Source organism: Streptomyces sp. NPDC000229, from assembly GCF_040300825.1.
Taxonomy (GTDB): domain Bacteria; phylum Actinomycetota; class Actinomycetes; order Streptomycetales; family Streptomycetaceae; genus Streptomyces.
Map to the genome: position 1 here is coordinate 57,672 of NZ_JBEPEL010000007.1, position 55,838 is coordinate 113,509.

Below are 55,838 nucleotides of genomic sequence, written 5' to 3' on the forward strand. Positions count from 1 at the left end.
ATCTGTTTTTCGAACCCGATCAGTCGGCCGGCGAGTTCTTGTACGGATTCGGCGCGGAAGCCTTCGTTTCCGCCCTCGGACCGCTTGCGGGCGACAAGGTCGATGATGCCGGTGAGGAAGGTGCCGGTGCCCATGGCCGGGTCGATGATGGACACACCGGGATCCGCGAAACTGTCCGGGCAATCCAGCGTGGTGGCCAGTACCTCGTCGACGAGGCGGATCATCTCCGTCATCAGCGGGGCTGGGGTGTAGTAGGTGCCGGAGTCCTTGCGCAGGTCGGCGTCGTACTCCTGCAGGAAGTGCTCGTAGAGATGGATGTGAAAGCCGGGGTCGCCGGCCAGAGCACTTCGCCAGTCGATGGCGTCGATGACGCGAACGAGCATGTCGAGACTGTCGCGGAACTCTCCCTCGACCTGGTCGGTGAGGATCTGCAGGGCACGTCCCATGACGGAGTGCTCCGCCCCAAGACGCCGGCCGATCTCGTGGAGGCTCATACCGGCCAATGAGCTGGTGTTGCCGTCGGAGGTGTCGGAGCCGGCGAGCAGGAGAGCGAAGGTTACGGACTGGGCGTAGCGATCGGCGAAAGCCGCACGTTTGTCGCGATCGTCGGTGGTGGGAAAGAGGTCGACCTCAAGGGTGGAGGCCAGGTCGGTGAAGGGACGTTGGTGGCGCCGGAGGCCGGCTTCGGCGTCGAGACGGTCGTGGACGGCGTCACGCAGGAGGGTGCACAGGGGTGCCACCTGGGCGACCACCTCCCGCATCGACGTCAGCGGTTGCGGCTGCCAGCTGAAGAAGGCGGTCAGCATCGCTTCGAAGGCGGCCTCTCCGGCAGCGGACAGCCGCAAACGAGAACCGGCGGTGTGCAGATCACCTTCCAGGTGGACAGGCTCGCCGCGCTGTCGGCCAGAGCGGTACATGATCCACGTCTGGCCGTTGGTATAGATCAAGTTCGGAAGCTTCGACATGCCGTCCCACTGACGGCGATCGCGCTGATTCAGCCCGCCAGGATGGATCACGCTCTTGTCCGGACTCTTCAGTTCGACGTAGCCGACGATGTTCCGCGGTAACTTCCCGATACGCACCGCCAAATCGGGGCGGATGCGGTGCGCGGCGATCGCGACCTCGGCATGGAGGACGGCCTGCAGCCCCAACACGTTCGCCGCGTCCACGAGAAGCGTCTCCACGGCGCGACGGATCGCGGCTTCCTTCTGCCCGTGCACCAATGCCTGCTTGCACGTGGCACCAAACTCGCTGATGATCCGCCGAAACCCGTCCCTGCGCTGCATCCCGCCCCCCGAGGCCAGCACACTCCCGGTATCCAACTCGACACACGGTAAGCGCAACGTCACCGACCGTCGAGAGGGCCTCCAGGTCGCGTACGCCCACCGTCTCGCCACAGCGCCCACTTCTTCGCGCCCGCTGCACGAGTTGCCTCATGTGTGCTGACTCCGTACCGCTGGGGCAGGCGGGCAGCAACTGCGCCGTAGGGCAGACGTCGGACGCCTGTTCCGCAGGCTGTGCACGAACTGGTGGACCATCGTGCGGGGGCCTGTCGGAGCGACTTGTCGCGTCGGGAAGCTGCTCAACGAGCGTTTTCTCCCGCCAGGACCGTTTGGTGAGGCGGCGGTTCACAACAGAAAGTCTTTTGCTGTTCCCACGCGGACGAGCTGACGACCACGGCTGAACGGCCGGATCCTGCAGAGAGCCGTTGGTTGATCCTGGCGTGGACGCAGGCCCGGGGCAGGACTTCTCCCCGGGCCCGCAGTGGCTACGACCTCTCAGTTCCTTGTGTTGAGGATGATCAGGCGCATGGTGTCCGTGCCGGCAAACGTGACGAATACGCCCGCGCCCTTGGTGATGGCATCCGGGGTGGTGGTCGCTTCCGGCAGGGGCTCGGCGGTGCCTGTCGTGGCGGAGACGGAGACCGGAGTCCTCTGCGTGTCCTCTCCGGCCAGGCCGTAGGCGGTGCCGTCGTCGCCGACGGACGCGAGCGTGATCTTCTTGGCGTCCTCACCGCTGTCCGTGCATGTGCCCTTGCCCGTCTTCAGGTCGAAGATGTTGCCACCCTTGACCAGGAAGCGGCCGTTGGGGGACAGGGCCGGCTGAACCTCCGCGGGATTCTTCGGGTTGGGAATGTCGGCGTCGTACTCGGTGTCCTCGCTCCGGCAAGGGGCGGTGGCCTGGACGGCGCCGGTCGCGAGGTCGTGGACGGCGGAGATGTCGTCCGGCTTCTTGATCCATTCGGCGATCGCGTGGTTGCCGGCGGCACCGACGATGCGGCCGTTCGGCGTCTCCTGCATGCCGAAGCCCACGTTGTCCTCCTTGCGGACGGCTTCGACGCCGGGCGGAGCCACGTTCGTGCTCTGCCAGCCGCCGTCGGCGCCCTGCTGGTGCCCGTGCTGCTGAATACGGGCCGGTGGAAGCTGCCCGACGAGGACATGAGTTGCTCGGGGGAGCCAGCGAGTGACCGGAGTGAGACGCCGGCGCCGTCTCGTCAGAGTTTCTCGACTCGCACGGAGTGCCCGGCGAGGAGTTGATTCATGTCGTCGGTGTCGGAGGTGAAGACGGTTGCCTGCGCTCCCTGCGCGGCTTCCCGCCCGGCCACAGCTGCCAGGATGGCGTCGATGGCGTACTTGTGCCCGTGCAGGCCGGCTGCCTTCAGCATGTCGCGCGCCATGGCGATCACCTGGTCGTCTGTGTGTACGACGCGGATCCGGGACAGCGTCCAGTTCCACAGTGCCTGCCTCGGCGTTTCGCGAGGGTCCCATGCCTCCAAGGTCGTGAGCGCCGAGGTGACGATCGGGATATCGAGCCGCGGAGCCGTCTTGATCAGCGCAGCGATCTCCCGGTCGCCCTGCACTGCCCTGGAGAGCGCCTCGGAGTCGAACACGAAGACGCGCTGTCGCGGCCGGTGCAGCTTCGCTCGGGCGCTGCGGTTCACGCGGCCTCGTCCGAATGTGATCGCTGCTTGTCATGCCAGTCGTCGATAGCGCCGATGCGGTCAATCGCTGCTTGTTGCTCGTCGTCCGTCACAGCGCCGTGCTCTTCTTCGAGACGTTCGGCCAACTCGCGCAGTCGGTCCATGGCGTCCTGATGAGCGGCGGCGGCCGCGATGTAGCCGGACACCCCGCGTGCGTCGACGCGCTCCTTGATCGATTCCACCAGCTCTTCCGGCACGGTGATGGTGATCTTCCGGGTTGCCATACTTCAAGTATGCCAGGCTTTGGGCGGCGCTACCTGACACACCTGGTTCCTCACCTGCTCGGGCCGTCCCCCCGGCGGACGTCCTACGGATCTGCGAGAGGCGTGTGCCGGGCGTGCTTGGGGATGTGGACTCCAGACGCGAGGAAGGCCCCCGTTCGAATGGACTGAGGGGCCTGGAATCCTCGGACCTGCTACGCAGGGTGCCCCCGGCCACGGGAACGGCCCAGGCCGTGGTCGTCGGGCTCGGCGCGAGTGCCGCCCGGCGGATCCCTTTGCTCCTTGCCGTTGCGGCGGGCGCCGGCCGCGTGCTGATGAGCCCAGCAGACCGTCGAGTCGACGTTCACCTCCCAGGTGATCAACCCGGCCGCATCGGCCGAGCCTCCAACCCGGTAAGCACCGCCGACCAGACACCATCGCGCTGCCAGCGGCTGTTCTCCTCTGACGACGTGACGGCAGTGGAGCCCGCCAGGACCGACCAGCTTGGCCGCACGACAAGCACGGAATCGGCGGCTTCGACCGCGCTCGGGTTACGGGTCGCGCGCTGGAGGCGCCGTGCGGCGCGGTGCTGCTGGTGCGCCGCTGTTGGCCGACGCCCGCTGTGGTGCGTCGTCGGCTGCTGGGCTGATCCCGGGCTCCGGGCCCTCAGCCTCGATTCTTTCGCCGGACTGCACCGCCGTCGCTGTCGCTGTCCAGGCGGCGCAGTACAGCAGCAGCCTGGACATGAGGTTGATCCACAGCACGACGGCGACCGGCACAGCGAAGGCGCCGTACATGCTCTTGCCCGCGACGCCCTGCAGATAGCCGGTCAGCAACCACTTGAGCAGTTCGAAGCCGACCGCACCGATCAGGCCGGCGACCACGACCGCGCGCCGGGCGGGATGCACGCGCGCCAGCCGGGTGAGCAGGTAGACAAGCAGCAGGAAGTCGACGAGCAGGGCGATGGCCAGGCCTGCGAAGAACAGCAGCGCCCGTCCCGCCCCGCCCTCGATTCCGACCTTATCGGCGGCCCAGCCAACCGCAATGTTCGCGAAGACCGAACTGCCGATCGCGACGAGCCCGACCACGCCGAGACCGACCAGCACCGCGGTGTCCTTGATCCTGAGCAGGATCGGATTTCCCGGGTCCTGCTCTTTCTTCCACACTGCGCGCAGGCACCCGCGCAGGGCGCCGACCCAGTTGATGCCGATCACGAGCAGCAGCGCGCCCGCGATGAGCCCGACGGTCCCGGCGTGCGCGACGAGGCGCTCCAGGTCCAGCAGGTCGGAAAGGCCTGGCGCCTGGTCGGCGATCTTGTCCTGGAGTTTCCCGAGCTGACCCTCGCTCAGCAGCTTGGCACCGATCGCCGCGCCCACGGTGATCAGCGGAAAGAGTGCGACGAAACTCGTGAAGGTGATCGCGGCGGCGAGCCGGGCCCAGTGCACCTCGGCCAGCCGCTCGTACGCGCGCCACACGTGCGTACGCATCAGCCGTGCGATCACAGGCAGCCGTGTCAGCCATTCCATGAAGAACACCCATTCACAGCGTACCCACGACGGGAGAAGAGGCATCCAGCGGCGACGAACCCCCGCCGCCCTCCGCGGCGAGGCCGATGCCCTGCACGTGTGGCCGGAGGGTCTGGCCGCTGGTCAGGGCCTCGGGAGCGGTGAGCACCAGAGGGGTGTTGCGCGAGGCGCACTTCAATCGATCCACCACTTGCCCGGTTAGTGTGATTTATGTGATTTGTGAAATCCTGGGTGTTCGCCCTGGCTCTGGTCGCGCCGGCCCTGTGGACCATGGCCCGGCGCCGGCACCTGCGGGAGCGTTTCGGGCCCGAGTACGAGCGCACGGTCCTCCACACCTACAACCACCACCGCTGCCACACCGCACTCGGCGGACACCTGCCCATCAGCCGCGTGAACAACGCTGCGGGTCAATACACCTAGTCGACCAACGCGAGCCCGCCCGCGCGGACAATGCGAATGCCCGGGGGAACGACTCACCCCACGACGATCGCACTCGAGCCCCCGACAGCGGTCGCCGCAGCAGACTGCCCTTAGGGCACTGATCCACCATGCAGTAGGCGTGCGGCCGCACGCACAGATCGCTGACCGGTCGGCGCCACGGTATTCCTGCCGCCGAACCCCAACAGACAACTCACCCAGGGTGGCCACCCATGAGTATCGCGAAGAAGATCGCGCACAAGGCCGAAGCGATGAAAGGCGGCGCCAAGAAGACAACCGGCCGCGCCACCGGCAGCCGGCGCCTGCAGGCCGAAGGCCGCGGAGGCCAACTCAAGGGCAACATCAAGCAGGCCGGAGCAAAGATCAAGGACGCTTTCAAACACTGACCACTCCGCCCCGTCGACCCGACCAGGTCTACGCCGAAGCACGCGGGAGGGCCTGCATGGTGATGTACAGCTGGGCGTCGATCTGAGACAGGCGCTGTATGCGCATGCCCTCAGGCAGCTGACGACGCCCCACAACGCCGATTCGTCCAGAGCGAACGCAGGGAGCGGTCCAAGGCGGGGTAACGGCAGCACGCCGGTGCGCGATGCGTGCGGTGCCGATTCCTGGGCCCGGGTAGACGAGGGCGCCAGGACAGCCGTGAGTACAGCCGCTCGCGCAGCACAACAGCGCGGCGGTGTCCGCGACCATGACCGCGGCCAGCAGGGTGCGGATGCGGGGGTCGTCGCCTTCGCGGACTCACTACACGATCTGCTCGACCGTCTCGCCGACGGACGGATCGTTGCCTGCCGGACCGGATGTGGCCCGACCACGACCGGCCGATCAAGCTCGCTGCCTCGTTGCTGTCCGTGGAGAACTCGACGTGCCCTGGATGTCGCCCCGCCAGGCAGGCGGCAGCGTGCGTCTACCTGCCCTCCTCCCCCCCCCCCCCCGCGCTGGCCGGGACCCTCAAGCCCGCGCGCAGCGGCCCTCACCATCGAGCCGGCACCAGTTCGCTGGAACACCCCGCCCGAATGCGGCCGGCCGACAGCCCGGTCTCGACGAGCACAGGGAACTGTCAGGCCGAGACGATGTTCTCCGCCTGCGGGCCCTTCTGACCCTGGGTGATGTCGAACGAAACCTTCTGGCCCTCGGTCAGCTCGCGGTAACCGGTCGAAGCGATGTTGGAGTAGTGGACGAAGACATCCGGCCCACCGCCGTCCTGCGCGATGAAGCCGAAGCCCTTCTCGCTGTTGAACCACTTCACCGTTCCCGTAGCCATACCGGCCTCCTTGATCAAAAGGGGAGCAGACCCGCACCGCGCGGGCCCGGAGGTGATCGCCGGGCCCATAAAGACTCTGAACAGGGTCCCGCCGGACGCGGCAACCCTGCGTGCCTCGCCTGGATCGTAAGGATCTTGGTTGCAGGGCTCGTGGACCCGTGCTGGTTGGAGATGGCGGTGGTGAGGCAGCCTCGCCGATGCACACCACGTTTACGCCCCAGTGCCACCGTGGACAAGTACGCGCGGGATTATCTGGTCGTCCATCAGCTACCTGGGCGGCAAGTCCTCCTCCAGCTCCTCCAAGATTGCCAGCCTGACCTGGACCTTCACGGGGTGCCGCCGAGATGAGTGCCAAAGCTGCCAGAAAGGTGAGGGGGTTGGCTGTCCGGCGGAGTAGCGGATACGTTCTGCGGCACGAACAGATGCAAGTACGCCGGTATCTCCAGGCAGATCGCGCATCGGTGAGCGGGGCATGCCGCCCGGGGTGACGTACGAACGGCTCGCCGGGGAACCTTGCCAACAGGAGCCGGACGACGGCACATGGCACGAGGGGGAGGCGCCCGCCTGATGAGCAGCTCGCCAACGCCTGCGCCTCAGCCAGGAGGTGCCGATCGCGCACCGCTGCCCCGCTCCAAAACAGAGCGCCCTGCTCACCACTTGCAGACACGCCAGGCAACCACACCGCCCTTGCCGCCTCCGACGTACGCGCGCGACCTGCCGGGCTGGCAGCACATCGGTACCGCGCTCCGCCGGACCCCCGCCTCGGTGTGGAACGACAACGTGACCGACTTCGCTGCCGCCCTCACCTATTACGCGGTGCTCGCGCTCTTCCCGACGTTCCTCGTCACGGTCTCACTGTTGGGAATCGTCGGCGCCTCGACCACCGACAACCTGATCAGTAACATGATCGCTGTCGTGCCGGCCGAGTCCCGCCCCGTCATGCAGAGCACGTTGCAGGGCATGGCGGAGCAGCACACAGCTGCTTGGACGCTGGCCGTCTTCGGCACGATCGGCGCCCTGTGGTCCGCCTCCAGCTATCTGGGGGTCTTCCGCCGAGCCCTGCACGTCATGCACGGCGTTGAGGACCTGCGCCCGGCGTGGAGGACGGCACCACGGCTGGTGATGACCGCCGTGGTGCTGCTGATGCTTCTGGTTTCCAGTGCCCTGGTGCTCATCCTGACCGGCGAAGCGGCCCGCACCGTCGGCCGCCTCGTGGGCATGGGCAGCATGGCCGGCACCGCATGGAATGCGCTGAAATGGCTGCTCCTGCTGTGCCTGGTCGCCATCTTGGTGCTGGTGCTGTTCCGCTCGGGCCCGGCCGGGACACGCGGGGTGCGGCAGAGGCTTGTGGGAGACGCTCTGGCCGTGGCCCTGTGGCTCGTCGCCTCCGCCGGCTTCGCCCTCTACGTCTCGCACGTCGGCACTTACAACCGGCTGTACGGGTCGCTCGCCGGGGTCATCGTCTTCCTGGTGTGGCTGTGGCTGTCCAACCTGGCCCTCCTCACCGGCGCCCAGTTCAACGCCGAACTGGCCAAACTCCGCCGTCGATGACCGACAGGGCATAAGCTGCGCAGCCCTCGTCCCGGTCGGCCAGCCACTCCATCCCCTCGCACCCAGGCACCCCCACAGGCAAAGCGGCGACCAGCACGCCAGGGGCACCGCAGCCAGTGCCACTGACAACCGCTGCCCGTCGCGTCACGCCGCATGCCACAGAAGACCCGCGTCGGCACTCGTGAGGTTGGAAAAGGCTGAGAGCATGACACACTCAACCCGTCCGTCGGCGACCAGTACCCGCCCGGTCGCTGAGGAGCCTGACGACGCGCTGCTGCGCCGCATGCTCGTCCAACTGCCTCTGGGCACGCCGACACCTTCAGACCAGGAACGGACCCCGCGTAGCGCCTGCCGCTTCACGACGCGGGTATCGGACGTCCAAGCAAACCAATGTGGCTAGGAGCCTGTAATGGCGCGGATAGTCCTGCGTGACAAGACCGCGACGGAACCCGGGGGCCGGGTTCCCGGAAAACCTCCCCTGTCTGTACTCGGCCGGGTACTGGCCATGCTGCTGGCCTTCGCGGCGATGGTGGGATTCGCGGTGGTGCTGGCCCGGCTGACGCTGGAACCGTCGGCGGCATCCGTGCCGTTGACGCACAGTAATCTGCGCCCCGGTGACTCCATCCGTGCTTATCTCGCCCAGCCCGCGTCCCTTGACACGGTCAAGCAGCTCGGCGGCAACATCGTGATGGGTGTGCCGTTCGGTGTGCTGCTGCCGGTGCTGGTGCCCCGAACGCGAGGGCTGGTCCGGGTAGCGGTGGTCACCGCTCTCGTGATGCTCCTCGTGGAACTCGTCCAAGGCGCCCTTATCATCGGGCGTACCTTCGACATCGATGACGTTCTGCTCAACACCACAGGTGCTCTTCTGGGTTACCTGCTGATCGGCCGCCGGTTGGGCCGTGCAGTGCATCCCCGGCGCCGCCGCTGGTGGCACCGATTCACCAAACACCCGGTGACTGCTACGGATCCGACATGACTGAGCCTTTCAGCCGGCCCTCCGGCGGGTGAGGTGTCGCGCGGTGTTGACAAGTACGGCGAGCAGGGCGGTTACGACAGTGCTGGTCCGAGCCCACCATCCATGACGTCAGCGGTGATGCTGGAGCCGCCCGGGCCGCCCGACCGCTGCCGCCGGTCGATGAGGTGGTGATGGCCCGGGCCCGGGTTGTGACCGAGGCCCTGGTGCGGCAGGGGAAGGTTGCCGGGGCGCTCGGCGCGATGGTGATTCCTTCGCAGCGCGGGGTGCTGATGGCGCTCGGTGGCGTCGACGGGGAGCTGTACGTCAACGCCAGGCGCTGACCGACAGGTGGCGGCCCGGCTGGCTGCGATCAGAGCTGCCGGACGTCGCCTCGGACGTGGCCAGGCTCCAGGCGATGCGGGCGGAGTGGCAGGACACGCCGCCGGCGGAGCGCTCCTTCGAGCTGGGCGGGTGCACCGATCCGAACTGCCACGGAGTCCACTGACCCCCGGGGTCCGGCGGCGTCACCTTCCCGTCTGCGGCCGGTGTACGGGCCGGTGCCGGGCGCGGCAGCGGGCGGACGGGGCGTTGGGGGAACCGGTTTCGGGGCACCCTTCACGGGGTGAGCGAGAACGACCGGAACAGGCAGGACGCCGAGAGCCCGGCCGCTGCGGCGGCGGGGCCACAGGATGTGGGCAGGCTGCTGTGTGACCAGCTCGCCGAAGCAATCACCGCGATCCGTTTTCCAGGGGGCCATCCTGACAGGGCTGAAGCCTGCCGTGCCGGCGAGGGCGAGGGTGACGAGGCTGTGCTGACCGAACCAGACGACAGAGCAGAGTGAGAAGGACAGACCATGATCCATCCAGCCGATATCCGTGAGTGGCGCAACCACAGCGTCGTCGACCCCCAGGGCCGCAAGATCGGCGTGCTCGAAGCCATCTACGTGGACACCACCACCGACGAACCGGCCATGGCCACGGTCCGTATCGGACTTCCCACCCGTCACCAGCTGGCCTTCGTGCCCCTCGACGAGGCGATCCTGGGACCGGACTACGTCAAGGTCTCCTACGACAAGGCGCTGGTGAAGAAGGCGCCCACGGTCGGCATGGACGACATCCTGCCCGCCGAAGCCGAGGAAGCGATCTTCCAGCACTACGACCTGACCTACCAGCCGGGCGCGGGCGGCGAGAGGCAACTCGCGCGCCGCTGACCGCCCGCACTCATCCCGAAGGAGGTGTTCGTGTCATGGCTCTGTTCCTGTTTCTCGTTCTGGTCGCCGTCGTGCTGGGAATCATCGGCGTGGTGGTGGAAGGACTGTTCTACCTGCTGATCATCGGCATCGTGGTCCTCGGGGCCGCTGTGACCTTCGTCGCGGTGCGCTGGTCCCGGCGCTCCGGCCGCCGCCCCATCCGATAACGCCAGACAGCCCAGGACCCCAACTGCGACGGCGTTCACCGACCCTCGCCCCCGGCGGCGTGACCTCCCCGCCCGTGGGCGCCTTGGACAAGCGACACGTGCACCCCTTCCGGCTTCTTGCCGGAACTCGTGTGGTGACGACCCCTGTTCCCGCCCGACATCAGGGGTCGTCGGCGTGCGTCAGCATCAACCAGGTGTCGGCGGTCTCTCCCAGCCGCCGCCGGAGCCTTGGGTCCTTCGTCCTCGGAGTCAGGCGCCGGTGCGTCGATCGGTTCGGTGATCTGTGTGGTCGGCGCCGGTCCGGTCGGGTCGACCTTCGCCTTGTCGTCCGCCAGAAGCCACCCGCCGTCTGCTGCCCGTGTGTAGGTCAGCGTGTGCGGAGGGAGTACTCCTCGTATTCCGGCTCGTCGGGGTAATAGAGGCGGGTGTCCTCGGTGACCTCGACCGTGGCGGTGTCGCCCGTAACTGCGGTGCTATCCACGGTGACATCGACCTCGGCGCGCGTGTAGCCACCGTTGATTTCCTTCAGCACCCGCCCCTGATCGGCCGGCGCTGCGAAGTCTTCCTCGATGACGCCCGCCAGTTCGCCGGTGGCGGAAGGCTTGCTCGGCTGCTGCGGCTTGCTGTTCATGGCCGCGTTGCTCGTGCCACTTGGCGGCGGCGCGGGCCAGGTGGAGGGCGGCGAAGAGCAGGGCGATGGCGAGGCCGCCTGGCTGGTGGGAGGCGTAGGCCCTGGCGGCCTCGCGCAGGGCGGTGGTGGCCTGGTGGTCGGCGCGGATCGTCGAGCGGCGGGCGGTTGAACGTACAACATCTTTTCGGGGCCGTTACTAATGTCAATGTTGCTAACTCTAATGTTAGTATCTCCGGGCTGGCAGATGACCTTCTGGAAGGCGGCGACATGGCGGATTTCGTGGGAAGGCGGCACGAGCTCGAGACGCTGGATCGCGAGCTGGGCAAGGTGACGGCCGGGGTCGGTGGGGAGCGGCCCGGGCGGTGCGTGATGCTTCGAGGGCGCCGCCGGGTGGGTAAGTCGCGGTTGGTGGAGCGATTCGCCGAGAGGTCCGGTGCGCCCTTCCTCTTCTATGCCGCCACAGGGGCGTCCCCGGGGGCGGACCTGGAGCGGCTCAGCCAGGACGCGCAGTCATCCAGCCTTCCGCTGGCGAATCTGCTGTCCGCAGCCCGCCCGGCGAGCTGGGATGCCGCCTTCGATGTACTGGCGGCGGCACTGCCGCACGACCGGGCGAGCGTGGTGGTCATGGACGAGCTGCCCTATTTGATGGACGCGGAGGGCGCGTTCGAGGGCATGCTTCAGCGGGCCTGGGACCGAGTGCTGGAGACGAAGCCGGTTCTGCTGGTTCTCATCGGCTCCGACCTGTCGATGATGGAGGCGCTGAACAGCTATGGACGCCCGTTCCATCAGCGCGGACGGGAGATGGTGCTGGGTCCGCTCAACCCGGCGGAGGTGGGCGAGATGCTCGGCCTCGAGCCTGCCTCGGCCTTCGACGCGGCCCTGATCACCGGTGGACTGCCCTTGATCTGTGCAGAGTGGACGCATGGCGCCGGTATGTGGGAGTTCCTGCAGACGTCACTCAGCGATCCGGTCTCGGCCTTGCTGGTGTCGGCGGAGCGCTCGCTCGCTGCAGAGTTCCCCCAGCAGGTGCAGGCCCGCACCGTCCTCTCGGCGATCGGCAGCGGTGAGCGGACGTTTTCCAACATTGCCCGCGCCGCCGGCGGGATCGGGGCGACCCCGCTCCAGCGGTCGCTGGGGATCCTCGCCGACAAGCGGGTGATCGCGGCAGAGCTTCCCGTGTCCACGCGGCCCTCGAAGGACCGCCGCTACCGGGTCGCGGATCCCTACCTCCGCTTCTGGCTGAAGTTCCTAGGGCCGGCGATGGAGGAGATCGAGCGGGGCCGGGGTGACCTCACGCTGCGGCGCATCCGCGAAAACTGGACCAGCTGGCGAGGCAGGGCCGTTGAACCTCTGGTGCGCGAGGCGCTGGCACGGTTGCTGCCCGACGCGAACCTCCCCGCCGCCCCCGCCATCGGCGGTTACTGGACCCGTACCAACGATGTGGAGATCGACGTCGTGGGAGCGGACCGCGCGCCGATCGCCAAGGAGCTGTTGTTCGTCGGCTCGGTGAAGTGGCTGGAGAACTCCCCGTTCGACCGGCACGACCTCGCGGCGCTGCACCGACACCGCGCCGCGCTCACGCCTGATCCCGTGCCTGTGATCGCTGTCTCGCGCAGCGGGACCGACTGCACGGGGCTCGACGCTGCGTACGGCCCGGCGGAACTCCTCGCGGCGTGGTCCTCATGAGCGCGCGGGGATACATGGTGGTGCCGGGGGAATACGGCATGCCGGCCGAACTCGGGTCGGCCGGCAGGCCCAGCGACCTCGGCACCAGTGGTGCCCTCGACCAGGACGTCCTTCCGCTCACGCAAACGGCCCCGGACGAGGAGTCCGAGGCCGGACAGAGCGCCGTCCTGGGGAGAAACTCCAGGTCAGCGGCGTAATGCGTTGTGCCCCCGGCAGGATTCGAACCTGCGACACCCGCTTTAGGAGAGCGGTGCTCTATCCCCTGAGCTACGGAGGCGTGCGTGCGGTGCCGTGGCGGCACCGGCGTCAGTGTAGCGGGTGGGGGTGGGCGGGGGGCGGGTTGGCCAGGGGGAGGGCGCAATCCGGGGAGGTGGCTGATTTCGGTCGGGGGCACGGGGCGGGGTCGTAATATAGAGGGCGTTCTTTTTGTGGCGGGAGAGGGAGGGGTGCGCGCGAGGTGCAGCTCAAACAGGAGCGGGCCGTGCAGACCCGGTTGGCGCTGATGCGGGCGGCGGCCGAGGTCTTCGACGAGCACGGGTACGTGGGGGCCGGTATCAACAAGATCCTCAAGCGGGCGGGGCTGACCGCGGGGGCGCTCTACTTCCACTTCGGTTCGAAGGAGGGGCTCGCCAAGGCGGTCATCAACGCCCAGCAGGAGAGCATCGAACCGTTGCTGGAGTCCGAGGGGCTGCAACGGCTGGTCGACATCACCCTGGTGTGGTCCCACCGGCTCCTGGAGGACCCGCTGCTGCGGGCCGGGGTGCAGCTGTCGCTCGACCAGGAGGGCCTCGCGGACGGGGCGCCGTTCGAGAGCTGGCGGGAGCTCATGGCCGGGTGTCTGCGGGAGGCACGGGAGCTGGGCCAGCTGCGCGAGGGTGCCGATCCGGAGGTGATCGCCCGGTTCGTGGTGGGCGCGTGTACGGGCGTACACCTGTACTCGCGGCAGGTGGACGGGCGCAACGGCCTGCCGCAGAGGGTGCGGGAGATGTGGGACTGCCTGCTTCCCGGCATTGCCGCTCCGGGACACGCCCAGAACGTCGACACCGGTGTCGCGCGCGGTGAGCGGCTGTGCCGGGGAGGGGAGGCGGCGTGAGGCGCGACGGACATGCGCGGCCCGTCGTGGCGGTCACCGGGGCCACCGGGACCGTCGGCCGGCTCGTCGCCCACGGGCTCGCCGCCGCCGGGGGCACGGACGTACGCCTTCTGGTACGGGATCCGGACAAGGTCGCGCGGCAGGGGTTGCCCGGACGGGCGGTGCGTGCCGACTTCGGCGACCCCGGCGGACTCCGGGACGCGTTGGGAGGTGCGGAGGCGGTCCTCGTCGTCACGGCCGACCCGCTGCGGCCCCAGCACGACGAGAACGTCCTCGCCGCCGCCCGCGCCGCCGGTGTGCGCCGCGTGGTCAAGCTCTCCGCCCTCGCCGTGCTCGACCCCGACGCCCAGGACGCACTCACCCGTTGGCAGCGGGACAACGAGGAGCGACTGCGTGCCTCCGGGCTCGAATGGACGCTGCTGCGGCCCCGGGCGTACATGTCGAACGCCCTCGGCTGGGCCGCCTCCGTACGGGACGAGGGCACCGTACGAGCCCTCCACGGTTCCGGGCGCAACGCCTGCGTCGACCCGCGTGACGTCGCCGACGCGGCGGTGCGGGCGCTCCTCGACCCCACCTGCGCCGGGCGGAGCTACGCCCTGACCGGGCCCGAGCCGCTGTCCGCCCGGGAGCAGACGCGGATACTGGGCGAAGTGCTGGGACGGCCGCTCCGGTTCGTCGAGCTGACGGAGGATCAGGCGCTGGAGCGGTGGCGTGCCCGGTGGCCCGAGCCCCTGGTCCAGGCCCTCCTGGAGGGCGCCAGGCGGCAGCGGGACGGGGGCAAGGCCGTGGTGGCCGATGGGGTGCGGGAGGTCACCGGGCACGCCCCGCGCGGCTTCGCCGACTGGGCGCGGGCGCACGCGGAGGCGTTCGGCGCCGCCGCTCCGGTGGGAGGCGCGTGACCGGCCTGCGCTCCGCGTTCACCGGCGGGACGCTGAACGCCTTGTTGGGCAGGTAGCCCCCATGGCCCGGACCGGACTCCCGTCGCTCGCCGCCGAGCTGGCGTCGGCGGGTGTACGTAGAGGACGAGTGATCCCGGCCGGGACTGCCCGCGTTCGGGCCGTGGGCGTCGGGGCGCCGCGGGTGTCCGTGCCGCTCTGGCCGGTGACGGCGCGCGGCGACGCCGTACGCGCAGGGTGTGGACCCCATGGCCGCGCTCGTCCTGCTCAACACCGAGGGGACGGCGGCCAACCCGCACTCCGAGGAGTGCGGCGACGGCTAACAGAACCGCGTAGATGGTTTGTTTGTTCTGTGCCTGGGGTGGCAAACTGGCCCCCAGGGCAAGAGTTTGGCTGAATGCCCGCTGGTTTCACGGGATATTGACAAACCAAGAGGTTGGTTTCTACTGTCGTGCCCGGGAGAGGGGTGGGGCTGTGGCGAAGCAGGAGAGGGCCGAGCGGACCCGGGCGAATCTGATCCGGTCGGCCGCTGCGGTGTTCGATCAAGTCGGGTACGAGCGCGCCACCTTGGCGGTGATCAGCGATCACGCGCAGGTCACCAAAGGCGCGCTGTCCTTTCACTTCGCCGCCAAGTCCGAGCTCGCCCGTGCCGTTCAGGTCGAGGCGTGTACCACCTCGGGTGCCGCCCTGAAGGTCTGTGCGGAGCGTCCGGGGCCGGCCTTCCAGGCCGTCGTCGACATGACGTACACCCTGGCCGGCCTGCTCGAAAGCGATGTCGTCACCCGGGCCGGAGTGCGCCTGGCCCGGGAGTTGGAGACGCCGGAGGACCCGTTGCTGCACTGTCATGTCAACTGGCTCGGCAGCCTGTTCCGGGCGCTGCGCCGGGCGGAGGAGGATGGGACGGCGCTGCCGGGAGCCGACGCCCGCTCCGCCGCGGCGCTCGTCATGTCGGTGATCGTGGGCGCCGAGACGCTGGCCCGTACGCGTGCCGACATGGCCTTCGGTGAAGGGCTGCCCGCGCCGCGCGAGACGGCGCAGGAGTGGCTCGCCCGTATGTGGCACGTCGTACGGCCCGTCCTGGCGCCGGCGGCATGAGGGCGGTCATGAGGGCGGACATGGGGGCGGACATGAGGGCGGACATGAGGGCGGCGGCGGATCCGGGATGGACCCGGGTTGTGGGTGTGGCGGACCCGGGCTGGACGCGGGCCGCGTGCGCGGCGGACCCGGGGTGGACCCGCGGTGTGCGGGCGGCGGACCCGGGGTGGACGCGGAGTGTGTCCGCCGACGACCCGGGGTGGACCAGGTAAGTGGCGGATACACGGACCTTGACGGGGTGCGGTCGGGGCGCATAGCGTCGCCCGGAGGGGCTGAGCAACCGCTTAGGAAGAGGCGATCGTGCCGCACACCGATCCGTCCACGCACCACCCGGCGGCGCCCGCCGCGGGACCTGCCGCAGAACGCCTGGCGCTACTCACCGCGCCCGGCGCGCCCTTCGCCGTTGTGACGGACGGGGACGGGCGGTCCGTGTACGCCGAAGGGCCGCGCACCTTGCGGGAGTTCGTCGAGGTCACCTGGGCGTACGGTGAGCGCCCGTTCCTCGTCGCCGAGAACCGGACGTACACGTACGGGGAGTTCTTCGCCGCCGCGTCCGCGCTCGCCCGCAGGTTCACCGACGTGTACGGGCTGCGCCCCGGCGACCGGGCCGTCGTCGCGATGCGCAACCACCCCGAGTGGCAGGTCGCGTTCTGGGCGGCCCAGTTGGCCGGGCTCGTCGCCGTGCCCCTCAACGCCTGGTGGACGGAGGACGAGTTCACGTACGCCCTCGACGACTGCCGCCCGCGGATACTGCTCGTCGACGGGGAACGGGTGGAGCGCGTACGGGAGTGGGCCCGGCGCCACGGCGTGCGCGCCCTGGTCTTCCACGGGGAGGCCGACGGGGAGGCCGAGGCGGGGTTCGAGCGGTACGAGGACCTGCCCGCCGCCGATCCCGCGCTCGGCCCGCCCGACGTGGAGGTCCGGCCCGAGGACGACGCGACCATCATCTATACGTCCGGCACCACCGGGCGGCCCAAGGGCGCCGTCGCCACGCACCTCGCCCAGGCCGCCGCCGCGGCCAACCCGCGCTTCCACGCCGCCGTCGCCGCCCTCGAACGCGGGGAGATCCCCGGGCAGGGGCCGGCGCCCGTGTCGCTGACCACGTTCCCGTTCTTCCATGTCGCCGCGTTCACGTCGTTCTACGCGGTGATGGCGGCGGGCGGCACGCTCGTCCTGATGCGCAAGTGGGATGCCGAAAAGGCCGTGGAGCTGATCCACGAGCACGGCGTGACGCATTACGCCGGGGTGCCGACCACCGCGCTCCAGCTCCTGGACGCCGCCGAAGCGGGTGAGGGCCTCGGGACGCTCGCCCACCTCAACACCGGAGGCGCCGCCGCGCCGCCCGGTCTCGTCGCCCGCTGCCCCGAGGGCGTCGAGCCCCGCAACGGGTACGGGCTGACCGAGACCAGCGGCGGCGTGCTGGCCGCCTTCGGCGCGTCCTACCGGCGCTTCCCCGGCAGCGTGGGGCGCCCCACCCCGGTCACCGAGGTGCGGATCGCCGCTCCGGACGGGCGGGCCCTGCCCGACGGCGAGGTCGGTGAACTGTGGCTGCGCGGCCAGTCCCTGGTGCGCGGCTACTGGGAGGACCCGGAGGCGACGGCCGCCGCGTTCACGCCCGACGGCTGGTTCCGCACCGGTGACCTCGCCACCGTGCACGACGGGCGGGTCAGCGTCGTGGACCGGCTGAAGGACATGGTGGTCCGGGGCGGTGAGAACGTGTACTGCGTGGAGGTCGAGGCGGCGCTGTACGACCACCCCGACGTGGCCGACGCGGCCGTGCTCGGCGTCCCCCACCCCGTACTGGGCGAGGAGGTCGCGGCCGTGGTGCGGCTCCGGGAGGGGGCGACCGCCGGGGCCGAGGAACTGCGGGCGCACGTGGCGCGGAGTCTCGCCGCCTTCAAGGTGCCGGCCCACGTCCTCGTCCAGGACGGCCCGCTGCCGCGGAACGCGACGGGCAAGGTGCTGAAGCGGGACCTGCGGCCGGTGGTTCAGGCGCGGGTCAGGCGCGGCTGACGCGGACCCGGTAGGTGCCCGTCTTCGGATCCTCGGACAGCACCGTGATCTGTACGCCGCTCTCGCGGTCGGTGAAGGACTCGCCGGGGCGGTACGGGGCGTCCGACAGCTCGGCGTGCACGTTGGGGCGGCGCGTGCAGCCGCCGCTGTCGCGGTCGCTGTCCACGACGGTGACCGGGCCGTGCCCGGTGTCCACGTCGGACTGGACGTGGTAGATCAGCACACCCGGCTCGCACACCGCCTCGTCGTTGCCGTCCCGGGTGCGGACCTCCACCGCGTACCCGGACTCCGGGGTGAGCGGGACGAAGGCGAGCTTGGGCCCGCCCTTCGTGGCCAGCGGCGTGAGCGTGTACTCGCGGGTGCCGGACGCGGAGGCACACCGCACCTGGCCGTTGTCGAGCCAGCCCAGTTTCCACTTGTGCCAGGCCAGCAGGTCGTTGTTGGCCCCCCAGTCCTCGGACATGATGTCCCAGTGCCCCACCGCGCCGCCGCCCTCGGCGGTGTAGAGGTCGGGCAGCCCGAAGACATGGCCGTTCTCGTGCGGCAGGACCCGGAACCCCGTCTCGTGGTACGTACCCGAACCGTCGTCCTGGCGGCTGTAGACGAACGAGGTGTTGGCGAGCGGCGCGCCGTCCGCGTGGGGGGCCTCGCCGTTGCCGGAGAAGGTGACGGACAGGACGGTGTCCAGCGCGGAGGGGCCCGCGTTCGGCGTGACCAGGATGTTGACCAGGTCGTAGTCGGCGAAGTCGACCTTCGGGTCGGCGGCCGTCACGATGTCCTCGACGAGCCGGCGGTAGCCGGGTTCGTACGGTGAGCCGCGCTCGATCCCGTACGAGCCGAACGGCATCGGCATCCGCAACCAGTCCTTCAGCGGGGCCTCGGGGCGGTAGCGGAGCCGCCCGTATGAGCTGATGCGGAACCAGTCCGTGGTCTGCGGGAAGAACTCGGCGAACCGGCTCATCGCCGGGCCCTCGCCGGGGGCGTCGGGGAAGTCGACCATCAGGGTCAGGGCCCGGACCTCGCCCGTGGAGCGGGCGTAGCCCGGGCCCGTGGGTATGCCCTCCGACAACTGGACCCCCACGGTGGTCGTGATCCGGCACGGCGCGAGCCCCGGCTCGTCGGCGGCGGAGCGGGCGGCGACGGGGCCGGCCGAGGCGCGGGTCGGGTCGGGGAGGGTCGAGCTCGCCGTGACCAGGCCGGCCATGGCGAGGCTGGTGGCGGCCGCTCCGAGGGCGACCGGTCTGCGTATCCGCCGGCGGGTCTGCTGCATGCGTGCTGATCGCCTTCGGTCGGCGGCAGCCGGCCGGGTCCGACTGCTCTCCGTCCGCTCAGCCTCTGCCGGGCCGTGGGCGGGCGCCCGCCAGGTACGGCCGATCGTGGGTTACTCGCGAGGAGCTGAGTGGCGCAGGTCACAGTGGAAACGGGAGTAACCGGGGACGGCCTCCCCGTTTAGCCCTATGTCGCTGACAAACGGGGAAGCCGTCCCCGGTTGTGCGCGGAGGAGAGGGAGTGAACCGTGACGACCACGAGCGCGGGTACGGCCACGGGCACGCGTGCGGCCACGGGTACGCGTGCGGCCACGGGTACGGCCACGGGCACGCGTGCGGGCACGGGTGCGGGCACGGGCACGCGTGCGGGCACGGGTACGGGCACGGGTACGGGTGCGGCCGGTACCGGTACCAGTACCGGCGCCGGCACGGGAGCCGGCACGCGTGCCGCGTCGCAGGGATCGCGCGGATCGCGCGGATCGCGCGGACCGCGCGGATCGCACGGATCTCACGCGTCCCGCCCGTCCCGCCCCCGGGCGGACGCCCTGCGCAACCGCGAGCGGATCGTGACGGCGGCCCGTGAGATGTTCGTCGAGCTCGGGCCCGACGTGCCGTTCGACGAGGTCGCCCGCCGCGCCGGAGTCGGCAACGCCACGCTCTACCGGCACTTCCCGGACCGGGGCGCTCTCGTCCACGAGGTCGTCCTGTCCGTCATGTCCCGCACCACCGAGCGAGCCCTGGAAGCGGCCGCCGAGGAGGCCGACGCTTTCGAGGCGCTGCGCCGCTTCACCCACGCCGCCGCCGACGAGCGGATCGGTGCCCTGTGCCCGATGCTCTCCGGCGCCTTCGACAAGGACCACCCCGAGCTGCTCGCCGAACGCGACCGCCTGGAGGAGGCCGTGGAGGCGCTCTTCGACCGGGCGCAGGCGGCCGGCCGGCTGCGCACCGACGTCGCCGTGGGTGACCTGATGATCGGCCTCTCCCAGCTCACCCGGCCGCTGCCGGGCTCCGCCTGCCCGAACTTCGACCGATTCGTCCATCGCCATCTGCAGCTGTTCCTGGACGGCCTGGAGACGCCCGCGCGCTCCGAGCTCCCCGGCACGGCCGCGACCCTGGAGGACCTGCGGCGCGGGCCGTGAGCCTTCCGGGGCGGCCACCGTGACGACCGGCCACCCCCCACGACCGTCCTGACCGCCTCCACGCCCACGGCCCCTACCCGTACGTCCGTCCTGACGCCCGTTTTTCGCCTTTCCGAGTCCTTAGGTGGCTGCTCCCATGCCGAAAACGTCTTCCAGACCCGCCCCGGCCGACCTCGCACCCGACCCCAGCCGCTGGAAAGCGCTGGTCTTCATAGCCCTGGCCCAGCTGATGGTCGTGCTCGACGCGACGATCGTGAACATCGCGCTGCCCTCCGCCCAGCAGGACCTGGGGATCTCGGACGGCAACCGGCAGTGGGTCATCACCGCGTACGCCCTCGCCTTCGGCGGTCTGCTGCTGTTCGGTGGCCGCATCGCCGACCTGTGGGGCCGCAAGCGCACCTTCGTCGTCGGCCTGCTGGGCTTCGCCGCGGCCTCCGCGCTGGGTGGCGCGGCCACCGGCGAGGCGATGATGCTCGGCTCGCGCGCCCTCCAGGGCGCCTTCGGCGCGCTGCTCGCGCCCGCCGCGCTGTCGCTCCTGGCGGTGATGTTCACCGATGCCACGGAGCGCGCCAAGGCGTTCGGCATCTACGGGGCGATCGCCGGTGGCGGTGGCGCCGTGGGCCTGATCCTCGGCGGCGTCCTCACCGAGTACCTCGACTGGCGCTGGACGTTCTTCGTCAACATCCCCTTCGCCGTCGTCGCCGCCGCGGGCGCCTACTTCGTGATCCGCGAGCCGGCCGGCGGCCGCAACCGTTCACCCCTCGACATCCCGGGCGTCGTCCTGTCCACCCTGGGCCTGGTCTCCCTGGTGTACGGCTTCACCCGCGCCGAGTCCGACGGCTGGTCCGACACGAGCACCATCGGCCTGTTCATCGCCTCCGCCGTGCTGCTCGCCGCGTTCGTCGCCGTCGAGGCGAAGGTGAAGTCGCCGCTGCTGCCGCTGCGCGTGATCACCGAGCGCAACCGGGGCGGTGTCTACCTCTCCCTCGGGCTCGCCATCATCGCGATGTTCGGCCTGTTCCTCTTCCTCACCTACTACTTGCAGGTGGTCAAGGGCTTCTCGCCGGTCAAGACCGGTTTCGCCTTCCTGCCGATGATCGCCGGCATGATCACGGGCTCGACGCAGATCGGTGCCCGTCTGATGACCCGCGTCGCACCCCGGCTGCTGATGGGCCCCGGGTTCCTCGCGGCTGCCGCAGGCATGCTGCTGCTGACGCAGCTGGAGGTGGGTTCGTCGTACGCCGGGCTCATCCTGCCCGCGCAGCTCCTGCTGGGCCTCGGCATGGGTACGGCCTTCATGCCGGCCATGTCCCTGTCGACGCACGGTGTCGAGGCCCGGGACTCCGGTGTGGCCTCCGCGATGGTGAACACCTCGCAGCAGGTCGGCGGCGCCATCGGTACGGCGCTGCTCAACACCATCGCCGCGTCGGCGACCACCGCGTACATCACGGACCACGCCGCCGGGGCGACCACTCCCCAGGCGCAGAAGCTGCTCCAGCTCCAGGGCATGGTGGAGGGCTACTCCGCCGCCATCTGGTGGGCCGTCGGCATCCTGCTGGTGTCGGCCGCGATCGCGGTCACGTTCATCAACACGGGCCGTCCGGGCGCCGGTTCGCAGCCGGTCGCGGGCGGCGGCGACGCCGATCGTGCCGCGGACGAGGTGAAGATCCCGGTCATCGCGCACTGAGGCGTACGGGCGTGACGGCGTACGGGCGTAACAGCGTACGGGCGTGACGGCGTACGGGCGTGACCGAAGAAGCGTTCCCCGCCACCGACGTGGCGGGGAACGCTTCTTTCCACACCCCAATTTCTGCTTATGCTTTCGACTGTGTTCGACTCCCGGTACATCAAGACCTTCCATGAAGTGGTCAGGACCGGTTCCTATACAGCGGCCGCCCGCGCCCTCGGCTATACGCAGCCGGCCGTGAGCCAGCAGATGAAGGCGCTCGAACGGGACGTCGGCACACCGCTGTTCACCCGGGTCGGGCGCGGCCTCAGGCTCACCGAGGCGGGGGAGGCCCTCACCCGGCACACCGGGACGATCCTCGACAGCCTGGCCGCCGCCCAGGAACAGATCGACGCCATAGCGCGGCTGCGCTCCGGCCGGGTGCGCGTGTGCGCCTTCCCCAGCGCCGGAGCGACGATCCTGCCCGAGGCCATGGCCCGGATGGCAGCCGAACACCCGGGTGTCCGCGTCGAGTTGGTGGAGAGCGAGCCGCCCGAGTCCTTGCGGATGGTGGCCCGGGGCGAGTGCGACATCACCCTGGCCTTCAGTTATCCGGGCCTACGGGTCGACGTCCCCGAGGAACTCGACGAGTTCAAGCTGCTGGAGGACCCGCTGACGGTGCTCCTGCCCACCGGGCACCCGCTCGCCCGCCGCCGGGCCGTGCACCTGACCGATCTGACGCACGAGCGGTGGATCGCCGGCTGCGCGCGCTGCAACGCCAACTTCCTGCACGCCTGCGCGGAGGCGGGCTTCAGCCCCGACATCGCCTGCACCACGGACGACAACCTGGTGATGCAGAGCCTGGTGGCGGCCGGCGTCGGCATCGCCATGGTGCCCGCGCTCGTCCTGTCGTTCCTCTGCCACGACAAGGTCACCGGGCGGATCGTCGAGCCGCACACACGCCGCCAGGTGTACGCGTACGTCCTCCGCGACCATCTCAGGATCCCCGCCACGGCCCTCATGCTGGACGCGATCGTCACGGTGGCGGAGTCCAAAGTGGGGTGCTGAGCCCGCCCCACTCATAAGCGGTGGTTGGGCACATGGCAAAAAACCCTCGTTGGACGTGATGGTTTCGCCGGGCGGACGCTGCCGCCATGACGACGACCTCCGTTGCCGCTGCCGGCCCGACCACCGAACGCCTTCGTACCCTCGTCGCCGCGATACGCGAAACCGTGGATCGCGGACTGCCGCCCGAGCCGACCGCCCGGCTCGTGGCGGAACGCCTCGTCCCGCACCTGGGCGCGCCGGACCTGCTCACCCCGGCGCAGTGCGAGCCCGACCCCGCCCACTACCGCCAGCACGTCCTGCACGCCGAGCCCGACGGCGGTTTCTCCGTGGTCGCCCTCGTCTGGCTGCCCGGGCAGTCCACGCCCATCCACGACCACGTCTCGTGGTGCGCGACCGGCGTCCACCAGGGCGAGGAGCACGAACGGCGCTACCAGCTCGTCCCGGACGGCCCCTCCGCCCGGCTCCTGGTCACCGAGGACGTGGTGAACGGGCCCGGCGAGGTCGCCGCCTTCGCCCCGCCCGGCGACATCCACTCCGTACGCAACGGCGGCGACCGCACCGCCCTGTCGCTCCACGTCTACGGCGCCGACATCACGCGCCTGGGCACCAGCGTCCGGCGCGTCTACCGCCTGCCCGCGGACCGTTGATGGCGCTCGTCGGCTCACGCGTCCGCCCGCTCCGGGTCGGCGCCCACGCAGGACCCGGCCCCCTGCCCGGGCTCGCGCTCGCCGCGGCCGGGGTCGGCGTGGCCTGGCTGCTGCACCTGGCCGTGCCGGCCGTTCCGATGCTCACCGCCGCCGTCGTCCTGGGCGTCGCCACCGCGCACACGCCATGGCTGCGCACCCGTGTCCGGGGCCGCTGCCGGGCGGGCCTGACGCTGGCGGCCAAGCGCCTGATGCGCGTCGGTGTCGTCCTGCTCGGGCTGAAGCTGAGCCTTTCCGACGTCCTGGGCCTCGGCTGGGGGACGGTCGCCATGGTGATCGCGGTCGTGGCTGCCACCTTCGGCGGTACATGGTGGCTGGGGCGCCGCCTCGGGCTGTCGGGGGACCAACCGGTGCTCATCGCCACGGGGTACGCGATCTGCGGCGCGTCGGCGATCGGCGCGGTGAGCGCCGTGCGGGACAGCGACGAGGACGACGCCGCCACCTCGGTGGCGCTGGTGACCCTGTGCGGCACGCTCGCGATCGCCGTGCTCCCGCTGCTGCACGGTCCGCTGGGTCTGACCGACGCGCAGTTCGGGCGCTGGGTGGGGGCGGGGGTGCACGACGTCGGCCAGGTGGTCGCCGCCGCGCAGACGGCCGGGCCGGGCGCGCTCGGCGAGGCGGTCCTGGTCAAGCTGATGCGGGTCGCCCTGCTGGCCCCGATGGTCGCGGCACTGGTGGTGGCCGCGCGGCGGCGGGGGCGTACCGCGCCGAAGGGCGGGCGGCCGCCGCTCGTGCCGCTGTTCGTCGCCGGGTTCCTCGCCATGGTGGCGCTGCGCACGACCGGGTGGCTGCCCGAACCGGCCCTGGACGCCGCCGGTTCGGCCCAGGAACTCCTTCTCGCGGCCGCCCTGTTCGGCCTGGGCAGTGCGGTGCACCTGCCGACGCTGTCCCGCACGGGGGCGCGGGTCGCGGTGCTGGGCCTCACGGCCTGGGTGATCGTGGCGGCGGCATCGTACGCGGGCGTGCTGCTGACGACCTGACGCGGGGCGTGGCGCGGGCGACCCGGCGCGGGGGTCTGCGGGCGACCTGCCGGCGGCCCGTCGCGGTCAGCGCAGCCAGGGCAGGTCGGCGTCCCGGTCCGACGGCTGGAGGCCCTCGGCCATGACCCGCATGATCTCGCCGAGCTGGTCGACCTGCTCCGGGCTGAGCCGGTCGAACACCGCCTGGCGTACGGCGGTGACGTGGCCGGGGGCACTCCGCTTCAGCACCGCGTACCCCTGGTCCGTCAGGTAGGCGTTCTGGCCGCGCTTGTCGGAGGGGCAGTCCTCGCGGCGTACCCAGCCGTTCTTCTCCAGCCGGGCCACGGCGTGCGACAGCCGGGACCGGGTGATCTTGGCGTTCTTGGCCAGCTCGGTCATCCGCATGCGGCGGCGCGGGGCCTGGGAGAGCTGGACGAGCAGTCCGTAGTAGATGTGCGGCATCCCGGCGTCGCGCTGGAGCTGGCGGTCGAGGTGGTCCTCCAGGAGCATGGTGGCGTGCAGGTAGGCGCGCCAGACGCGCTGCTCCTCGTCGCTGAGCCAGCGTGGCTCCTCGCTCCCGCCGTTCGGTGCCGTATCCATGTATCCACTCTACGGCTTCTTGAAAGTTGAACAAGTGATAGGTACGCTTCTGCTCAAAGCTTGATTGAATGTTCAAGCAAGTAGGATGGAAGACCACGCCAGGAGCCGCCGCCATGACCACATCCGTGGACCCTCCGGGTCCTCCGGGGCGGATGCCCGCCCTCTACCTCTCGCACGGCGCGCCACCGCTCGCCGACGACCCCGTCTGGCCCGGTCAGCTCGCCGCCTGGGCCGCCCGCCTGCCCCGGCCCTCCGCGATCCTGATGGTCTCCGCCCACTGGGAGGAGGCCCCGCTCGCCCTCGGCGCCACCGGAACCGTGCCACTCGTCCACGACTTCTGGGGCTTCCCCGCGCACTACTACCAGGTGCGGTACGCCGCGCCCGGCGCTCCACGGCTCGCCGAGTCCGTCCGCAAGCTGCTGAGCGCACCCGGCACGCCCGTGCAGGACCTGGCCGACCGGGGGCTGGACCACGGGGCGTACGTCCCGCTCGTCGAGATGTACCCGGACGCCGACGTCCCGGTCCTCCAGATGTCCCTGCCCACGCTCGACCCGGCCCGGCTCATGGGTATCGGACGGAAGCTGGCGCCACTGCGCGACGAGGGCGTGCTGATCGTCGGGAGCGGATTCTTCACCCACAACCTGGCGGCGCTGCGGCACGAGGGCGTGCCCGGCTGGTCGGCCGAGTTCGACGACTGGGGGCGGCGGGCGCTGGAGGCGGCGGACGTGGACGCGCTGCTGGACTTCGCGCACGCCGCACCGGCCGGGGCGCTCGCCCACCCCCGTACCGAGCACTTCGCGCCCCTGTTCGTCACGCTGGGCGCCGCCGACGCGGCCGGCGACCTGAACGGTGGGCGCAGCGTGATCGACGGGTTCTGGATGGGGCTGGCCAAGCGGTCGGTGCAGTTCGGCTAGAGCGTCTTCTCGTACCAGGCCACGTCCCAGTACCGCCCGAACTTCCGGCCCACCTCCGCGAAGGTGCCGATGTGCCGGAACGCGAATCGGGCGTGCAGGCGTACCGACGCCTCGTTCGGCAGCGCGATCCCGGCGTAGGCGCGGTGCACGTCCTCTTCCGCCAGCGCCTCGAAGAGGTGCCTGTAGAGCAGGGTCCCGATGCCGCGCCCCGCCGCCTCCGGGGCGAGATAGGCGCTCACCTCGACCGATGTCGAGTACGCGGGCTTCGGCCGGAAGGGGCTGGAGGTGACGTACCCGAGCACCGTTCCGGGGTCGCCGGCCCGGCGAGCAACCAGCAGGCGGTGGGGGCCGTCTTCCGGGTGGGAGTGCAGCCACGGGCGGCGTTCTTCGGGGGTGAACGGGGCAGTGTCGAATGTGACGGCCGTCTCACGGATGTAGTGGTTGTAGAGGGCCGTGAGGCCCGTGAGGTCATCATCCCCGCCCGGCCTGACCTGCACCTCTTCGCCGTCGTGCGGCATCCGCCCTCCCCTCGGTGGCGGGACAGGGTACTGCAAGATCGCGGAAATCGACGGGCTTCATGGGAATTCTGTCCGGATTCCAGTCGTTGTTTCCGTCGGATGCAGGGCACCCGGGAGGGTGTCGCGACCTACTCAGCAAGGGAGCTCGCATGGCAACCCGTGCCGTCGCCCGTCGTCAGTCCGCCGGCAGTGAGACCAGGACCACGGACCGGGCAAGCAGCGTTCGCGCCGTGGGCGGGGAGATCGCCGACCGCGACCTGGTCGGCATGTACCTCGACGAGATCGCGCGCACGCCCCTGCTCGACGCCGCCAAGGAGGTCGAGCTGTCCCAGACCATCGAGGCGGGCGTGTACGCCCAGCAGATCCTCGACGGTGAGGTGGATTCCGAGGCCTCGGGCGCCTCCCGCGAGGAGCTGGAGCGCCTGGTCGCCGAGGGCGAGCGCGCCAAGGACGTCTTCATCCGGTCGAACCTGCGTCTCGTCGTGGCGGTCGCCCGCCGCTACCCGCGCAGTGGCCTGCCTCTTCTCGACCTGATCCAGGAGGGCAACGCGGGCCTGGTGCGCGCGGTGGAGAAGTTCGACTACACCAAGGGCTTCAAGTTCTCGACGTACGCGACCTGGTGGATCCGCCAGGCCATCACCCGGTCGATCGCCGACCAGTCGCGCACCATCCGCCTCCCCGTGCACCTGGTGGAGGAGCTGGGCCGCATCCGGCGCGTGCAGCGGGAGTTCAACCGCGAGCACGGCCGCGACCCGGAGCCCGCGGAGGTCGCCGCCGAGCTCGGCTCGAACGAGGAGCGGGTCATCGACGTCCTGGACTGGGCGCGCGACCCGGTGTCGCTGAACATGTCGGTGGACGACGCCGGCGAGACCCAGTTCGGCGACCTCCTGGAGGACACCTCCGCGGTGTCGCCCGAGCAGTCGGTGATGACGCTGCTGCGCAGCGAGGAACTGGACGACCTGATCGGCAAGCTCGACAACCGTACGGCGTCGATCATCCGCATGCGCTACGGCATCGAGGACGGCCGCGAGCGGACGCTGACCGAGGTCGGCAAGGAGCACGGCCTGACGCGCGAGCGGATCCGCCAGATCGAGAAGCACGCCCTGCTGGAACTGAAGCGCATGGCCCGCGACACGGGCTTCGACGCGGCGGCGTAACCCTCCGAGGCCCCGGCCCCGGGCCGCCCGGAGCACCTGGCCCCGGAGACCCGGGGCCGCCCGTGCTCCCGGGGCCCCCCGGCTCGGGGAGGGCGCGGCCGGCCGCCCGTGCGGTTCACGCTGCGGCGGGCGCACCGAGACGACCTCGGGGCGCCGCGCCGCCCGGGCGGGCGGGTTTCACCTGGCCGTGCGGCCCGGGGCTCACGTCACCGAGCGGGTCAGGCGGGCGCCCAGGGCCGTTACGTACGACAGCAGCGCGTCCGGGCCGTGCACGGTGAACTCGCAGTCCACCAGGGCCAGCCGCAGCGCCAGCCACTCCACCGAGTCCGTCGACCGGGCGCGCAGCCGGCACGTGTCCGGGCCCGTCGGGGCCGGGACGAGGTGCGCGGGGAGGCGCGCGGTCACGAAGGCCGCGGGCGCCTCGAAGGTGACGTCCACGTCGAGCTCCTGCGTACGGGTCACCGAGTGGCCCAGCAACTGCGCCGCGTCCCCCGTCGGCAGCTCGCGGGGCGTGAACCTGGCGCCCGTCGCGAACGGGTCGGTGACCCGGTCGACGCGGAACGTCCGCCAGTCCCCGCGCTCCAGGTCGTACGCCACCAGGTACCAGCGGTGGCCCGTCGACACCAGGCGGTACGGCTCGACCTGCCGTTTGCTCTCCGTGCCGTCGCCCGCGCGGTACCCGAACCGGAGGCGTTCGTGGGCGGTGACGGTCGCCGCGAGCGTGGTCAGCGTCGAGGGCGCGACGGTCGCGCCGTCGCCGCGCGTCAGCGGGATCGTCGCGTTCTGGAGCGTGGCGACCCGGTGCCGCAGCCGCGACGGGAGGACCTGCTCCAGCTTGGCCAGCGCCCGTACGGCCGCCTCCTCGACGCCCTCGATGGCGTGGCCGGCCCCGGCGCGCAGCCCGACGGCGATGGCCACCGCCTCCTCGTCGTCCAGCAGGAGCGGCGGCATCGCGGCCCCCGCCACCAGCCGGTACCCGCCGATCGGGCCGCGGCTCGCCTCGACCGGGTAGCCCAGGTCGCGCAGTCGGTCGACGTCGCGCCGGATCGTCCGGGGGCTGACGTCGAGCCGTTCGGCCAGTTCGCTCCCCGGCCACTCGCGAGGTGTCTGGAGGAGCGACAGCAGATTCAGGAGTCGTGCCGGAGTGTCCGTCATGCTGTCCAGGATGCTCGTTCATTAGGACATGGACTGACCTATAAGCCGACTAATTTTGTCGCATGACCTCCACCACCACTCCCTCGCACACCGCTGTGCCCCATGCCGACCGACGGCGATGGCTGGCGCTCGCCATCGTCATGACCGCCGCGTTCATGGACCTCGTCGACGTCACCATCGTCAACATCGCCATCCCCAGCATCGAGCGGGACCTGTCGGCGTCCTTCGGCGCGATCCAGTGGATCACCGCCGGTTACGCGCTGGCCTTCGCGGCCGGGCTGATCACGGGCGGTCGCCTGGGTGACATCTACGGCCGCAGGCGGCTGTTCCTCGTCGGGATGACCGGCTTCACCGTCGCCTCCGCGCTCTGCGGTCTCGCCGCGAGCCCCGAGATGCTGGTCGCCTCCCGGCTGATGCAGGGTGCGATGGCCGCGATGATGGTGCCGCAGGTGCTGGCGATCATCCATGTCACCTTCCCGGCGCACGAGCGCGGCAAGGTGTTCGGGATGTTCGGCGCGGTGGTGGGGCTCGGGGCCGTTTCCGGGCCGCTGCTGGGCGCGCTGCTGACCCAGTGGAACCTGTTCGGGCTGGAGTGGCGGCCGATCTTCCTGATCAACCTCCCGGTGGGCATCGCCGGGCTGATCCTGGGCCGGAAGTTCATCACCGAGTCGCGCGCCGAGAAGACGATGCGGCTGGACCTGGTCGGCGTCGCGCTGGTCACGCTCGGACTGCTGATGCTGATCTACCCGCTGACGCGCGGCCGTGAGCTGGGCTGGCCGCTGTGGGGCCATGGGTGCATGGTGGGCAGCCTGGTGGTGTTCGGGGCGTTCGTGGCGTACGAGAAGTACAAGACGCGCAAGGACGGCTCCCCGCTGGTCGAACTGTCCCTGTTCCGGGTGAAGAGCTTCGCCGCCGGTATCGCGGTGCAGCTGACCTTCGGTGTCGTGATGGGCATCTTCTTCCTGGTCTGGACGCTGTACATGCAGACCGGACTGGGCTGGAGCCCGCTGAAGGCCGGCCTGACCGGCGTGCCGTTCTCCATCGCGGTGTCGGCCGCGGCCGGGATGTCCGTACAGAAGCTGGTCCCGCGCTTCGGGCGGAAGGTGCTTCAGGCGGGCGCGCTGACGATGGTCGCCGGGGTGCTCCTCTACATCTGGGAGGCCGGGCGGTACGGGACGGGGATCGAGCCCTGGCAGATGGCGGCGCCGCTGATCGTGATGGGTGTGGGCATGGGTCTGATCGTGGCTCCGCTGACCGACGCGGTGCTGTCGGACGTGCCGCGTGAGCACGCCGGCTCGGCGTCCGGGCTGATCAACACGACCGGACAGATGGGTACGGCGCTGGGCCTGGGGCTGGTGTCGGTGGTCTTCTTCGGCGCCATCGACGGGGAGCGGCTCGCGCCCGGTCAGGTCGGAGCCGCGTTCGCGGAGGCGTTCCGGGGCGCGCTGTGGTGGGTCGTGGCGGTCCTCGTGGTGATCTTCGCCGTGATGTTCGCGCTGCCGGGGCGCCCGAAGCAGCACATGGAGGCTGCGGCGGCGGCCGACGAGGTGTCTGCCGAGGCGCCGGAGCCGGCGTTGACGCGCTGAGGCTCCAGCCGGCGCCGACGGGCGGGGAGCCCGGCCGCGCGGAGGGCTGACGGCCCGGATCCAGGGATCTTGCGGGTCCCTGGATCCGGGCCTTCCATTTGCCCGAATGCGTTTACTTACCCCCTCTGTGGACGTAGTCTGCTGGTGAAACCACAAACTCGGGCATCGATCGGACCTAAAACCACATGTACGCACCGGAGCGCCAACAGCTGATCCTGCGCCTCGCCCGCGAGGGCGGCCGGGTCGACGTGCTCTCCCTGGCCGAGGAGTTCCAGGTCACGGCCGAGACCATCCGGCGCGACCTCAAGGCCCTGGACCGCGCCGGACTGGTCCGCCGGGTGCACGGCGGGGCCATCCCGGCCGGGCGGCTCGACTTCGAGCCCGACCTCGCCGAACGCGAGTCCACCGCCGCCGACGAGAAGGACCGCATCGCGCGCGCCGCGCTCGCCGAGCTGCCCGAGGACGGCAGCGTCATCCTCGACGCCGGCTCCACCGTGGCCCGCGTGGCCGCCGGGCTGCCCCCCGAGTGCGCGCTTACCGTCGTCACCCATGCCCTGCCCGCCGCCTTCCGGCTGGCCGACCACCCCGGCATCGCCCTCCACCTGGTCGGCGGACGCGTCCGGCACCGTACCCGCGCCGCGGTCGACGCGTGGGCGCTGCGCGCGTACGGCGAGATCCGCGCCGACGTGCTCCTCCTCGGCGCGAACGGGTTCTCCGTCGAGCACGGGCTCACCACCCCCGACCTCGCCGAGGGCGCCGTGAAGCGCGCCATGGTCGCCGCCGCCCGCCGCGTGGTGCTGCTCGCCGACTCGGCCAAGCACGGCGAGGAGCACTTCGCCCGCTTCGGCGACCTCACCGACGTGGATCTGCTCATCACGGACACCGGACTCAGCCCCGAGCACGCGGCGGCCATCGAGGCGACCGGAACGGAAGTCGTACGCACATGATCCTCACCGTCACCCCCAACCCGTCCCTGGACCGGACCTACGAAGTCCCGGCCCTGGAGCGCGGCGCGGTGCTGCGCGCCACCGGCGAACGCATGGACCCGGGAGGCAAGGGCGTCAACGTCTCCCGGGCCGTGGCGGCGGCCGGACACCGTACCGTCGCCGTCGTACCGCTGGGCGGCGCGCCCGGCGCGCTCGTCGCCGAACTGCTGGCCGACGAGGGCATCGAGGTGGCGCCCGTCCCGCTCAAGGGCCACACCCGCTCCAACATCGCGGTCGCCGAACCCGACGGCACACTCACGAAGATCAACGCGCCGGGGCCCTGGCTGACCCCCGGCGAGTCGGAGGCGATCCTGGCGGCGGTCGGCGCCTACTCGCCCACCGCCGACTGGGTCGCCTGCTGCGGCAGCCTGCCGCGCGGCCTCGGACCGGAGTGGTACGCCGACCTGGTCACCCGCGCGCACGGGTACGGCGCGCGGATCGCCCTCGACACCTCCGGGCCGTCGCTGCCGGCCGCGCTGCGCGCCCGCCCCGACGTGGTCAAGCCCAACGCGGAGGAACTGGCCGCAGCGGTCGGCCGCCCCCTCGCCACGGTGGGCGACGCGCTCAAGGCGGCGGAGGAACTGCGTGAAGCGGGCGCCGGCACGGTGCTGGCCAGCCTGGGCGCGGACGGGCAACTGCTGGTGTCCGGGGCCGGTGTCTTCTACGGGTACGCCGCCGTCGGCACCGTACGCAGCAACGTCGGTGCGGGCGACGCGTCCCTGGCGGGTTTCCTCGCCGCGGGCGGCGAAGGACCGGACGCGCTCGCGGCGGCGGTGGCGCACGGCGCGGCGGCCGTGCAGCTGCCGGGCAGCGAGATGCCGACCCCGGCCGACCTGGACCTGTCGGCGGTCACCGTCACCGCCGACGTACCCCTCGACCGAGACCTGAGCGAGTAAGGGAACCGCGATGAGCGACATGATCAGCGCGGACCTGGTCGATCTCGACCTGGCCGCGAACACGAAGGAAGAGGCGGCCCGCTCGCTCGCCGAGCGCATGGTGCGGCTCGGCCGGGTGACCGACCTGGACGGCTTCCTGGCCGATGTGGCGGCGCGTGAGGCGCAGATGCCGACCGGCCTGGACGGCGGCATCGGCATCCCGCACTGCCGCAGCGCCCACGTGACGGAGCCGACGCTCGCCTTCGGCCGCTCGGGCTCCGGTATCGACTTCGGCGCCCCGGACGGCCCGGCGGACCTGATCTTCCTGATCGCCGCCCCGGCCGGCGCGGACGACGCCCACCTGACGATCCTCTCGTCCCTGGCCCGCCGCCTGATGAACCCCGGCTTCACCTCTGCGCTCCGGACGCTGACCTCCTCCGCCGAAGCCGCCGCCCTGATCCGTGGCGACGCCCCGGAGCCGGCCTCGTCGCCCCGGAACGAGGGCACCGCCGCCCCGGCCGGGGGCGCCGTCTCCGGCGAGGGTTCTTCCCGGGCTTCCGGGTCTTCCGGGGCCTCGGGGGCCTCTCGGGCCTCAGGCGCGCAGGGCGCCGTCGACGGAGGTGTCCCGGGGGCGTCTGCCGGCGCACGGGGGAGCACCACCCGGCAGGCCGCCGGGGTGCCTGGCTCCGCCCCTGAAGCCCCCGCCGCGGGTGGGGAGCCGGGAGCGACGACCGGCGACACCGGCGCGGGGCAGGACGCAGCCGAAGGCTCGCCCTCCGACGGGGCACCTGCCGGAGCGGAGGGCGCCCCCGCCGAGGGCGGGACGAGGGCGTCCAGCGGCGGCGAGGCCGCCGCGCCGGGCGGCGCCACCGGATACGGCGCCGCGGCAGGCCCTGCCTCCGCCGGCGAGCCGTCCGGGGCCGGAGGTGCCACCAGAGGGCCGGGGGGAACCCCCGGGGGCGGACCGTCGGTGCCGTTCCGGGTCGTCGCCGTGACGTCGTGTCCGACCGGCATCGCGCACACCTACATGGCGGCCGAGTCCCTGGAGAACGCCGGACGGGACGCCGGGGTCGAGGTGGTCGTCGAGACGCAGGGCTCCGCCGGGTTCACCCGGCTCGACCCCGCCGTCATCGCGGCCGCCGACGGCGTGATCTTCGCGCATGACGTCCCGGTCCGGGAGAAGGAACGGTTCGCCGGGAAGCCCACCGTCGACGTCGGCGTCAAGGCCGGGATCAACCGGGCCGCCGAGCTCATCGCCGACGTCCGGGGCAAGGCCGAACGCGGCGAGGTCACCACCCCGGCATCCCCGGGCACCCCCGTCGAGAGCGCGGGCGAGCCCGGCGAGGGCTACGCCACCAAGCTCCGCAAGTGGCTGATGTCGGGCGTCAGTTACATGGTGCCGTTCGTCGCCGCCGGCGGGCTCCTCATCGCGCTCGGCTTCGCCATCGGCGGCTACACCATCGACAAGGCCCCCTCCGTCGCCGAGCACTTCGCCTGGGGACAGGCCGACAGTTGGGCCGCGCTGCTGTTCCAGATCGGCGGCCTGGCGTTCAGCTTCCTCGTGCCGGTCCTCGCCGGTTACATCGCGTACGGCATGGCCGACCGCCCCGGACTGGTCCCCGGCTTCGTCGGCGGCGCCGTGGCGCTGACCATCAACGCCGGGTTCCTCGGCGGCCTCGCCGCCGGTCTGATCGCGGGCGGGGTGGTGATGGCGATCCGGCGGGTCAGGGTGCCGACGCCGCTGCGCGGCATCATGCCCGTGGTCGTCATCCCCCTCATCTCCTCCGCGATCGTCGGCTTCCTGATGTTCCTGGTGATCGGCAAGCCCATCGCGTCGCTCCAGAGGGCCCTGACCGACTGGCTGTCGGGCCTGTCCGGGGCCAACGCGGTCGTCCTGGGCGTGATCCTCGGCCTGATGATGTGCTTCGACCTGGGCGGCCCGCTCAACAAGGTCGCCTACGCCTTCGCCGTCGGCGGGCTCGCCAGTCCCAATGACGGCTCCCTGAAGGTGATGGCCGCCGTGATGGCCGCCGGCATGGTGCCGCCGCTGGCGATGGCTCTGGCCACGGTGGTGCGCGGCAGGCTGTTCACCAGGGCCGAGCGGGAGAACGGCAAGGCGGCCTGGGTGCTCGGCGCCTCGTTCATCACCGAGGGCGCCATCCCCTTCGCCGCCGCCGACCCGCTGCGTGTCATCCCCTCGGCGATGGCGGGCGGCGCGGTCACCGGTGCCCTGTCGATGCTCTTCGAGTGCACCCTGCGCGCCCCGCACGGCGGCGCCTTCGTCGTCCCGCTGATCGGCAACCCGCTGCTCTACCTCGTCGCGATCCTCGCCGGCACCTTGGTCAGCACCGCACTCGTCGTCCTGCTCAAGGGCCACGCCCGCAAGGCGTCCTCCCCGGCTCCGACCGGTGAGCCGGGCGAGACGCACGAGAAGGTCGCCGTCGCCGCCTGACGCCGGCGGACCCGGTCCGTCAGCGCACGCGTCCCCGCACCCGCGCGCGGAGCTCCATGGCTTCGCGCGCGGAGTGCTCGTCCTCGTACACCTCGCACATGTGCCGGCCGTCCGGGGTCGCCGTGTGCTCCACCTCCCAGAGGCTCGTCTCACTGCCGTCCAGCAGCAGGAACGCGTGCTCGTACAGAGTGAACCCGGCGTCCTTGCCCGCCACGCTGAACTGGCGGCCGAAGACCTGCTTGATGTGGTGGGCGAACGCGCCCCGCAGCCGTGCCGCCACCGCCTCGCCGGGCCGGTCCCCGTTCTCCGCGCGGCGCAGCACCCGGCGCGCGTGGTCCGCCGAATCGTCCGGCACGTACAGCATCGGCGCCGGGGCCACCGGCCGCGCCAGCAGCGCGCCCAGCAGCTCCAGGTCCGCGTCCAGGTCCGCGTCGAAATCCACGTCCACGTCGTCCTCCGGCTCGGAGAACCCGACCGGCAGACGGGAGGCGGCGAGCCGTACGTCGGTCTCGTCCGCGTACAGCTCGTGCTGCTCCAGGGCGTCGCGCCCGGTGTTGTGCACCAGCTCCCACAGCGTCAGCGACGAGCCGTCGGCCAGCAGGTACGTGTGCCGGTACGTCGCCCGGTGGAGCGCCGCGCTGTGGTGCGACGAGTGCAGCGAACTGGCGTGCGCCAGCGCGGAGTCCAGTCGCTCGACCAGCGCGTCGGGCAGGTCGAAGGAGTTGAGCGCCCGCCCCAGGAGGCGCTCGACGTGCATCTCGGTCGTCTCGTCGTTCGGAACGTTCAAGAGGGGTCTCCAGGCCGTCGCCGCGTGTCACTCGATGCTTGCTTAAGGTAGTGCCTGGGTCTGACAACGCGTCCGACTTCCACAAAACGAGGGGCGCGCGGGACGAGTTCCCGCGCGCCCCGCCCAACTCGGTGCCGGCACCCCTCAGTCGAGCCGGTACAGATCGCGGTACGCGGGGAAGTCGCCGCCCGGCCCCGACACCGACCGGGCAGCCAGCACCGCCCGTACGATCGCCCTGGTCACGACGGTGGCACCGGCCGCCAGCACCTCGTTCAGCGCGAGGGGGCCGTGCGTGTCCGGCAGGGGGCGCTCGCCCGTCGCGAGGGTGAACACGGTGTCGCCGTCGTTGAGCAGATGCACCGGCCGCACGGCGCGCGCGATCCCGTCGTGCGCCGTCCCCGCAAGCTTCTGCGCCTGCGCCCGGGTCAGGTCCGCGTCCGTACCGACCACGGCGAGCGTGGTGTTCAGCGGCGGCCAGTCGTTGCGTTCCAGCGCCTCGGCCAGCCGCCGGGCCGCCGCCGCGTGCACCTCCGGGTCCGGGAAGTCCATCGGCCCGTCGCCGTACGCCCCGTACAGCACCCCCGTCAGCGGATCGACCGCCGAGCCCACCGCGTTGGCCACGACCAGCGCCCCGACGGTGATCCCGGACGGCAGGACCGTACTCGCCGTGCCGACCCCGCCCTTCATGCCGCCGATCACGGCCCCGGTCCCGGCCCCCACGGCTCCGCACTCCACGGGGGCGCGGGGCCCCGTCGCGTCCGCCGCCTCCACTGCCGCGCGCCCCGTCGACGCGTCCGGCCGCGCCTTCCAGTCGCCGCCCCGGCCCAGGTCGAACACGCACGCCGCCGGGACCACCGGCACCACCTGAGACGGGTCCGGCCCCACGCGCACACCCCGGCCGCGCTCCTCCAGCCAGGCCATCACGCCGGCCGCCGCCTCCAGCCCGTACGCGCTGCCGCCCGTCAGGACCACCGCCTCGATGCGCTGGACCAGGTTGCGCGGGTCGAGCGCGTCCGTCTCCCGGGTGCCGGGACCACCGCCGCGCACATCCACCGCCGCGACCGCCCCGCCCTCGGGCGCCAGGATCACGGTGGTGCCGCTGAGCGCGTCGTCCCCCGGTACGCGCGCGTGGCCCACCCGGAGACCTGCCACGTCCGTCAGTGCGTCATTCATGCCCCTTGCGTACCACGTGTCATACGGGCGGTGAGCGTGACTCCGACCGCGACGGCCGCCGCCGCGACGAGTCCCGCCGCGAGAATCCCCCAGCGCCCCGCGAACGTACAGAGCAGGATCCCGAGCGCGGCGCACGGCAGTACGAGCTGCTGTCCGATGCCGACCTTGAAGTAGCGCGAGTGCAGCACCCACACCAGCAACAGGAACAGTGCCGACGGCAGTGTCACCGCGGCCGCCGCGGCGGTCACCGACAGGTGGGCCTTGCCGACCGCCTGCTCGACCGCGACCTCGATGCCCGCACCGATCGCGGCCGCCGACGCCAGAATCAGGTAGTGACCGTACCCCCAGAGGAAGGCCTGACGGTTGGACAGCAGGCGCCGGTGCACCGGGACGACGAAGTAGATCCACCAGCCGGCGAAGATCAACAGCAGCCCGCCGGCCGCGATCGGCAGCAGGTCGCCCAGCGCGTCGTTCTCCTCGACGCCCGTCTTCACGGCGACGGTCGCCGCGGCGATGGTCTCGCCGAGCACGATGATGGTGAACAGCCCGTACCGCTCGGCGATGTGGCGCGGGTGCCAGCTGGAGGCGAAGTCCTTCTCCGCGAGCGGCGGTACGGCCATCTCGGCGACGACCATCACCAGGAACACCCAGGGGCGGGCCTCCTGCGGTACCAACAGCACGGCGGTCCAGCCCACCTGGCAGAGCGTCACCCCCGCCGCGTACCGCAGCGCCATCGTCCGCTCCGCCCCGGACGCGGCCCGCGCGGCGCGCACCCACTGCGAGGCGAGCGCGAGCCGCATCACCAGGTACCCGAGCCACAGCAGGAAGAAGTCGTGCTCCTCGTAGGCCCGGGAGACCCCGGCGGCGAGAACCAGGACACCGGCGATCTGGACGAGCGTCGCCACACGGTAGAGGGCGTCGTCGTTGTCGTACGCCGACGCGAACCAGGAGAAGTTCATCCAGGCCCACCAGATGGCGAAGAACACCATCGCGTACCGGGCGATGCCGTCCCCGGCGTGGCCCTCCGCGACGGCGTGCACCAGCTGGACGCCCGCTTGGGCGACCGCCACGACGAAGCACAGGTCGAAGAAGAGCTCCAGGGGCGTGGCGGCGCGGTGCACCTCGTCACGGCTGCGCGAGACGAGGGGCCGCAGGGGAGTCGGGGGAGGGGAGGTCATCCCACCAGAACAGCAGAGAGACCGCCCACGGACGCCATCCGTGGGAAGCGGTCACCCTCGAAGTCCCCAAAACGGGCGAACCGTGGCGTAAGCCCCTACGGTGGTCGCGTGACCGAGCCCTCCGACCCCCCGCCCCAGGGCGACACACCCACCCCGGCGGATCCGGCCCCCACCCCAGCCCCCGACGCCCCGGGCCCCGCACCCACGCCGGACGGAGAACCGGAGCCCGATTCCGCACCCGCGCCCGAGGGCGAGCCCGCGCCCGGCGAGGCTCCTGCTCCGACGGGTGAGCCGGGCCCGGGCAGTCCACCCGCCCCCACGGGTGAGCCCCCGCCCGGTGCGCCACCCGCCCCCGTCGACGCCGACGATCACCGCTGACGCCCATGTGCGAGCTCGCCGCCCGGTTGGGGATCGGCGGACGCTTCCACTTCACCGGCTCCCGCGGCGTCTTCTTCCGTCCCGTCGTCCTCGTCGTACCGCCACTGTGGCCGCTCGACCCCGAAGACCCCGACAACCGGCGTACGCTGGGACTATGAGGACCGCCCCCGCCCCCGGACCGCGTGATTCGAAGACCGAATCGGCGCCGCAGGAAGAGAAGAACCCGCAGAACACGAGGAACACACAGAGTGCGGACAGCGAGGGCAGCAGTCCGGACAGCCCGAACAGTCCGGAGAGCCCGATCAGTCCGGCCAGTCCCAAGAAGAGGACACCGGCGCTGATCTTCGACGATCCGCTGGACCAGCCGTCCGCGGACGATACGGACCGTGGGTGGGGCGAGCGGCCTCCGGCCGGCGGCGACAGCGCCGCCGACCTCGCGCGTTTCCTCGACGAGAAGCCGCCGCACCACCTGTGAGCAGGCGGCCCTAGGGAGTGCGCTCCGAACCGCGCTGCGCCACGAGGGCGTCGCGGATGTCCTTGAGAACCTCGAGTTCGGTGACCTCCAGGGTCTCCTCCACACCCCTCCTCTCCTTCTCCAGCGCCGCCCGGCGGGCCAGGTACTTGGCCATGGGCAGCACCATCAGGAAGTAGACGACGGCCGCGGTGATCAGGAAGCTGAGCGTGGCGCTGAGCACCGAGCCCCACAGGATGGCGACGCCCTGGACGACCTCGCCGCTGTCGTTCACCTGGCAAGGGCCTTTCAGGCAGGACCGGTAGCTCTCCAGGCTCTTGGTGCCGAAGGCGCCGACGATCGGGCTGATCACTCCCTTGACGATCGCGTTCACGATGTTGGTGAACGCGGCGCCGATCACCACCGCGACCGCCAGGTCGATCACGTTCCCGCGCATGAGGAAGGCCTTGAAGCCTTCCAGCAAGTTCTGGTTGTTCTCCTGGCTCACCACGGTGCCCTTCGTCGCATGTGCAGTTGGCGGAGCCATTACGCCGTGCGGCGTGCACTACCGTCCAATCCGTACACACGGACAGGTGAGGTGGCAGCCTCAGTGCGACCCCGCGTGAGCGGTGTCTCAGCACAGCGTCACGGCCAGACTGGACCTCGTCCCCGCGCCCGCCAGCGCGGCGGCGGTCGTACGCGGGACGGACAGCACCACCAGCGCGCCACCGTCGGACGACTCACCGCTGACCTGCGGCACCTTCTCCACGCGAGCGCCTCTGGCCACCACACGGGCGTCGTCGTCACCGTCCGACGAGGGCGAGACAGGCGACGCGATCACGTCGACGCTGTCCCCCGGCCGCAGCAGCCGGACGGTCGCGGCGTCCGCGATCCGTACCGGGGCGGACACCATCTCGACCGGCTTGCGCTCCCGATCCGGCGTCGCTGCGGCCTGTGGTTTGTCCGTCTCGGCGGGCCCACGAGTCCCCGAGGCCGAGGCGGCCAACGCCGCGGCCGTCATGGCCAGTCCTGCCGCCATCGCGCGCCGCCTTCGCCGCACGGCCCGCCGCAGCCGGTGCCGCCCGCCGCGCACCCGCAGCGGCGCGAACTGCGGCACCCCGCACGTCTCGGGCACCGGTGCCGAAGGCCGGCGCGCGTCCGGGGGAAGGGCACCGGGACTGGTAAAAGCACCAGGGCTGGCAAGAGCACCGAGGCTGGGGCGAGAACCGGGACTGGCAAGAGAGCCGGGGCTGGGAAGGGAACGGGACGTCATGGCGACCACCGCCTGTGTAAGAGACCGGGACCGGGTATCAGCTCCGCCGGCATTCCGCCGACGCCCTCACGATCCCGCGCCCCCGCCGATCCCGCTCGGGCCTGTGGACAGCCCCGGCGATGTGGAAAACGCCGTCACCCGCCGGGGTGCCCACCGGCCCTGATCACGGAAGTTCGATCCCCAGGTCCCAGCCGTCGTGCGCATGTGTGCACAGGCAGGAGCGGCTCTCGGTCTCGGGCAGCCCGGCGACCGCGTCGAAGAGCACCTCTCGCAGTCGGCCCACGTTCTCCCCGAACACCCGCAGCACCTCGGTGTGAGAGACGCCGTCCCCGGTCTCGGCGCCCGCGTCGAGATCCGTCACCAGGGCCATCGACGTGTAGCAGAGCCCCAGCTCACGAGCGAGATAGGCCTCCGGGTGCCCGGTCATGCCGACCACCGACCAGCCCATCGCGGCGTGCCACTGGGACTCGGCGCGGGTGGAGAAACGCGGGCCCTCGATGACGACCATGGTCCCGCCGTCCACCGCCTCCCAGCCACGTCCGTGCGCCGCCGCGAGGGCCACCTTGCGGCCGTCGGGGCAGTACGGATCGGCGAACGAGGTGTGCACCACGTTCGGCACGGTCCCGTCCGGCAGGGGCTCCCCGTCGAAGAACGTCTGCGTACGGGTCTTCGTCCGGTCCACCAGCTGGTCCGGCACCAGCAGTGTTCCCGGCCCGTACTGGGGACGCAGGCCGCCCACCGCGCACGGCCCGAGGACCTGGCGTGCGCCGACCGACCGCAGCGCCCACAGGTTGGCCCGGTAGTTGATGCGGTGCGGCGGCAGGTGGTGGCCGCGTCCGTGCCGGGGCAGGAAGACGACCCGGCGCCCGGCCAGCTCGCCGAAGAACAGCGCGTCGCTCGGGCTCCCGTACGGGGTGGTCACCGGAACCTCGGTGACGTCCTCCAGGAAGGAGTAGAAGCCGGAGCCGCCGATGACGCCGATGTCCGCGCGCATGTCCGCGCCGGTGCCTGCAGTCGCTGCGTTCGCCATGCGGGTCACCCTAACGGGGGCCCGGACACGCCGAGGACCCCGCCGTGGGAACGGCGGGGTCCTCGGAAAGCATGATCAGGCGGCGGAGCTGGAGCTTCCGGACGTGCTCGACGTCGCGGGCTTGGAGTCCGACGACGCACTCGACGACGACGAACCCGACGACGAGGAACTCGAGGCGGCACTCGACGAGCTCGACGACTTCGAGGCAGGCGAGCTGCTCGACGAAGCGCCGCGGCTGTCGTTGCGGTAGAAGCCGGAGCCCTTGAAGACAATGCCGACGGCCGAGAACACCTTCTTCAGGCGTCCCTGGCAGCTCGGGCACTCGGTAAGGGCGTCATCGGTGAACTTCTGCACCGCCTCGAGGCCCTCGCCGCACTCGGTGCACTGGTACTGGTAGGTCGGCACTTGTCTTCCTCCTGGCACTCTCACTCAATGAGTGCTAACGACAGTCCATACTGACGTATTCCGCGGGATCAGTCCACCGTCACGGGTACGCGGTGACCGACGCCACGTGCCACGGTCCGGGTCGCCGGACGCGGCGCGAGCCGCGACCGGAGCGTCAGCAGGGTGGCCAGGGCCAGGGCCGTACCGGCCAGCGGGACCAGGAAACCGGCGCTCGCGCCATACCCGTCCGCGAGCCGCCCGGCCACCGTCACGGCGGCCGCCTGGCCCAGCGCCACGGCGCCCGTCAGCCAGGTGAACGCCTCGGTACGGGCGGACGCCGGGACCAGGGACTCGACCAGGGTGTAGCCGCTGATCAGGGCCGGAGCGATGCACAGGCCGACGACCAGGCCGAGCGCCCCGAGCAGCACCACCGAGTGCGCGGACCACAGCAGCGAGGCGGCGACCGTCAGGCCCGCGTAGCCGAGGATCAGCCGGCGACGGGGGCCCGACTTCCAGGCGATGGCGCCGACGGCGATGCCGGCCAGCATGTTGCCCGCGGCGAAGAGCCCGTACAGCAGGCCGTTCATGCCCGGCTGGCCGATCTCCTCGGTGTACGCGGTGAGCGAGACCTGCATGCCGCCGAAGACGGAGCCGATGCCCAGGAAGGCGATGGCCAGGACCCGTATGCCGGGCACCGACAGCGCGGAGACGCGCTCCACGCGCGCGTGGGCGGCGGAGAGGCCGTGGGCCGGCTGCGTCCCGCGCTGGGCGGCGAAGAGCAGGCCGCCCGCCAGCGTCAGCGTCGCCTCGGCGATCAGGCCGGCCGCCGGGTGGACGCCGGTGCACAGTGCGGTGGCGAGGACGGGGCCGACGACGAACGTGAACTCGTCCGTGACGGACTCGAAGGCCGCCGCCGTCGACATCAGGGGCGAGCCCTCCAGCTTCGCGGCCCAGCGGGACCGCACCATGGGCCCGATCTGCGGCACGGAGGCGCCGGTCGGCACGGCCGCCGCGAACAGGACCCACAGGGGCGCGTCCGCCAGAGCCAGCGCCGTGAGGGCCGACACCGACAAGGTGTGGACGAGTACGCCGGGAATCAGGACGGCGCGCTGTCCGAAGCGGTCGGCGAGCTTGCCGCTCTGCGGCGCGAACAGAGCCATGGAGACGCCGGTGAACGCGGCGACGGCGCCGGCGCTGCCGTACGAACCGGAGGTGTGCTGCACCAGCAGGACGATGCCGATCGTCAGCATCGCGAAGGGCTGCCGCGCCGCGAAGCCGGGCAGCAGGAACGTCCAGGCTCCCGGGGTGCGCAGGAGCTGCCCGTATCCAGGACGCTTGACAGCGTCAGACGTAGTGACCGTGGATGCCACGGCCCGTGCCTTTCTGCCGCCTGGTAGCGCTCCCCTGGGTGTCGGGAGCCGCCGAGAGCTGTCCTCTTGCGCGGAACTGCGGTAGATGCCGGGCCCCACTGCGAGGGAGCGTCACGGCCGCCATACGGTCGCGCCAGCTCTGCGTCAGGCAGAGTTGGTCGATCAGTGTGCCTTCATGGTACAGGGGCCAGCGGGTGTGGCGCCTGTGAAATGGCCAATACGAGGCAGGCGTCACCTCCGATTAACCGAATGTTTCCCTTCCGGTGTCCCTTTTCGCCCTCTTCGCCCTTTCCGCCCTCTCAGCCGCCTCTGTTCCCGCCCGTCCCCAGCCAGCCGGCCAGCTTGCCGCCCTGACCCACCGCCCGCAGCCGCCGCTCGGCCGCGTCCCGGACCGGGTCCGTCGCCACCACCAGCAGTTCGTCACCGCGCCGCAGCGCGGTCGTCGGCGACGGTACGAAGCTCTGACCCTCCCGTACGACGAGGGTGACGGCCGCGCCAGGGGGCAGCCGCAGCTCCGCGACCTCCACGCCGTGCATCTTGGACGCCTCCGGGATGGCCACCGACAGCAGGTGCCCGCGCAGCCGCTCCAGGGGGGCCGACTCGACCCCCAGGTCGGCGGCCTCGGCCGAGTCGCCCAGCCGCAGCGCCCTGGCCAGCCACGGCAGGGTCGGGCCCTGCACCAGCGTGTAGACGACCACGAGCACGAAGACGATGTTGAAGATCTTCTCGCTGCCCTCGATCCCGGACACCATGGGGATGGTCGCCAGGATGATGGGCACCGCGCCGCGCAGCCCCGCCCAGGACATCAGTGCCTGCTCCTGCCAGGGGATGCGGAAGGGCAGCAGGCTCAGGGAGACGGACAGCGGCCGCGCCACCACCGTCAGCACGAGCCCGACCATCACCGCCGGCCAGAAGTCGTCGAGCAGCTCGTGCGGGGTCACCAGGAGGCCGAGCAGGACGAACATGCCGATCTGGGCGATCCAGCCCAGGCCCTCGGCGAAACCGCGGTTGGCGGGCGCGTGCGGCAGCTTGGCGTTGCCCAGCATCACGGAGGCCAGGTAGACCGCGAGGAAGCCGCTGCCGTGCGCCATGGCGCCGGCCGCGTACGCCACCACCGCGATCGCCATCACGGCGATCGGGTACAGGCCGGAGGCGGGCAGGGCCACGTGCCGCAGTCCGAACGAGCCCAGGAATCCGATCGCCAGTCCGATGGCGGCGCCGATGGCCAGCTCCATGGCGATCGTGCCGAGCAGCATGTACCAGCTGTCGACCGGGCCGACCGTCGAGAAGGCCACCACCAGGATCACGACAGGGGCGTCGTTGAAGCCGGACTCGGCCTCCAGGGTGCCGGTCACGCGCGAGGGGAGGGGCACCTTGCGCAGGACGGAGAAGACGGCGGCGGCGTCCGTCGAGGAGACGACGGCGCCGATGATCAGTGCCTGCCGCCACTCCAGGCCCACCCAGTAGTGCGCCGCCGTGGCCGTGACTCCCACGCTCACCGCGACGCCGACGGTCGACAGGACGGCCGCCGAGGGCAACGCGGGTTTGATCTCCTTCCACTTGGTTCCCAGGCCACCCTCGGCCAGGATCACCACAAGCGCGGCATAGCCGATCACCTGGGTCAATTCGGCATTGTCGAAGTGGACATTGCCGATCCCGTCCTGCCCGATGGCGATCCCGATCCCGAGGTAGAGGAGCAGGCTGGGGAGCCCGCTGCGGGAGGAGATCCGCACCGCCGCGACGGCGACGAGCAGCACGAGCGAGCAGATGAACAGGAGCTCGTTGAGCTGGTGGACAGTCAGTGGCCAACCCTTTCCTCATATGCACGCCGGATCGTTCCAGCCGCGGTACTTCGTTACCTTACCTAATCATTAACGTTTCCTTGACGCCCGGGCCGGGTGGGCGGCGCCTGTGTGGAGTCCCTGCGAAGGGGCTCCTTACTGACACCGCGTCCGGGCCGGGTGGGCGCTGCGCCTATGGTTGCTCCAGCACTCCAGGACCAGCCTGCGCCTCGAAGGACAGCGATGCCCGCCAACACCACCGCCGCTTCCACCAAGAAGAAGGGGCGACGTGCCCGTCTGCTCGTGCTCGCCCTGGTGCTGGCGCTGGTCGCAGGCGTCGGCTACGGCGCCTACTGGAGCGTCAGCACCGTGCGCGCCCCCTTCCCGCAAACCACCGGCACTCTCAAGCTGGACGGGCTGTCCGGGCCCGTCGACGTGAAACGGGACGACTACGGCGTTCCGCAGATCTACGCCTCCACCGACGAGGACCTCTTCCGCGCCCAGGGCTACGTCCAGGCGCAGGACCGGTTCTGGGAGATGGACGTCCGCCGCCACATGACGGCCGGGCGCCTGTCCGAAATGTTCGGCAAGGAGCAGGTCGAGACGGACGCGTTCCTGCGGACCCTGGGCTGGCACCGGGTGGCCCAGGAGGAGTACGACAAGCTGCTGTCGCCCGAGACCAAGAAGAACCTCCAGGCGTACGCGGACGGCGTCAACGCCTACCTGAAGGGCAAGGAGGGCCGCGACGTCTCGGTCGAGTACGCCGCCCTCGCCTTCAGCAACGACTACGCCATCGAGCCCTGGACGCCGGTCGACTCCGTGGCCTGGCTCAAGGCGATGGCCTGGGACCTGCGCGGCAACATGCAGGAGGAGATCGACCGTTCGCTGATGACCACCAGGCTCAGCGAGAAGCAGATCAAGGACCTCTACCCGGCGTACCCGTACGACCTGCACCGCCCGATCGTCGACAAGGGCGGGGTCGACAAGGCGGCCGGGAAGTTCGACCCCTCGGCCGAGGGCGGCAGCCAGGACGGGGACTCGGGAAGCGGCCAGGGCACGGGTACGGGCCAGGGTCAGGGACAGGACTCGGGCCAGGGCCAGGGCCAGGGTCTCGGCACCGGCCAGGGTTCCGGCACCGCCCAGGGCGCCACCCAGGGCCTCCAGTCGCAGCTCTCCGCGCTGTCCGCGTCCCTGGAGAAGATCCCCGCCCTGCTCGGCCCCAACGGCAACGGCATCGGCTCCAACTCCTGGGTCGTCTCCGGCAAGTACACGACCACCGGCAAGCCGCTGCTCGCCAACGACCCGCACCTGGCGCCCCAGCTGCCCTCCCTCTGGTACCAGATGGGCCTGCACTGCCGTTCGGTCTCCGACAAGTGCCGTTACGACGTGGCCGGCTACACCTTCGCCGGTATGCCCGGCGTGATAATCGGCCACAACCAGGACATCGCGTGGGGCTTCACCAACCTGGGAGCGGACGTCAGCGACCTGTACCTGGAGAAGATCACCGACCGCGGCTACCAGTACGACGGCAAAGAGCTGCCCTTCGTCACCCGCGACGAGGTCATCAAGATCGCCGGTGCCAAGAGCAGGACCATCACCGTCCGGTCGACGAACAACGGCCCCCTGGTCTCCGACCGCAGCAACGAGCTGGAGAAGGTCGGTGACGAGGCCCCCGTCGACGCCCTCGCCCCGGACCGCGGCGACGGCTACGCGGTCGCCCTGCGCTGGACCGCGCTGGACCCGGGCAAGTCCATGGACGCCGTGTTCAAGCTGAACCGCGCGACGGACTTCAAGCAGTTCCGTGAGGCCGCCCGCGACTTCGAGGTGCCCTCCCAGAACCTGATCTACGCCGACGCCAAGGGGGCCCAGGGCAACATCGGCTACCAGGCGCCGGGCAGGATCCCGATCCGCCAGAAGGGCCACGACGGCACCATGCCGGCGCCCGGCTGGGACAAGAAGTACACCTGGAAGAAGACGTACGTCCCCTTCGAGGAGCTGCCCTACGAGGAGAACCCGGAGCGCGGCTACATCGTGACCGCCAACCAGGCCGTCATCGACTCCGGGAAGTATCCGTACCTGCTCACCGAGGACTGGGGCTACGGCTCGCGCAGCCAGCGCATCAACGACCTCATCGAGTCCAAGACCAAGGACGGGGCCAAGGTCTCGACCGAGGACATGCGCACCATGCAGATGGACAACAGCAGCGAGATCGCCAAGCTGCTGACGCCCTACCTGCTGAAGATCGACATTTCCGACCCGCACGTCCGTGAGGCCCAGAAGCTCCTCGAGGGCTGGGACTACACCCAGGACGCGGACTCGGGCGCGGCCGCCTACTTCAACGGCGTGTGGCGCAACGTCCTCAGGCTGTCCTTCGGCAACAAGCTGCCCAAGGAGGTGCGGGTGAAGGGCGAATGCCTGAACGTCCGTTCCGCCGACCTCACCGGACCCGTCGACGAGCAGGACAGGCTGGTACGGGAGTGCGGGCAGCGTGACGCCGAAACGGCCCAGCCGGACGGCGGCGACCGCTGGTACGAGGTGGTCCGCCGGATCCTGAAGGACGAGAAGAACGAGTGGTGGAAGTCGCCCCGCAGCCGGACCCACGACGGTACGGACACGCGTGACGAGCTGCTGAAGCGCGCCATGGAGGACGCCCGCTGGGAGCTGACCTCCAAGCTCGGCAAGGACGTCAACAGCTGGAGCTGGGGCCGGCTGCACCAGCTGACCCTGAAGAACCAGACCCTCGGCACCGATGGCCCGGGCGCCATCCAGTGGCTGCTCAACCGGGGTCCATGGAACCTGTCGGGCGGCGAGGCGGCGGTCAACGCCACCGGGTGGAACGCGGCCGGCGGGTACGGGGCCCTGTGGGTGCCGTCGATGCGGATGGTCGTGAACGTCGGCGACTGGGACAAGTCCCGCTGGATCAACCTGACCGGCGCGTCCGGACACGCCTACAACGCCCACTACACCGACCAGACCGACAAGTGGGCCAAGGGCGAGCTGCTCGACTGGGCCTACGGCAAGCAGGCGGTCGACGCCAGGACCGTCGACACGCTCGTCCTCATGCCGTAGCGGAACGCCTCGGGGGCCCTGACGGCCCTCATGCCCGGAAGCGGAGGGTGACCTCCGGGGTCACCACCGCGTGCACGGGGTGGTCGTGCGGTTCCTCCGGGACCCGCTCGACCACCTCGTTCGCGTACAGGAGCACCACCAGCGCCGGATCGTGCCCGGCCCGTGCGATACGGGCCAGGACCCGGTCGTACGAGCCGCCTCCCCGTCCGAGCCGCATGCCCCGCGCGTCCACCGCCAGGCCGGGCAGGAGGACCGTGCCGGCCTCCAGGACGGCGTCCACGCCCAGCCGCGGCCCGGAGGGCTCCAGGAGGCCTCGCCGGGCCCGTACGAGCCGCTCAGCGCCCTCGTAGGCGGCCCAGTCCAGGTCGTTGTCCTCCAGCAGGACCGGCAGCAGGACGCGAACGCCCCGCTCGTGCAGTGCGTCGAGCAGCGCGCGCGTGCCCGGTTCGCTCCCTATGGAGACGTATGCGGCGACTGTCCGTGCCCGTCGCAGCTCGGGCAGGTTCAGGGCGAAGTCCGCGAGAACCGTGGCGGCCTTCTGGACGTCATCACTGGTCAGGAGGGCGCGCGCGGCGAGGAGTTGGCGCCGCAGAGCGGTCTTTTCGGGCATGCTGCCGGTCACGGTGGCGTCACAAACCTCTCGTACATGGCCGTATGGGTACGAAGTTAACCGGAAGCTAATCTTCCACCCCATACCGACCGGATATGGTGCTCCGCATGACTCAGTCGCACCCCAGGATCAGCAAGGCTGTCATCCCCGCCGCCGGCCTCGGCACCAGGTTCCTGCCGGCCACGAAAGCCACTCCCAAAGAGATGCTGCCTGTGGTCGACAAGCCCGCCATCCAGTACGTGGTCGAGGAGGCCGTGGGCGCCGGCCTCTCCGACGTACTGATGATCACCGGCCGCAACAAGCGGCCGCTCGAGGACCACTTCGACCGCAACTACGAGCTCGAGGAAGCCCTCATCAAGAAGGGCGACCAGGAGCGCCTCGCCAAGGTCCAGGAGTCCAGTGACCTGGCCACCATGCACTACGTCCGCCAGGGCGACCCGCGCGGTCTCGGCCACGCCGTCCTGTGCGCCGCCCCGCACGTCGGCAACGAGCCCTTCGCCGTCCTCCTCGGCGACGACCTCATCGACCCGCGCGACCCCCTGCTGTCCCGCATGGTCGAGGTCCAGGAGCGCGAGGGCGGCAGCGTCATCGCCCTCATGGAGGTCGAGCCGTCCCAGATCCACCTCTACGGCTGCGCGGCCGTCGAGCCCACCGGCGACGCCGACGTAGTGAAGGTGACCAACCTGGTCGAGAAGCCCGACCAGGCCGAGGCACCCAGCAACTACGCCATCATCGGCCGGTACGTCCTCGACCCCGCCGTGTTCGGGATACTGCGGGAGACCGAGCCGGGCCGGGGCGGCGAGATCCAGCTGACCGACGCCCTGCAGAAACTGGCCGCGGACGAGTCGGTGGGCGGCCCGGTGCACGGCGTCGTCTTCAAGGGCCGCCGCTATGACACCGGTGACCGTGGCGACTACCTGCGGGCCATTGTCAGACTCGCGTGCGAACGTGAGGATCTGGGACCGGACTTCCGGAACTGGCTGCGCGGTTACGTCACCGAGGAGATGCAAGGACTGTGAGTACGACCTGGTCGGTGGACGAGCACCTGGAGGACATCCTCCAGGCGGTCCACCCGCTCGACCCGATCGAGCTGCCGCTGCCCGACGCCCAGGGCTGTGTCCTGGTCGAGGACGTCATGGTGCCCGTCGCCCTGCCACCCTTCGACAACAGCTCCATGGACGGATACGCGGTACGGGTCGCCGATGTCACCGGCGCCACCGAGGAGTTCCCGGCGGTGCTCACGGTCATCGGTGACGTGGCGGCGGGCAGCGAGGGACTGCCCACCGTCGGCCCCGGCCAGGCCGCCCGCATCATGACCGGCGCCCCGCTGCCGCCCGGCGCCGAGGCCGTCGTCCCGGTCGAGTGGACCGACGGCGGCACCGGCGGCGCGCCCGCCACCGGTATGCGGGCCGCGAGCGCCGCCCCCGAGGGCGCCACCGGTGAGGTCCGCGTCCACCGCCCGGCCGAGGCGCGCGCCCATGTGCGCGCACGGGGCAGCGACGTCCAGGCCGGCGACCTGGCCCTGGAGGCCGGCACGGTCCTCGGCCCGCCGCAGATCGGACTGCTCGCCGCCATCGGGCGCGGCACGGTGCGGGTGCGTCCCCGCCCGCGTGTGGTCGTGATCTCCACCGGCAGCGAACTGGTCCAGCCCGGCGAGGAACTGGGCCAGGGCCGGATCTACGACTCCAACAGCTTCGCCCTGGCCGCCGCCGCGCGTGACGCCGGCGCCATCGCCTACCGGGTCGGCGCCGTCACCGACGACGCCACGACGCTGCGCGCCGCCATCGAGGACCAGCTGATCCGCGCCGACCTCCTGGTCACCACCGGCGGGGTCAGCGTCGGCGCGTACGACGTCGTCAAGGAAGCCCTCTCCTCGGTGGGCGACGAGGACGAGCCGGGCAGCGGCATCGACTTCCGGAAGCTCGCCATGCAGCCGGGCAAGCCGCAGGGCTTCGGCTCCATCGGCCCGGAGCACATCCCGCTCCTGGCCCTGCCCGGCAACCCGGTCTCCAGTTACGTCTCCTTCGAGCTGTTCGTCCGCCCCGCGATCCGCGCCCTGATGGGCCTGGGGGACGTGCCCGACTCCCAGCGGCCACGCGTGCGTGCCGCCCTCGCCGCCGACAAGCCGCTGTCCTCGCCCGCCGGCAAGCGCCAGTTCCTGCGCGGCACGTACGACGCCGAGGCCGGCACGGTCACCCCTGTGGGCGGCACCGGGTCCCACCTGATCGCGGCCCTCGCCCACGCGGACGCCCTGCTCGTCGTCCCCGAGGACACCACCAAGGTCGAGCCGGGCGACGAACTGGACGTGGTCCTCATCGGCTGACACCCGGGCCGTGGCGGTACGGTGTCTGCCGCTGTGCCTTCCCGGGGGACCACCCCCGGCCCCCGGCGGCGCGACAATGGCCGTGCGGGGCAATCGGCGCCGGAACACGCGAGGCGGAGTTCAGCAGTGAGTACGCAAGGCAGCCTGACGCACATCGACGAGTCGGGGGCGGCCCGCATGGTCGACGTCTCCGAGAAGGACGTCACCGCCCGCACCGCCCGCGCCACCGGCCGGGTCCTCGTCTCGCCCCGGGTGATCGAGCTGCTGCGGGGCGAGGGCGTCCCCAAGGGCGACGCGCTCGCCACCGCCCGTATCGCGGGCATCATGGGCGCCAAGCGCACCCCTGACCTCATTCCGCTCTGCCACCCGCTGGCCGTCTCGGGCGTGAAGCTGGACCTGTCGGTCGCGGACGACGCGGTCGAGATCGCGGCGACCGTGAAGACCACCGACCGCACGGGCGTCGAGATGGAGGCCCTGACCGCCGTGTCGGTGGCCGCGCTGACCGTCGTCGACATGATCAAGGCCGTCGACAAGGCGGCCGTCATCACCGACGTACGGGTGGAGGAGAAGACGGGCGGAAAGTCCGGCCACTACCGGCGCGCCACCGAGGCGGACGGAGCGGCCCAGTGACCCCCCGGGCCGGGCACGTCCACGGAGCGCACGACGCCCACCGCGCACCGGACGCCCACGAGCGGCACGCCGCCGGCGAGCACGCCTCCCAGCCGGCTCCCGCACTCGGCGGCGCTCTGCTCGCGGACTACAGCGCCCTGGTCGTCACCGCCTCCAACCGGGCGTCCGCCGGGGTGTACGAGGACAAGGGCGGCCCGATCCTCGTCGAGGGCCTCACCGCGCTGGGCTTCGCCGTCGACGGCCCGGTGGTCGTCCCCGACGGCGACCCCGTGGAGGCGGCCCTGCGCGAGGGGGTCACCGCCGGGTACGACGTCATCGTCACCACCGGTGGCACCGGTATCTCGCCCACCGACCGCACCCCCGACGTCACCCGGCGGGTCCTCGACCACGAGATTCCCGGCATCCCGGAGGCGATCCGCGCGTACGGCCGCGACAAGGTCCCGACGGCCGCCCTCTCCCGGGGGCTCGCCGGGGTCGCCGCCGGCACCCTGATCGTGAACCTGCCGGGCTCCACCGGCGGCGTACGCGACGGCCTGGCCGTCCTCGGCCGGATCCTGGTCCACGCGGTCGACCAGCTGCGCGGCGGCGACCACCCCAGACCGTCATGAACCCGGCCTGGCCCGTGACGCTGGCGGACGGCGCCGTCGTCCTGCGGCCGATAAAGCTGCGCGACCAGCGGGACTGGCGCGAGGTCAACCGGCGCAACCGCGACTGGCTGCGCCCCTGGGAAGCGACCATCCCGCCGCCCGCGCCCGGTGTCCCGCTCACCCAGCGCCCCACGTACCGCCAGATGGTCCGCCATCTGCGCGCCGAGGCGAACGCGGGGCGGATGCTGCCGTTCGTCGTCGAGTACGAGGGCCGGCTGGTCGGGCAGCTGACCGTCGCGGGCATCACCTGGGGCTCGATGTGCTCGGGCCATGTCGGGTACTGGGTGGACCGCGAGGTCGCCGGCCGGGGCGTCATGCCGACCTCCGTGGCGCTCGCCGTCGACCACTGCTTCCGCACGGTGGGTCTGCACCGGATCGAGGTGTGCATCCGGCCCGAGAACACCCCGAGCCGCCGGGTCGTCGAGAAATTGGGATTCCGCGAGGAGGGACTGCGTCCCCGCTACCTCCACATCGACGGCGACTGGCGCGACCATCTCGTCTTCGCGCTCACCGCCGAGGAGGTCCCGGAGGGGCTGTTGCGCCGCTGGCACAGGATCAGTCGCGGAACGCCACGCTGACCGATCACATTAATAAAATAAATGTTCGAATTCGGTCGCCGTTCTCTCGTAAACGGTCGAATCAATCACAAAAAAACTCAATGAGATCAGCCAGATCGTGCGACACACCGGCCCAATTGGCCGATGGCCGGATGCGAACCCCTCTACGGTGTGAGGCGTGAGCAGCAGCGGCCTCATCTACGCAGTCATCGTCGGGGCCTGGGCCGCCTACCTGGTGCCGATGTGGCTCCGCAGGCAGGACGAGCTGAACGAAGCCCGTCCGACGGAACGCTTCAGCACCGCCATCCGGCTCCTGTCCGGACGGGCGGGCATGGAGCGCCGGTACGCCAAGGAGCTGCGCGAGCGCACCGCCGAACAGGCGGCGTCGCCCGACGTCGACCCGGACGCCGAGACGGAGCATCTGAGCTCGGTCGACGTCCGGGCCTTCGCCGCGCCCCCGGACCGTACGGAGGCGCGCCTGGAGGTTCCCTCGGTCCCGCCGGCGAGGCAGCGCCCCGCCGGGCGCCCCCGGCCGGCGGGTGCGGCGGCCGAGCGCGCCCGGCGCTCGAAGGTCCTCGCCCGGCGCCGGCGCACCACGGTCGTCCTCTTCCTCGCCTTCACGCTCGGCGCGATCGTCGCGGCCGTCGGTGGCCTGGCGTTCCTGTGGGCCCCCGGGGTCCCGGCCGTGCTGCTGAGCGCGTACATCGTGCACCTGCGGGCCCAGGAGCGCCGGCGTTTCGTGTACGTCATGGACCGGCGCCGCGCCGAGGCGGCCGCCCAGCGCCTCCGCGAGAGCCGCCCGCGCGGCCGGCCCGCCCCGGAACAGGACGACGCGCCCGAGGCCCGCCACCCGCAGCCGGAACCCGAACCGGCCCCCGCGCTCACCCCGCAGGAGGCCGGGCGCCGCGCGCTGGTCGAGCAGACCGACCACGCCGAGTGGGTGGACCAGCAGCGAGACCACGGCCCGACCCGCGGCGACAGCTGGGACCCGGTCCCCGTGCCGCTGCCCACGTACGTCACCGCGCCGGTCGCCCCGCGCGCGACGGGGGGTGTCGACGTCACCGACCCCGAGACCTGGAGCGCGGCCCGGTCCTCCGCCGCGGAACCCACCCCGCCGCCGGCCACCCGCCAGAACCCCCACCCGAGCCCGTACCCGCCGCGCCGCTCCCACGACCACGGCCGGACACCGCTCTTCGACCAGTACGCGGACGAGGACCGTCCCCGTGCCGCCAACGAGTGAGGGGCCGCTGACGGTGGCGTGAGGCACCTCTCCGTGGCCCGCGGGGAACGGATTTCCAAGCACCCGGATCGGGATGCTAATGTTTCACACGTCGCAAGGGCCTGTGGCGCAGACTGGTAGCGCACCTCGTTCGCATCGAGGGGGTCAGGGGTTCAAATCCCCTCAGGTCCACGCACACACAAGATCCCGTCCGATCATTCCGATCGGGCGGGATCTTGTCGTTGGTGACCAGGTGACCAGGTGACCAGGTGCCCGGGTGGCCGTGGGCGGGTCCGCAGGAGCGCGCCCGTGCCGAACGGGCGGGGCGGGTTCGAATTGCCGAGGGGCGTTACTCGCCGGAACTCTTGTTCCCTACCGGCGAGTTATGGAAAGCTGTGCAGCCCCGCGGGCCCAACCGGGCTCAATTGAGCGGCAGTTCGAATTCCTGGGCGGTGGCACCCCTAAAAGGGAATCGCGCCGACAAGGTATGTACCAATCAGGCTGCGTTCTCCTTCAGCCCCCCACCGCAATGCCCTGAATGGAAATGTCCCATGCCCTCTCCCCGTCCCGAGCATTCCGTCCCGCCACCGCCCCCCTACGCACCCACCTCGGGAGGGGCGGACGCGGCACTGGCCGACATGCTGGGCGCGGCGCCCGGCAGCGGGGGCCCGGCGGACTCCTATCCCGCGACCGTGCTGATGGCCCGGCACTGCGGAGCCGTCAGCGACTACGCGGCGCTGCTCACCGCATCGCGCACCTACGCCTCGATGGCCGTGTCGGCCGCTTTCGCGCAGGTGCTGGACGAGCTGCGGTACGGCGGCGGAGGCGGTACCGAGGGGGCGTTGCGGCCGCGGCTGCTGGTGGCGGTCCGCCGTACCGTCGCCGAGTGGGCCGGGGACGCCCGTATCGCGGCCCTGCTGACCGGGCTGCCGCGTCCCGCCGGGCCCGCGCCCGACCGGCAGCTCGTCGCCCGCGCGTTCGCGGCACTGCCCCGACCGGCGCAGGTACTCCTCTGGCACAGGGAGGTCGAGGCGGAGGGGATATCCATTCCGGCCGCTTTGCTTGCCATCGATCCCCGTGCCGCGACCGCACAACTCGAAGACGCCCGTGAACTGTTCCGCGCCGGTTGTCTGCGCGCCCATTCCGAGCTCGCGGCGGACCCGGAATGCCGTCACTACAACCGGCTGCTCGACATATCACTGCGCCGCGGCGGCGCGCTGATCCCCGACATTCAGCGGCATTTGGCGAAGTGCCGGCACTGCCGGTACGCGGCGGACCAGTTGCGCCACTCCGACGGGCGGCTGGCGCTGCTGCTGGCCGAGGGCGTGCTCGGCGAGGGCGCCCGCGGGTACGTCGAGTCGCGGCCCGGCCGCTCCCGTGCCCGGTCTCGCACCGGTGCGCCGGCCGAGGCGCGGAGGGCGGGCCGTCACTCGCGGGCCGTCCCGGTGGGGGCCGCGCGGCGCCTCGCCAGGGCGGTGCCGGGCGGGGGAGCGCTCCTGGTGGGGCTCGGGCTCGTGATGGCCGGCGTCCTGGGCGTGGCGGTCGTGTCGGGCCTGCGGACGGACCCGGGCGGTGGCAGCGGGCACGAGGCAGGCTCGGTGCCCCCGGGCGGCACGGTGGCTCCGCCGGGCGGCGCCACCCCCGCGCCGGGCTCCCGGCCCAGTGCCGCCCCGCCGCGGCCGCCCGCGTCCGCCGGGCACGGGAGCGGGGCCCTGAGCACCCGGTTGCGCAACGCCGAGGCGAGGTTGTGCCTCGACATCCGCGACGGCCGGCCGCAGGTCGGCACCGAACTCACGCTCGCGCCGTGCTCGGGCTCCCCGACGCAGTCCTGGCGGTACGAGCGGGACGGGCTGCTGCGGAGTGCCGCGGCACCGGTCCTGTGCCCGAACTCGCAGGAGCCCTCGGGCGTGGTCGTCCTGCGGCTGTGCGCGACGCAGGCCGCCGCGACCGTGCGGTACGACCTGAGCATCCAGGGGCATGTCGTGCCCCGGTGGCACGCGGGCCTGGGCCTGATACCCACCACCGCTCAGCCGGGGACCACCGTGGTGGTCAAGCTGCGCGACGGATCGGCGTCCCAGCGCTGGCTGACCGACAACGCTGTCGCCGCCCCCTCGCCCCGGCGGGCGGCCGACGGGCCGGGGGAGGCCGGGGACACCGGGGAGGTGGAGACCGCACGCTCCGGGAAGG

The 55,838-nt window shown here is 71.3% G+C and carries 56 protein-coding genes, 2 tRNA genes and 1 pseudogene (2 of these 59 cut by a window edge); 35 read left to right on the forward strand and 24 right to left on the reverse strand.

Going from position 1 to position 55,838, the window contains the following annotated elements:
- From ABT360_RS06405 to ABT360_RS06435, 6 genes are all read right to left on the reverse strand, one after another.
- Positions 1–1,286, reverse strand: partial view of a type ISP restriction/modification enzyme gene (locus ABT360_RS06405; RefSeq protein ID WP_351811615.1) — the start only. It extends 2,179 nt beyond the left edge of the window; only the first 1,286 of its 3,465 coding nucleotides appear in the window; it begins with the start codon at positions 1,284–1,286; its stop codon lies beyond the left edge, outside the window.
- A gap of 492 nt (positions 1,287–1,778) precedes the next feature.
- Positions 1,779–2,354: a hypothetical protein gene (locus ABT360_RS06410; protein ID WP_351811618.1), complete on the reverse strand. Its 576-nt coding sequence runs from the start codon at positions 2,352–2,354 to the stop codon at positions 1,779–1,781.
- Between the two features lie 140 nt (positions 2,355–2,494).
- Positions 2,495–2,941 (reverse strand): hypothetical protein, encoded by a 447-nt coding sequence (locus ABT360_RS06415; protein ID WP_351811621.1) that lies wholly within the window; start codon positions 2,939–2,941, stop codon positions 2,495–2,497.
- Complete coding sequence (locus ABT360_RS06420) at positions 2,938–3,204, reverse strand: hypothetical protein (RefSeq protein ID WP_351811624.1); 267 nt, start codon at positions 3,202–3,204, stop codon at positions 2,938–2,940. The genes ABT360_RS06415 and ABT360_RS06420 overlap by 4 nt, the downstream gene beginning before the upstream one ends.
- Before the next feature lie 527 nt (positions 3,205–3,731).
- Entirely contained in the window at positions 3,732–4,706 is a 975-nt protein-coding gene (locus ABT360_RS06430) for a YihY/virulence factor BrkB family protein (RefSeq protein WP_351811859.1), read from the reverse strand.
- A gap of 13 nt (positions 4,707–4,719) precedes the next feature.
- Positions 4,720–4,893 (reverse strand): hypothetical protein, encoded by a 174-nt coding sequence (locus tag ABT360_RS06435; RefSeq protein ID WP_351811627.1) that lies wholly within the window; start codon positions 4,891–4,893, stop codon positions 4,720–4,722.
- 32 nt (positions 4,894–4,925) lie between these two features.
- Between ABT360_RS06435 and ABT360_RS06440 the strand changes: the two genes are divergently transcribed.
- Both ABT360_RS06440 and ABT360_RS06445 read left to right on the forward strand, forming a co-directional pair.
- On the forward strand, positions 4,926–5,126 hold the full coding sequence (locus tag ABT360_RS06440) for a hypothetical protein (RefSeq protein WP_351811874.1): 201 nt from the start codon (positions 4,926–4,928) through the stop codon (positions 5,124–5,126).
- 230 nt (positions 5,127–5,356) lie between these two features.
- Entirely contained in the window at positions 5,357–5,530 is a 174-nt protein-coding gene (locus ABT360_RS06445) for a CsbD family protein (RefSeq protein ID WP_351811630.1), read from the forward strand.
- A gap of 674 nt (positions 5,531–6,204) precedes the next feature.
- Here the strand turns inward: ABT360_RS06445 and ABT360_RS06450 are convergent.
- Positions 6,205–6,408 carry a cold-shock protein gene (locus tag ABT360_RS06450; protein WP_351811632.1) on the reverse strand — a complete coding sequence of 68 codons (204 nt, stop codon included), beginning with the start codon at positions 6,406–6,408 and terminating at the stop codon, positions 6,205–6,207.
- Between the two features lie 687 nt (positions 6,409–7,095).
- Between ABT360_RS06450 and ABT360_RS06455 the strand changes: the two genes are divergently transcribed.
- From ABT360_RS06455 to ABT360_RS06475, 5 genes are all read left to right on the forward strand, one after another.
- A complete protein-coding gene (locus ABT360_RS06455; RefSeq protein ID WP_351811635.1) occupies positions 7,096–7,959 on the forward strand; it encodes a YihY/virulence factor BrkB family protein in 864 nt (287 codons plus the stop codon).
- A 409-nt stretch (positions 7,960–8,368) separates the two neighbouring features.
- Positions 8,369–8,935 (forward strand): VanZ family protein, encoded by a 567-nt coding sequence (locus ABT360_RS06460; protein ID WP_351811637.1) that lies wholly within the window; start codon positions 8,369–8,371, stop codon positions 8,933–8,935.
- Between the two features lie 601 nt (positions 8,936–9,536).
- Entirely contained in the window at positions 9,537–9,755 is a 219-nt protein-coding gene (locus ABT360_RS06465; protein WP_351811640.1) for a hypothetical protein, read from the forward strand.
- Between the two features lie 12 nt (positions 9,756–9,767).
- Positions 9,768–10,124: a PRC-barrel domain-containing protein gene (locus ABT360_RS06470; RefSeq protein ID WP_351811642.1), complete on the forward strand. Its 357-nt coding sequence runs from the start codon at positions 9,768–9,770 to the stop codon at positions 10,122–10,124.
- Positions 10,125–10,159: 35 nt separating this feature from the next.
- Complete coding sequence (locus ABT360_RS06475; protein WP_351811645.1) at positions 10,160–10,330, forward strand: hypothetical protein; 171 nt, start codon at positions 10,160–10,162, stop codon at positions 10,328–10,330.
- Between the two features lie 367 nt (positions 10,331–10,697).
- On the opposite strand, the gene ABT360_RS06480 is transcribed toward ABT360_RS06475, so the two are convergent.
- Together ABT360_RS06480 and ABT360_RS06485 are read right to left on the reverse strand one after the other, a co-directional pair.
- Positions 10,698–10,961 carry a hypothetical protein gene (locus ABT360_RS06480; protein ID WP_351811648.1) on the reverse strand — a complete coding sequence of 88 codons (264 nt, stop codon included), beginning with the start codon at positions 10,959–10,961 and terminating at the stop codon, positions 10,698–10,700.
- Positions 10,903–11,124, reverse strand: a pseudogene (locus ABT360_RS06485) (relaxase/mobilization nuclease domain-containing protein); the annotation flags it as partial. The pseudogene ABT360_RS06485 and the gene ABT360_RS06480, both read right to left, overlap by 59 nt.
- A gap of 104 nt (positions 11,125–11,228) precedes the next feature.
- Here ABT360_RS06485 and ABT360_RS06490 point away from each other — a divergent pair.
- Positions 11,229–12,647 (forward strand): ATP-binding protein, encoded by a 1,419-nt coding sequence (locus ABT360_RS06490; RefSeq protein ID WP_351811650.1) that lies wholly within the window; start codon positions 11,229–11,231, stop codon positions 12,645–12,647.
- Entirely contained in the window at positions 12,644–12,844 is a 201-nt protein-coding gene (locus ABT360_RS06495; RefSeq protein ID WP_351811653.1) for a hypothetical protein, read from the forward strand. Before ABT360_RS06490 ends, ABT360_RS06495 begins: the two co-directional genes overlap by 4 nt.
- A 7-nt stretch (positions 12,845–12,851) precedes the next feature.
- Here ABT360_RS06495 and ABT360_RS06500 read toward each other — a convergent pair.
- Positions 12,852–12,924, reverse strand: a tRNA-Arg gene (locus ABT360_RS06500).
- A gap of 204 nt (positions 12,925–13,128) precedes the next feature.
- Between ABT360_RS06500 and ABT360_RS06505 the strand changes: the two genes are divergently transcribed.
- The 4 genes from ABT360_RS06505 (at position 13,129) to ABT360_RS06520 (ending at position 17,744) form a co-directional block, all read left to right on the forward strand.
- Positions 13,129–13,740 (forward strand): ScbR family autoregulator-binding transcription factor, encoded by a 612-nt coding sequence (locus tag ABT360_RS06505; RefSeq protein ID WP_351811656.1) that lies wholly within the window; start codon positions 13,129–13,131, stop codon positions 13,738–13,740.
- Entirely contained in the window at positions 13,737–14,639 is a 903-nt protein-coding gene (locus tag ABT360_RS06510) for an NAD(P)H-binding protein (RefSeq protein ID WP_351811659.1), read from the forward strand. Before ABT360_RS06505 ends, ABT360_RS06510 begins: the two co-directional genes overlap by 4 nt.
- A gap of 471 nt (positions 14,640–15,110) precedes the next feature.
- On the forward strand, positions 15,111–15,731 hold the full coding sequence (locus tag ABT360_RS06515; RefSeq protein ID WP_351811662.1) for a ScbR family autoregulator-binding transcription factor: 621 nt from the start codon (positions 15,111–15,113) through the stop codon (positions 15,729–15,731).
- 300 nt (positions 15,732–16,031) lie between these two features.
- On the forward strand, positions 16,032–17,744 hold the full coding sequence (locus ABT360_RS06520) for a class I adenylate-forming enzyme family protein (protein WP_444852186.1): 1,713 nt from the start codon (positions 16,032–16,034) through the stop codon (positions 17,742–17,744).
- On the opposite strand, the gene ABT360_RS06525 is transcribed toward ABT360_RS06520, so the two are convergent.
- Positions 17,731–19,014, reverse strand: coding sequence for a M6 family metalloprotease domain-containing protein (locus ABT360_RS06525; RefSeq protein ID WP_351811665.1), 1,284 nt, complete (start codon positions 19,012–19,014; stop codon positions 17,731–17,733). The two genes, ABT360_RS06520 and ABT360_RS06525, sit on opposite strands and share 14 nt — an antisense overlap.
- Before the next feature lie 543 nt (positions 19,015–19,557).
- On the opposite strand from ABT360_RS06525, the gene ABT360_RS06530 reads away from it, so the two are divergent.
- From ABT360_RS06530 to ABT360_RS06550, 5 genes are all read left to right on the forward strand, one after another.
- Positions 19,558–20,151, forward strand: coding sequence for a TetR/AcrR family transcriptional regulator (locus ABT360_RS06530; RefSeq protein WP_351811865.1), 594 nt, complete (start codon positions 19,558–19,560; stop codon positions 20,149–20,151).
- Between the two features lie 136 nt (positions 20,152–20,287).
- Positions 20,288–21,838, forward strand: a complete 1,551-nt coding sequence (locus tag ABT360_RS06535) for an MFS transporter (RefSeq protein ID WP_351811668.1) — start codon at positions 20,288–20,290, stop codon at positions 21,836–21,838.
- A gap of 141 nt (positions 21,839–21,979) precedes the next feature.
- Entirely contained in the window at positions 21,980–22,885 is a 906-nt protein-coding gene (locus ABT360_RS06540; RefSeq protein ID WP_351811671.1) for a LysR family transcriptional regulator, read from the forward strand.
- Positions 22,886–22,971: 86 nt separating this feature from the next.
- The gene (locus tag ABT360_RS06545) at positions 22,972–23,532 is read left to right on the forward strand and encodes a cysteine dioxygenase family protein (protein WP_351811674.1); all 561 of its coding nucleotides are present in this window, start codon (positions 22,972–22,974) and stop codon (positions 23,530–23,532) included.
- Positions 23,532–24,569, forward strand: coding sequence for a YeiH family protein (locus ABT360_RS06550; RefSeq protein ID WP_351811677.1), 1,038 nt, complete (start codon positions 23,532–23,534; stop codon positions 24,567–24,569). The genes ABT360_RS06545 and ABT360_RS06550 overlap by 1 nt, the downstream gene beginning before the upstream one ends.
- Positions 24,570–24,635: 66 nt before the next feature.
- Here ABT360_RS06550 and ABT360_RS06555 read toward each other — a convergent pair whose 3' ends face one another.
- On the reverse strand, positions 24,636–25,148 hold the full coding sequence (locus ABT360_RS06555) for a MarR family winged helix-turn-helix transcriptional regulator (RefSeq protein WP_351811680.1): 513 nt from the start codon (positions 25,146–25,148) through the stop codon (positions 24,636–24,638).
- A gap of 113 nt (positions 25,149–25,261) precedes the next feature.
- Between ABT360_RS06555 and ABT360_RS06560 the strand changes: the two genes are divergently transcribed.
- Complete coding sequence (locus ABT360_RS06560) at positions 25,262–26,062, forward strand: dioxygenase family protein (protein ID WP_351811683.1); 801 nt, start codon at positions 25,262–25,264, stop codon at positions 26,060–26,062.
- Here ABT360_RS06560 and ABT360_RS06565 read toward each other — a convergent pair.
- Complete coding sequence (locus ABT360_RS06565; RefSeq protein ID WP_351811685.1) at positions 26,059–26,580, reverse strand: GNAT family N-acetyltransferase; 522 nt, start codon at positions 26,578–26,580, stop codon at positions 26,059–26,061. The two genes, ABT360_RS06560 and ABT360_RS06565, sit on opposite strands and share 4 nt — an antisense overlap.
- 149 nt (positions 26,581–26,729) lie before the next feature.
- Between ABT360_RS06565 and ABT360_RS06570 the strand changes: the two genes are divergently transcribed.
- Positions 26,730–27,737 (forward strand): sigma-70 family RNA polymerase sigma factor, encoded by a 1,008-nt coding sequence (locus ABT360_RS06570; protein WP_351811688.1) that lies wholly within the window; start codon positions 26,730–26,732, stop codon positions 27,735–27,737.
- 201 nt (positions 27,738–27,938) lie between these two features.
- On the opposite strand, the gene ABT360_RS06575 is transcribed toward ABT360_RS06570, so the two are convergent.
- Positions 27,939–28,892, reverse strand: coding sequence for a helix-turn-helix transcriptional regulator (locus tag ABT360_RS06575; protein ID WP_351811691.1), 954 nt, complete (start codon positions 28,890–28,892; stop codon positions 27,939–27,941).
- 62 nt (positions 28,893–28,954) lie between these two features.
- Between ABT360_RS06575 and ABT360_RS06580 the strand changes: the two genes are divergently transcribed.
- The 4 genes from ABT360_RS06580 (at position 28,955) to ABT360_RS06595 (ending at position 34,791) form a co-directional block, all read left to right on the forward strand.
- Positions 28,955–30,478: an MFS transporter gene (locus ABT360_RS06580; protein ID WP_351811694.1), complete on the forward strand. Its 1,524-nt coding sequence runs from the start codon at positions 28,955–28,957 to the stop codon at positions 30,476–30,478.
- A gap of 185 nt (positions 30,479–30,663) precedes the next feature.
- Complete coding sequence (locus ABT360_RS06585) at positions 30,664–31,425, forward strand: DeoR/GlpR family DNA-binding transcription regulator (RefSeq protein WP_351811697.1); 762 nt, start codon at positions 30,664–30,666, stop codon at positions 31,423–31,425.
- A complete protein-coding gene (pfkB, locus tag ABT360_RS06590) occupies positions 31,422–32,360 on the forward strand; it encodes a 1-phosphofructokinase (protein ID WP_351811700.1) in 939 nt (312 codons plus the stop codon). Before ABT360_RS06585 ends, pfkB begins: the two co-directional genes overlap by 4 nt.
- 10 nt (positions 32,361–32,370) lie before the next feature.
- Positions 32,371–34,791 carry a PTS fructose transporter subunit IIABC gene (locus tag ABT360_RS06595; protein ID WP_351811703.1) on the forward strand — a complete coding sequence of 807 codons (2,421 nt, stop codon included), beginning with the start codon at positions 32,371–32,373 and terminating at the stop codon, positions 34,789–34,791.
- Positions 34,792–34,810: 19 nt separating this feature from the next.
- Here the strand turns inward: ABT360_RS06595 and ABT360_RS06600 are convergent, their stop codons facing one another.
- The 3 genes from ABT360_RS06600 to ABT360_RS06610 all read right to left on the reverse strand — a co-directional run bounded on the left by ABT360_RS06600 (position 34,811) and on the right by ABT360_RS06610 (position 37,929).
- Positions 34,811–35,548 (reverse strand): DUF6227 family protein, encoded by a 738-nt coding sequence (locus ABT360_RS06600; protein WP_444852189.1) that lies wholly within the window; start codon positions 35,546–35,548, stop codon positions 34,811–34,813.
- 174 nt (positions 35,549–35,722) lie between these two features.
- Positions 35,723–36,751, reverse strand: a complete 1,029-nt coding sequence (locus ABT360_RS06605) for a P1 family peptidase (RefSeq protein ID WP_351811708.1) — start codon at positions 36,749–36,751, stop codon at positions 35,723–35,725.
- Entirely contained in the window at positions 36,748–37,929 is a 1,182-nt protein-coding gene (locus ABT360_RS06610) for a low temperature requirement protein A (RefSeq protein WP_351811711.1), read from the reverse strand. Before ABT360_RS06610 ends, ABT360_RS06605 begins: the two co-directional genes overlap by 4 nt.
- Positions 37,930–38,312: 383 nt before the next feature.
- On the opposite strand from ABT360_RS06610, the gene ABT360_RS06615 reads away from it, so the two are divergent.
- Complete coding sequence (locus ABT360_RS06615) at positions 38,313–38,465, forward strand: hypothetical protein (protein ID WP_351811714.1); 153 nt, start codon at positions 38,313–38,315, stop codon at positions 38,463–38,465.
- A complete protein-coding gene (locus ABT360_RS06620; protein ID WP_351811876.1) occupies positions 38,462–38,782 on the forward strand; it encodes a hypothetical protein in 321 nt (106 codons plus the stop codon). The genes ABT360_RS06615 and ABT360_RS06620 overlap by 4 nt, the downstream gene beginning before the upstream one ends.
- 10 nt (positions 38,783–38,792) lie before the next feature.
- Here ABT360_RS06620 and ABT360_RS06625 read toward each other — a convergent pair whose 3' ends face one another.
- The 6 genes from ABT360_RS06625 to ABT360_RS06650 all read right to left on the reverse strand — a co-directional run bounded on the left by ABT360_RS06625 (position 38,793) and on the right by ABT360_RS06650 (position 44,572).
- A complete protein-coding gene (locus ABT360_RS06625) occupies positions 38,793–39,305 on the reverse strand; it encodes a large conductance mechanosensitive channel protein MscL (protein WP_351811717.1) in 513 nt (170 codons plus the stop codon).
- 87 nt (positions 39,306–39,392) lie between these two features.
- Entirely contained in the window at positions 39,393–39,797 is a 405-nt protein-coding gene (locus ABT360_RS35340) for a hypothetical protein (protein WP_444852187.1), read from the reverse strand.
- A 397-nt stretch (positions 39,798–40,194) separates the two neighbouring features.
- Positions 40,195–41,061 (reverse strand): S-methyl-5'-thioadenosine phosphorylase, encoded by an 867-nt coding sequence (locus ABT360_RS06635; protein WP_351811723.1) that lies wholly within the window; start codon positions 41,059–41,061, stop codon positions 40,195–40,197.
- Between the two features lie 75 nt (positions 41,062–41,136).
- Positions 41,137–41,466, reverse strand: coding sequence for an FmdB family zinc ribbon protein (locus ABT360_RS06640; RefSeq protein ID WP_351811727.1), 330 nt, complete (start codon positions 41,464–41,466; stop codon positions 41,137–41,139).
- Positions 41,467–41,534: 68 nt separating this feature from the next.
- On the reverse strand, positions 41,535–42,815 hold the full coding sequence (locus ABT360_RS06645) for an MFS transporter (RefSeq protein WP_351811730.1): 1,281 nt from the start codon (positions 42,813–42,815) through the stop codon (positions 41,535–41,537).
- A 299-nt stretch (positions 42,816–43,114) separates the two neighbouring features.
- Positions 43,115–44,572 carry a potassium/proton antiporter gene (locus ABT360_RS06650; RefSeq protein WP_351811733.1) on the reverse strand — a complete coding sequence of 486 codons (1,458 nt, stop codon included), beginning with the start codon at positions 44,570–44,572 and terminating at the stop codon, positions 43,115–43,117.
- Positions 44,573–44,839: 267 nt separating this feature from the next.
- On the opposite strand from ABT360_RS06650, the gene ABT360_RS06655 reads away from it, so the two are divergent.
- Positions 44,840–47,665: a penicillin acylase family protein gene (locus tag ABT360_RS06655; RefSeq protein ID WP_351811736.1), complete on the forward strand. Its 2,826-nt coding sequence runs from the start codon at positions 44,840–44,842 to the stop codon at positions 47,663–47,665.
- Between the two features lie 28 nt (positions 47,666–47,693).
- Here the strand turns inward: ABT360_RS06655 and ABT360_RS06660 are convergent, their stop codons facing one another.
- The gene (locus ABT360_RS06660; RefSeq protein ID WP_351811738.1) at positions 47,694–48,275 is read right to left on the reverse strand and encodes a 5-formyltetrahydrofolate cyclo-ligase; all 582 of its coding nucleotides are present in this window, start codon (positions 48,273–48,275) and stop codon (positions 47,694–47,696) included.
- Positions 48,276–48,382: 107 nt separating this feature from the next.
- Between ABT360_RS06660 and galU the strand changes: the two genes are divergently transcribed.
- From galU to ABT360_RS06700, 8 genes are all read left to right on the forward strand, one after another.
- Positions 48,383–49,294: a UTP--glucose-1-phosphate uridylyltransferase GalU gene (gene galU, locus ABT360_RS06665; protein ID WP_351811742.1), complete on the forward strand. Its 912-nt coding sequence runs from the start codon at positions 48,383–48,385 to the stop codon at positions 49,292–49,294.
- Positions 49,291–50,598 carry a molybdotransferase-like divisome protein Glp gene (gene glp, locus ABT360_RS06670; protein WP_351811745.1) on the forward strand — a complete coding sequence of 436 codons (1,308 nt, stop codon included), beginning with the start codon at positions 49,291–49,293 and terminating at the stop codon, positions 50,596–50,598. Before galU ends, glp begins: the two co-directional genes overlap by 4 nt.
- A gap of 126 nt (positions 50,599–50,724) precedes the next feature.
- Positions 50,725–51,228 (forward strand): cyclic pyranopterin monophosphate synthase MoaC, encoded by a 504-nt coding sequence (gene moaC, locus ABT360_RS06675; protein WP_351811748.1) that lies wholly within the window; start codon positions 50,725–50,727, stop codon positions 51,226–51,228.
- Positions 51,229–51,344: 116 nt separating this feature from the next.
- Positions 51,345–51,836, forward strand: coding sequence for a MogA/MoaB family molybdenum cofactor biosynthesis protein (locus tag ABT360_RS06680; protein WP_351811868.1), 492 nt, complete (start codon positions 51,345–51,347; stop codon positions 51,834–51,836).
- Positions 51,833–52,453 carry a GNAT family N-acetyltransferase gene (locus ABT360_RS06685; protein WP_351811751.1) on the forward strand — a complete coding sequence of 207 codons (621 nt, stop codon included), beginning with the start codon at positions 51,833–51,835 and terminating at the stop codon, positions 52,451–52,453. Before ABT360_RS06680 ends, ABT360_RS06685 begins: the two co-directional genes overlap by 4 nt.
- A 157-nt stretch (positions 52,454–52,610) precedes the next feature.
- Positions 52,611–53,672 (forward strand): divisome protein SepX/GlpR, encoded by a 1,062-nt coding sequence (gene sepX, locus ABT360_RS06690; RefSeq protein WP_351811754.1) that lies wholly within the window; start codon positions 52,611–52,613, stop codon positions 53,670–53,672.
- Between the two features lie 97 nt (positions 53,673–53,769).
- Positions 53,770–53,843: transfer RNA gene (locus ABT360_RS06695), tRNA-Ala, on the forward strand.
- A gap of 359 nt (positions 53,844–54,202) precedes the next feature.
- Positions 54,203–55,838 carry the 5' portion of an RICIN domain-containing protein gene (locus tag ABT360_RS06700; RefSeq protein ID WP_351811757.1) on the forward strand. 251 nt of this gene lie beyond the right edge of the window, so only the first 1,636 of its 1,887 coding nucleotides appear in the window; its start codon is at positions 54,203–54,205; the stop codon falls past the right edge of the window.

Bases quoted from the DNA above. Each gene is read 5' to 3' on its own strand.
- ABT360_RS06420 (WP_351811624.1), bottom strand. From the start codon at position 3,204: ATGGCAACCCGGAAGATCACCATCACCGTGCCGGAAGAGCTGGTGGAA.
- ABT360_RS06430 (WP_351811859.1), bottom strand. From the start codon at position 4,706: ATGGAATGGCTGACACGGCTGCCTGTGATCGCACGGCTGATGCGTACG.
- ABT360_RS06445 (WP_351811630.1), top strand. From the start codon at position 5,357: ATGAGTATCGCGAAGAAGATCGCGCACAAGGCCGAAGCGATGAAAGGC.
- ABT360_RS06450 (WP_351811632.1), bottom strand. From the start codon at position 6,408: ATGGCTACGGGAACGGTGAAGTGGTTCAACAGCGAGAAGGGCTTCGGC.
- ABT360_RS06460 (WP_351811637.1), top strand. From the start codon at position 8,369: ATGGCGCGGATAGTCCTGCGTGACAAGACCGCGACGGAACCCGGGGGC.
- ABT360_RS06470 (WP_351811642.1), top strand. From the start codon at position 9,768: ATGATCCATCCAGCCGATATCCGTGAGTGGCGCAACCACAGCGTCGTC.
- ABT360_RS06475 (WP_351811645.1), top strand. From the start codon at position 10,160: ATGGCTCTGTTCCTGTTTCTCGTTCTGGTCGCCGTCGTGCTGGGAATC.
- ABT360_RS06480 (WP_351811648.1), bottom strand. From the start codon at position 10,961: ATGAACAGCAAGCCGCAGCAGCCGAGCAAGCCTTCCGCCACCGGCGAA.
- ABT360_RS06490 (WP_351811650.1), top strand. From the start codon at position 11,229: ATGGCGGATTTCGTGGGAAGGCGGCACGAGCTCGAGACGCTGGATCGC.
- ABT360_RS06495 (WP_351811653.1), top strand. From the start codon at position 12,644: ATGAGCGCGCGGGGATACATGGTGGTGCCGGGGGAATACGGCATGCCG.
- ABT360_RS06525 (WP_351811665.1), bottom strand. From the start codon at position 19,014: ATGCAGCAGACCCGCCGGCGGATACGCAGACCGGTCGCCCTCGGAGCG.
- ABT360_RS06535 (WP_351811668.1), top strand. From the start codon at position 20,288: ATGCCGAAAACGTCTTCCAGACCCGCCCCGGCCGACCTCGCACCCGAC.
- ABT360_RS06545 (WP_351811674.1), top strand. From the start codon at position 22,972: ATGACGACGACCTCCGTTGCCGCTGCCGGCCCGACCACCGAACGCCTT.
- ABT360_RS06550 (WP_351811677.1), top strand. From the start codon at position 23,532: ATGGCGCTCGTCGGCTCACGCGTCCGCCCGCTCCGGGTCGGCGCCCAC.
- ABT360_RS06555 (WP_351811680.1), bottom strand. From the start codon at position 25,148: ATGGATACGGCACCGAACGGCGGGAGCGAGGAGCCACGCTGGCTCAGC.
- ABT360_RS06560 (WP_351811683.1), top strand. From the start codon at position 25,262: ATGACCACATCCGTGGACCCTCCGGGTCCTCCGGGGCGGATGCCCGCC.
- ABT360_RS06565 (WP_351811685.1), bottom strand. From the start codon at position 26,580: ATGCCGCACGACGGCGAAGAGGTGCAGGTCAGGCCGGGCGGGGATGAT.
- ABT360_RS06570 (WP_351811688.1), top strand. From the start codon at position 26,730: ATGGCAACCCGTGCCGTCGCCCGTCGTCAGTCCGCCGGCAGTGAGACC.
- ABT360_RS06575 (WP_351811691.1), bottom strand. From the start codon at position 28,892: ATGACGGACACTCCGGCACGACTCCTGAATCTGCTGTCGCTCCTCCAG.
- ABT360_RS06580 (WP_351811694.1), top strand. From the start codon at position 28,955: ATGACCTCCACCACCACTCCCTCGCACACCGCTGTGCCCCATGCCGAC.
- ABT360_RS06585 (WP_351811697.1), top strand. From the start codon at position 30,664: ATGTACGCACCGGAGCGCCAACAGCTGATCCTGCGCCTCGCCCGCGAG.
- pfkB (WP_351811700.1), top strand. From the start codon at position 31,422: ATGATCCTCACCGTCACCCCCAACCCGTCCCTGGACCGGACCTACGAA.
- ABT360_RS06595 (WP_351811703.1), top strand. From the start codon at position 32,371: ATGAGCGACATGATCAGCGCGGACCTGGTCGATCTCGACCTGGCCGCG.
- ABT360_RS06600 (WP_444852189.1), bottom strand. From the start codon at position 35,548: ATGCACGTCGAGCGCCTCCTGGGGCGGGCGCTCAACTCCTTCGACCTG.
- ABT360_RS06605 (WP_351811708.1), bottom strand. From the start codon at position 36,751: ATGAATGACGCACTGACGGACGTGGCAGGTCTCCGGGTGGGCCACGCG.
- ABT360_RS06610 (WP_351811711.1), bottom strand. From the start codon at position 37,929: ATGACCTCCCCTCCCCCGACTCCCCTGCGGCCCCTCGTCTCGCGCAGC.
- ABT360_RS06615 (WP_351811714.1), top strand. From the start codon at position 38,313: ATGTGCGAGCTCGCCGCCCGGTTGGGGATCGGCGGACGCTTCCACTTC.
- ABT360_RS06620 (WP_351811876.1), top strand. From the start codon at position 38,462: ATGAGGACCGCCCCCGCCCCCGGACCGCGTGATTCGAAGACCGAATCG.
- ABT360_RS06625 (WP_351811717.1), bottom strand. From the start codon at position 39,305: ATGGCTCCGCCAACTGCACATGCGACGAAGGGCACCGTGGTGAGCCAG.
- ABT360_RS35340 (WP_444852187.1), bottom strand. From the start codon at position 39,797: ATGGCGGCAGGACTGGCCATGACGGCCGCGGCGTTGGCCGCCTCGGCC.
- ABT360_RS06635 (WP_351811723.1), bottom strand. From the start codon at position 41,061: ATGGCGAACGCAGCGACTGCAGGCACCGGCGCGGACATGCGCGCGGAC.
- ABT360_RS06655 (WP_351811736.1), top strand. From the start codon at position 44,840: ATGCCCGCCAACACCACCGCCGCTTCCACCAAGAAGAAGGGGCGACGT.
- ABT360_RS06660 (WP_351811738.1), bottom strand. From the start codon at position 48,275: ATGCCCGAAAAGACCGCTCTGCGGCGCCAACTCCTCGCCGCGCGCGCC.
- galU (WP_351811742.1), top strand. From the start codon at position 48,383: ATGACTCAGTCGCACCCCAGGATCAGCAAGGCTGTCATCCCCGCCGCC.
- ABT360_RS06685 (WP_351811751.1), top strand. From the start codon at position 51,833: ATGAACCCGGCCTGGCCCGTGACGCTGGCGGACGGCGCCGTCGTCCTG.